Here is a 55178-nt window from a genome sequence, read left to right on the forward strand (position 1 = left end):
GAGATCAGGTGGGCGAGCACCTCGGTGTCGGTCTCGGAGGTGAAGACCGCGCCCTCGGCGGTGAGCCTGGCGCGCAGCTCGTCGGCGTTCTCGATGATGCCGTTGTGGACGACGGCGATCCGGTCGGCGTTGTCGGTGTGCGGGTGGGCGTTGGCGTCGCTGGGCACGCCGTGGGTGGCCCAGCGGGTGTGGCCGATGCCGGTGGTGCCCTTGAAGCGGGCGGGGACGGCGGCGGCGAGGTCGGCGACCCGGCCCTTGGTCTTGCAGACCTTGAGTGCGCCGCCCTTGCCGAGGACGGCGATGCCGGCGGAGTCGTAGCCGCGGTACTCCAGGCGCTGCAGGCCCTCGAGGAGGAAGGTGGTCGCGTCCTTGGGGCCGATGTAGGCCACGATTCCGCACATGGTCGTCTCCTGGGGTCGTGGGGTGGAGGAAGGGTCGGGAGGGGCTCAGCCGTAGACGATGCGGCGCAGCTGACGGGTGGACAGCTGAGGGGCCGCCACGCGGCGGGCGTCGAGTTCGGCGCCGAGGCGGGCGAAGATCCGTTCGTTGGTCAGTCCCCGGGCCTGCAGCTCACCGTGGCGGCGGCGGACGTACTCCTCGGTGGACTCGGAGAAGTACGCCAGCACCTCGGCGATCACCCGCGCGGCCTCGCCCGGCGCCAGCGGTGTGGTGCGGGTGAGGTGGGCGAGGAGCTCGTCGTGAGGGTGGGGTGAGGCGGGCATGGTCGAGAAGCCTAGGCAGATCGGACCGGAACACCAAGAATCCTGCCCGAAATCGGGCAGGGTCGCGTCGATCACTCGTCCGATCGGGTCTGTGACGGAATGGGGACACGCCGGTCCTATGATGTGACGCCGTTGTTGTGGGACGGTGTACGCACTGTGCCTGGGCGGTCTTCCGGCACTCCCCCCAATGGCGGTGTCCGATCCGTGCTTTCCGGCCGGTTGCCGTCAGGATGGGAGCGCCTGCCGTCCGTGTCGCCAACCGGGGGAATTCTCGTCATGCATCCGCGGATCTTCGCGATCATCACTGCCGTCCTGCTGGGTGCGCTGGGCCTGGGGGCGGTGATGCTGACCGACTGGACGCCGGCCACCGTGCCGACCGCGGCAGCGGCCGCTCCGGCCGGCGCCGCCGCCCCCGCGCCCGGCGCGTCGGGCTCGCCGTCGCCGACCGGCGACCCGGCGGTGTGGACCCGCTCGACCCTGCGCAACAAGCTGATGACCGAGATGGACGCGACCGACCCGGGTGTCGCACTCGCCGACCTGGACAAGATCACCAAGGACAAGCCGTACACCGTGCGGTTCTGCCACCCGATCGCGCACGAGCTCGGCCACGCGGCGGTCCAGCGGTACAAGGAGGACTTCCAGAAGGTCATCTCCTTCCCGCACGAGACCTGCGCGGCGGGCTACCTGCACGGCGCGGTCGAGGAGATGCTGGCCAACTCCAAGGACCCGCAGGGCGACATCCTGAAGCTGTGCGCACCGGCCAACAAGGGCCCGTGCATCCACGGCGTGGGCCACGGCATCATGTTCGTCACCAAGCAGGACATCCCGCAGGCCCGCGAGCTGTGCAACAAGTTCCCGACCACCAGCATGCGGATCACCTGCTCCGAGGGCGTCTTCATGCAGCTGTTCGCCCCGGACGAGGAGGACGAGAAGGCCAAGGCGAACCTGCCGCAGGACAAGCTCGCCAAGGAGCCGCTCTACCCCTGCCCGGAGCAGCCCTCGCTGTTCCAGTCCGCCTGCTTCTTCTACGCGCCGACCTTCTATCTGAGCTCGCACGACTATGCCAACCACCCGGAGGCGTTCTCCGACGCGCTGAAGTGGTGCCTGCAGGCGGGCGGCGGCTCGACCGACTGCAGCCGCGGCGTCGGCTCGCGGACCATGAAGTACAACCTGGACCGCGAGGACTGGGCGGCCCAGCAGTGCGCCACCGCCAAGGACGGCTGGCAGCGCAAGGCCTGCACCGACGGCCTGGTCAGCTACTACACCGTCAACTACACCGAGAACGGTGCGGCGGCCCGGCTGTGCAGCAAGATCACCAGCAAGGAGATCCAGGGCTACTGCCGCAGCGCCAGCGGCCTGGCCGCCACATTGGACTGAACCACCCGGTTCCCGCCCGGGGTGGTTGCTCTACGATCGGCACCACCCCGGGTGCGTCGACGGCGCCGCACCCTCCCCGCGCACCACCGGAGCCGCGCCGTGACCGACGCCAGCCGCACCGACACCACCAGCAGTACCGGCGACCACCGGACGGACGACTTCCGCACCGCCGCCCGGGCCACCGCCGAGCTGGTGTCCGACTACCTCGCCGAGCTGCCCGGGCGGCCGGTCTGGCAGCCGATGGACCCGGCCGAGCGGCAGTCCCTGCTGGAGCTGGAGCTCCCCGAGCACGGCGCTGACCTGGCCGAGCTGCTCAAGGTGATCGCCGAGCGGGTGATGCCGGCCCCGATGGGCAACGGCAACCCCCGCTTCTTCGGCTGGGTGAACTCCGCCCCGCAGCCGGCCGGCGTGCTCGCCACCCTGGCCGCCTCGGCGATGAACCCCAGCTCGGCCGGCGGCGACCACGCGGACGTCCACCTGGAGCGGGCGGTGGTCCGCTGGATCGCCGAGCTGGTCGGCTTCCCGCACCCGGCCGGCGCCGGGCTGCTCACCTCCGGCACCTCGATGGCCACCATCGTCTGCCTGGCCGCCGCCCGCGGCCGCGCCGCCCGCCGGATCGGCTGGGACGTGCGCGAGCAGGGCCTGTCCGGCCTCCCGCCGCTGGTCGGCTACGTCACCGGGGAGACCCACTCCTGCGTCCGCAAGGCCGCCGAGCTGCTGGGCCTGGGCAGCCGCCACCTGCGCACGGTGGCCACCGACGCCGACGGCCACCTGGACCTGGCCGCGCTGCGCGCCGCGATCGCCGAGGACCGGGCGGCCGGGCGGCTGCCCTTCCTGGTGGTGGCCTCGGCCGGCACCGTCGGCACCGGCGCGGTCGACCCCTTCGACCCGATCGCCGACCTGTGCGCCGAGGAGGAGCTGTGGCTCCACGTCGACGGGGCGTACGGCGCCTTCGGCGCGCTCGACCCGGTGATCGCACACCTCTACGCGGGGATGGACCGCGCCGACTCGCTCGCCCTCGACCCGCACAAGTGGCTGGGCGTCCCGGTGGACTGCGGCTGCGCGCTGGTCCGCGACCCGGAGGAGCTGCGCTCCACCTTCAGCCTGGTCCCCTCCTACCTGCGCGACGAGGCGGCTGGCGCGCTCGGCTGGTTCTCCGAGTACGGCACCGAGCAGACCCGCCCGTTCCGCTCGCTGAAGGTGTGGGCCTCGATCGCCCACCGCGGCCGGGCCGGGGTGGCCGCCGACATCGCCCGCTGCACCGAGCTGGCCCGTACCCTCGGCGAGCTGGTGGCGGCCGACCCGGAACTGGAGCTGGTGGCTCCGGTGGAGACCTCGATCGTGGCGTTCCGCTACCGCCCGGCCGGCATCGACGAAAAGCGACTGGACACCGTCAACAAGGAGCTGCCGGTCGCCGTCCAGCTGCGCGGGCGGGTATTCGTCACCGGCGCCCTGCACCGGGGCCGGGAAATGCTCCGGGCCTGCCTGCTGAATGCCGCCACCACCGAGGCGGACCTGCGCCTCCTGCTGGAGGAAGTACGATCGGCGGGTGCCGAGCTGACCGCGCGTCGGGGAACGGAATAGCACCGGCGCGCGTCCAACGGGGACACGGAGACATTTACCAACAGGTCACGGGGGATTCGTGATCGCGAAACAGCAGCGGGTCACCATGCCGGTATGGATGAATTCGCGAACGCCCGGACCAGAAACTCCAACCGCACCCACCGCTGGCGGCGGGACACGGCCGAACTCGCGGCGGTCTTCACGGCCGTCGCCACGGCCGACCTCGTCGCCAACGTCGTGGTGCACGGCCACGACGGACCGGTCCTGCTGGTCGCCTCGGCCGCGGCCCTGGCCGCCACGGCGGTGTTCCACGCCTGGTGGGCCCACCGCAGGCCGCACGGGCCGCCCGCGCCCGACACCCCGGCACCGCCCGGGGGGCACCCGGTGAACGGCCCGCTGCCCGAGGCCGGGGCCACCGTGCTGTGGCGGATCCGCATCACCGTCGAGGACTCCCCCGGCAGCCTGGCGCGGATCTGCACGGCCCTGGCCGAGCGACAGGTCAACATCATCTCGATGCAGGCCCACCCGCTGCCCACCGGCACGGTCGACGAATTCCTGGTCCGCGCCCCCGGCGGCCTCTCCCGCGCGGAACTGACCGCCGCGCTGGCCGCCGCCGGCGGCCGGGACATCTGGACCGACGAGGCGGACGCCCACGAACTGGTGGACGTCCCCACCCACGTGCTGGCGCTGGCCACCCGTACCGCGCTGGACGCCGCCGAGCTGCCGGTCGCGCTGCGCCAGCTGTTCGGCCGCTCCACCATCCGGCAGTACCCGGACCGCGGCCGCGGCGTCCCGGCCGGGGTGGACGGCCACGTGATGCGACTGCCCGTCCCCGGCGGCGACCTGATCGAGCTCAGCCGGCCGCACCTGCCCTTCACCCCCACCGAGTTCGCCCGCGCCCAGGCCCTGGTCGAACTCGACAGCCTGCTCGGGCCGCGCGTCCCGCAGGACGAGGCACGGCTGACCCAGGCGGAGGGCTCGCACCTGACCGTCCGCCGGGCGGTGCCCGAGGACAAGCCCGCCGCCCTCGCCATGCACCACCGCTGCTCCCCCGACACCCTCCGCAAGCGCTACCACGGCCCGGTCGGCGACGCCGACCGCTACCTCGACCACCTGCTCGACGCCCGGCACGGGCAGACCCTGGCGGTGGAGACCGAGGACGGTCGGATCGTCGCCCTCGCCCACCTGATGTGGGACGACGACGGCGCCGAGGTCGCCCTGCTGGTCGAGGACGCCTGGCAGCGCCGCGGCCTCGGGGTGGACCTGCTGCGCCGGATGGCGGCCCTGGCGCTGCAGGCCGGGGTGCGGACCGTCTACGCGGTCACCACCTCCGCCAACACCGGCCTGATCGCCACCATGCGGCGCCTGTCCGCCCCGCTGGACTACCAGGTGGAGGACGGCACCCTGGTGATCACCGCTCACCTGGCGGAGGCCGCCGACAAACTGCCCGCCCCCTGGGCGACCCGTTAGCGCACGTCGGGGGCGACGTTCGGTGGCGGGGCCTGCTCAAGGCTCCGGTCAGGAGTCGGTAGGCTGGCCCCGTCCCCGCCCTCCGCAGGGAGGTCGTTGCAGCAAGGAGGAACCACTGAGCATGCCAGGCACCGATTCGGAAGCCGCGCGCGACGCCTCGCTGCCCGCCCGCGCAAAGATCGCCGTGACGGCCGGCAAGATGGCCGCCGCGCTCTCGCAGAAGGCCGGTCGTGGCAGTGGCTCGGTGATCGGCGGCAAGATCGCCCTGAGGCTCGACCCGGACCTGCTGGCGACCCTCGCCGAGCACCTGGACGTCGTGCTGGTCAGCGCCACCAACGGCAAGACCACCACCACCCGGCTGATCGCCGAGGCGCTGCGCGCCGCCGGCCCCGTGGTCTCCAACGCCCTCGGCGCCAACATGCCGGCCGGCATCACCGCCGCCCTGGCCGGCGGCTCGGACGCCAAGTTCGGCGTGATCGAGGTGGACGAGAAGTACCTGGCCATGGTCGCCCGGGACACCCGGCCGAAGGTCATAGCTCTGCTGAACCTCTCCCGCGACCAGCTCGACCGCGCCGCCGAGACCCGGATGATGGCCGAGAAGTGGCGCGAGGGCCTCAAGGACACCGACGCGGTCATCGTCGCCAACGCCGACGACCCGCTGGTCACCTGGGCCGCCTCCTCCTGCAAGAAGGTGGTCTGGGTGGCCGCCGGACAGGCGTGGAAGGAGGACGCCTGGTCCTGCCCGTCCTGCGGCGGCGTGATGCAGCGCCCCGGCGACGACTGGTTCTGCGGCGAGTGCGGCTTCCGCCGCCCCAACCCGCACTGGGCGCTCCAGGGCACCCACGTGATCGACCCGCACCGCGGCGCCTGGCCGATCCAGCTCCAGCTGCCCGGCCGGGCCAACCTGGCCAACGCCACCAGCTCGGCCGCGGTCGCCGCCGTCTTCGGCGTCGCCCCGCAGGTCGCCCTGCAGCGCATGCAGTCGGTCACCGCGGTGGCCGGCCGCTACGACGTGGTCCAGTTCCAGGGCCGCGACATAAGGCTGCTGCTGGCCAAGAACCCGGCCGGCTGGCTGGAGACCTTCTCGCTGATCGACGGCCCGCCGGCCCCGGTGGTGCTCTCGGTCAACGCGCTCGACGCCGATGGCACCGACACCTCCTGGCTGTGGGACGTGGACTACGAGCGCCTCGCCGGGCACCCGATCTTCGTCATGGGCCAGCGCAAGCTCGACCTCGCCGTCCGCCTGGAGGTGGCCGGCCTGCAGTTCCAGGTCGTCGACACCCTCGCCGAGGCCGTGGCCGCCGCCCCGGCCGGCCGGATCGAGGCGATCGCCAACTACACGGCCTTCCAGCAGCTGCGCAAGGCGGTCGTCGCCTGATGTCGATACCGCCGCCCCACCCTCAGTACGGATCGGACCCGCAGTACGGCGCGGCCGGGCAGCAGTACGGTGCCCAGCCCCAGTACGGATCGCAGTACGGAAGGCCTGCCAGCAAGATGAGTGAGAGCAACCTGCGGCTGGTCTGGGTCTACCCGGACCTGCTCAGCACGTACGGCGACCGCGGCAACGCGCTGGTCGTCGAGCGCCGCGCCCGCCAGCGCGGCCTCGGGGTGACCCGGATCGACGTCCGCTCCGACCAGGCGGTGCCGACCTCCGGCGACATCTACCTGATCGGCGGCGGCGAGGACCGCCCGCAGCGCCTGGCCGCCGAGCGGCTGCGCAACGACGGCGGCCTGGTGCGGGCCGCCGAGAACGGCGCGATCATCTTCTCGGTCTGCGCCGGCTTCCAGATCCTCGGCCACGAGTTCGTCAACGACCTCGGGGAGCGCGAGCCGGGCCTCGGCCTGCTCGACGTGTGGACCACCCGCGGCGAGGGCGCCCGGTGCGTCGGCGACGTGCTCGCCGACGTCGACCCGCAGCTCGGCCTGCCGCAGCTGACCGGCTTCGAGAACCACCAGGGCGTCACCCACCTCGGCGAGGGCGTCACCCCGCTCGCGCACGTCCAGGTCGGCCGGGGCAACGGCACCGGCGACGGCACCGAGGGCGCCTGGCGGGACACCGTCTTCGGCACCTACCTGCACGGCCCGGTGATGGCCCGCAACCCCGCCGTCGCGGACATGCTGCTCAAGCTGGCCCTGGACGTCAACGCGCTCCCGCCGGCCGACACCACCTGGTACGACGCGCTCCGCACGGAGCGCATCGCCGCCACCACCCGCCCGGCGTGAGCCACCGGTCCGGCTGACCGCGATGTGGTCGGCCGGACCACAAAAGGGCGAGTTCATAGAAGAATGGAGAGGCCCGGCCGCACACCCTCCTCGGTGTGGCCCGGCCGCAGTTTCGCGTGGCGCGTCGAGGATGCCGCACCCGCGTCGGTTCCTGCCCGGCCGGACACAGGAACCGTATGCTGTGCAGCATCGCTGGTTTCGGGCGTTTCGCCCGATTCCCACCCACCAGTCCGGCCGTCCGGAACAACTCCCGGCCCTGCCGGCCGGGGGTGCCCCCAGGGGAGTTGCAAAGCAATGCGTATTGGTGTCCTGACCAGCGGCGGTGACTGCCCCGGCCTGAACGCCGTGATCCGTTCCGTGGTCCACCGGGGGGTGGTCGACCACGGCGACGAGATCATCGGCTTCCAGGACGGCTGGCGCGGTCTCCTGGAGGGTGTGCACCGCCCGCTGACCCTGGATTCGGTGAGCGGCATCCTCGCCCAGGGCGGCACGATCCTCGGCTCCTCCCGGGTCCAGCCGAGCCACCTGCGGGACGGCGTGGAGCGCGCCAAGAAGCTCTGCGCCGACCTCGGGATCGACGCGGTCATCCCGATCGGCGGCGAGGGCACGCTCAAGGCGGCCAAGCTGATGAGCGACGGCGGCCTGCCGGTGGTCGGCGTCCCCAAGACCATCGACAACGACATCGCCTGCACCGACGTCACCTTCGGCTTCGACACCGCCGTGACCGTCGCCACCGACGCGCTGGACCGGCTGAAGACCACCGCCGAGTCGCACCAGCGCGTGATGGTCGTCGAGGTGATGGGCCGCCACACCGGCTGGATCGCCCTGAACGCGGGCATGGCCGCCGGCGCCCACGCGATCGTCGTCCCGGAGCGCCCGTTCCACATCGACAAGCTCACCGAGGTGGTCCGCGAACGCTTCGAGCGGCAGAAGAAGTTCGCCATCGTGGTCTGCGCCGAGGGCGCCAAGCCCGAGCCCGGCACCATGCCGTGGGAGGAGGGCACCAAGGACATGTACGGCCACGAGCGGTTCACCGGCATCGCCACCCAGCTCTCCCGCGAGCTGGAGCACCGGCTCGGCAAGGAGGCCCGCCCGGTCATCCTCGGCCACACCCAGCGCGGCGGCACCCCGACCGCGTACGACCGCGTGCTCGCCACCCGGTTCGGCTGGCACGCCGTGGAGGCCGCCCACAAGGGCGCGTTCGGCCAGATCACCGCGCTGCAGGGCACCGAGATCCGGCTGGTGCCGCTCGCCGAGGCGGTCGCCGAGCTGAAGACCGTCCCGGCCGAGCGCTACGTCGAGGCCGAGACCGTCATCTGACACCGCAGCACCCGTGACGGCCCCCGCCCCGCGCGGGGGCCTTCGCGTCTTCCGCGAGCCCGGCCCACCGGCCCGGCCGACCGGGCTACCGTGGGTCCGTGCAGATCCTCGCGTACGGCGTGCAGACCGACGAGCGGCCCCTGCTGGAGAGCGCCTTCGCGGCGCGCCACGAGCTGCGGTGCCTGGAGGTCACCCTCGACCGCGACACCGCACCGCTGGCGGCCGGCCACCCGGCGGTGAGCAGCAGCGTCAACGCCGAGCTGGACGCCGCGACGCTGGCCGTCCTGGCGGCTGGCGGCACCCGGCTGATCGCCCAGCGCTCCACCGGGTTCAACAACATCGACCTGGCCGCCGCCGAGAAGCTCGGGCTGACCGTGGCCCGGGTGTCCGAGTACAGCCCGTACGCGGTCGCCGAGCACGCCTGGGCGCTGGCGCTCGCGGTCAACCGGCGGCTGCTGCGGGCGGCCACCCGCACCCGCGACTTCGACTTCCGCCTGGACGGCCTGCTCGGCCGGGACATCCACGGGATGACCGTCGGCGTGGTCGGCACCGGCAGGATCGGCACCGCCTTCGCCCGGATCGCGCACGGCTTCGGCACCCGCCTGCTCGGCTGGGACGTCGCGCCCGCCCGGGCCTGCCTGGACCTCGGCATGACCTACACCGGCCTGGACGAGCTGCTGGCGAGCAGCGACCTGGTCAGCCTGCACGTACCGCTGCTGCCGGACACCCACCACCTGATCGACGCCGCCGCGCTGGCCCGGATGAAGCCGGACGCGATCCTGGTGAACTCCAGCCGCGGCGGCCTGGTCGACAGCGCCGCCCTGGTGGAGAACCTCCGGGCCGGCCGGCTGGCCGGGGTCGGCCTGGACGTCTACGAGGAGGAGACCGGCGTCTTCTTCACCGACCGCTCGATCCACGGGGTCACCGACGACGTCCTGGCCCGGCTGATGACCTTCCCGCAGGTGATCGTCACCTCGCACCAGGCGTACTTCACCCGGACCGCGGTCGGCCAGATCATCGCGGCCACCCTGCGCAACGTCGACGACTTCGCGGCCGGCCGGCGGAGCGAGAACGTCCTGGTCCCCGCGGAGGCCTGACCGGGGCGGGGCCGGGCCCGGCCGGCGGGGGCGCGTGAAGGTCCGGTGTAAGCGCCACCTAGGCTAGGGCGGAAGCAAAACGGACGAACCGGACCGGGCCGCCTGCGGCCGGCCCGGGCGGCATGACGAAAGCGGGGCCGGCCGATGGGCGACGGCATGGCAGGGATGCACCACCACGGAGGGGAGACACTCGGCCCGTTCACCCTCCACCGTGCCCTGGAGTGGTCCCCGGACTGGCCGTTCCTGGTCGGCTGCGCGCTGGCCCTCGGCCTGTACGTCGCCGGCACGGTCCGGCTCGTGCGCCGCGGCGACCGCTGGCCGGTCGGACGGCTGATCGCCTGGGTCCTCGGCGTCGCCACCATCCTGCTGGTCACCAACACCGGGCTGAACGACTACGGCATGGTCCTGTTCAGCGCCCACATGATGCAGCACATGGTGCTCTCCATGCTCTCCCCCATCCTGCTGCTGCTCGGCGCGCCGATCACCCTCGCCCTGCGCGCGCTGCGCCCGGCCCCCAAGGGCAGCGGCCGCGGCCCGCGCGAGGTGCTGGTGGCACTGCTGCACAGCCGGTACGTCCGGGTGATCTCGCACCCGGCGGTCACCATCCCGCTGTTCGTCGCCAGCCTGTACGTGCTCTACTTCACCCCGCTGTTCGACTTCCTGATGCGCTACCGGATCGGGCACATCGGGATGATGGCGCACTTCCTCGCGGTCGGCATGCTGTTCTTCTGGCCGATCATGGGCGTCGACCCGGGCCCCAACCGCCCCGGCTTCGTGATGCGGATCATCGAGCTGTTCATGGGCATGCCCTTCCACGCCTTCTTCGGCGTGGCCGTGATGATGGCCTCCAGCGAGCTGGTGACCACCTTCAGCGGCGCCGCCGCCCCGCCCGGCACAAACCTGCTCAACGACCAGAAGATCGCCGGCGGCATCACCTGGGCGTTCGGCGAGATCCCGACCGCGATCGTGCTGATCGCCCTCACCCTGCAGTGGGCCCGCTCGGAGGAACGGCAGGCCCGCCGCCGCGACCGCGCCGCCGACCGCGACGGCGACGCCGAGCTCGCCGCGTACAACGCGTACCTGGCCTCGCTGCACAAGCGCGGTCAGCGCGCCACCGACGCCGGCTGACCCGCGTCCGCCCCGGAGTCCCGGAGCCCCGTCCCACCGCCGTGCGTGGGGCGGGGCTTTCGCGTGTCCGCCGCGCCGCCGTGGGCCGGTCCGGGCCGCCGCCCGCGGTCGCGCTACGGCGTCAGCAGGCGGCGCAGCCGGAGGGCGTCGGGGGCGAGGGCGGTGAGCAGGGTGGCGTCGGTGCCCGGGAGGGTGAGCAGGGCGGCGTCGTGGCCGGGCGGTGGCACGGGCGGGGCGGGGTGGCCGACGGTGAGGAGGTGCCCGGCGGCCCGGTGGCCGCCGAGGCTCGCGGGGCCGTCCCAGGCGGGGGCGCCGGGCCCGAGGTCGGTCTGCTGGTCGAGGATCGGCCGGCCGGCCTGGCGGACGGTGAGCCGGCTGGTGAGCCGTCCGGGCGGGGCGCCGCGGGCGAGGTCGTGGTGGCGGCCGAGGACCTGTTCCTCGCGGTAGTGCAGGCGGGCGCCGGCGGCCAGGGTGATCCGGGTCCGGGTGAGCAGGCGGCTGCCGGTGGCGGCGACGACGGGTTCGGGCAGCCAGTGCAGCTCGGCGTCCTCGGCCACGGTGAAGTCGAGGTCCCACCGGGCGGGTCGGCCATCCCGTCCGGGCAGGCTGATGGTGGCGGCGGCGCTGCCCACGTGCAGGGCGGCGCCGGGCCGGACGTCGATCCGCAGGGCCAGCCGGTCCCCGCCGAGCGGTCCGGCCATCGCGCCGATCACGGTCACCCGGGCGGTGGCGCCGCCGCGGGTGCGCCGCAGGGCGATCGGTCCGCCGCCGGCCAGGACGGGCAGGGCGGTGCCGCCGCGCCCGTCCGGCCGGGCGGTGATCCGGGCGTCGGCGACGACGGCCGTGCTCACCGGCGGCGCCAGGCGTCCAGGCGGGCGCGGACCCAGTCGGCGACGGGTGCGACGCCGCCGGGGGCGGCGAGGCTGGTGAACACGGTGGGCAGGTCGCCGCGCTGGTGGCGGGCGTCGCGGGCCATCACGGTGAGGTCGGCGCCGACCAGCGGGGCGAGGTCGGTCTTGTTGACCACGAGCAGGTCGGAGGCGGAGACGCCGGGGCCGCCCTTGCGCGGGATCTTGTCGCCGCCGGAGACGTCGATGACGAAGATCTGGTGGTCGACCAGGCCGCGGCTGAAGGTGGCGGTGAGGTTGTCGCCGCCGGATTCGACCAGGATCAGGTCGAGCGGTCCGAGGGAGGCCTCCAGGTCCTCGACGGCCTCCAGGTTGGCGGAGATGTCGTCGCGGATGGCGGTGTGCGGGCAGCATCCGGTCTCGACGGCGGTGATCCGCTCGGGCGGGAGGACGGCGTTGCGCAGCAGGAACTCGGCGTCCTCGGTGGTGTAGATGTCGTTGGTGACGACGGCGAGGGAGAGTTCGGTGCGCAGCGCGCGGCAGAGCGCGGCGACGGTGGCGGTCTTGCCGGAGCCGACCGGTCCGCCGAGGCCGATCCGCAGGGCGCGGGCGGACGGCGGGGTGTAGGTGTGCCGGGCGGGGGCCTGGTCGAGGCCGATGTGGTCACGATGCAAAGAGACGCACCTTCCAAGTGCTGTGCTGTTCGGCGAGGATGTCGAGCAGCGGGGCGGAGGCGGCGGGCAGGTCGCCCTGTTCGGCCGCGCGGACGGCTTCGGCGGTGACGGCGTCCAGCTCGGGGGCGAGCCGGGCGAGGACGGCGGCGACCCGGTAGGGGTCGAGGCCGAGCAGGCGTACGCAGGCGGTGGCGGGCCCGTTGACCGACTCGTACGCGGCGAGGGACGCGGCCTGGGCGGGGGTGAGTCCGGCGGCGTGCGCGGTGGTGCCGAGGACGACGGGGTGGTGGGCGCCGCGCGGGTGGCGGTCGGCGAGGCGGTCGAGGGCGGGGTGGGGCCAGGCGGCGCGGGCGGCGCGCAGGAGTTGGCGGCCGAGCCGGCGGCTGGTGGCGCGCAGGGCGGGGGACGGGGTGCGGGCGTCGGCGGCCCGGTCGAGGTCGTCGAGTCGGTCGGGGTCGGGATCGGTTGCGGCGGCGGTGGCTGCCGCGGCGAGGGCGGCGGCGGTGAGTCCGGTGGTGTGCAGTCGTCCGGTGAGGAAGGCGGCCAGGTCGTCCTGGTCGCGGATCCGCCCGGCCCGGACGGCGGCCTCGGCGCCGCCGGAGTGGGCGTGGCCGCCGGCCGGGAAGCGCCCGTCGGCGAGGAGCAGCAGGACCGCCGTCGCGCCGCCCGGGGCGGGCGTCCGGTCAGGCATGGTGGGTGACCTCTCTCAGAACAGGAAGTACCGCTGGGCCATGGGCAGTTCCGCGACCGGTGCGGGTTCGACCGGATCGCCGTCGATGGTGACGGTGAAGGTGTCGGGGTCGACCCGGACGTCGGGGCGGGCGCTGTTGTTGACCATGTGGTCCTTGGTCACTCCGCGGGTGTTCCGGATGGCGGTGAACTCCTTGGCCAGGCCGAGGCGTTCGGGCAGTCCGTCGTCGAGGGCGGCCTGGGCGGTGAAGTTGAGCGAGTTGGCGCCGGGGGCGCGTCCGGTGGCGCCGAACATCGGCCGGGGCAGCACCGGTTGGGGGGTGGGGATGGAGGCGTTGGCGTCGCCCATCTGGGCGTGGGCGATCTGTCCGCCCTTGATGACCAGGTCGGGTTTGACGCCGAAGAAGGCCGGGGTCCAGAGCACCAGGTCGGCGAGCTTGCCGGGTTCGACCGAGCCGATCTCGTGGTCGAGGCCCTGGGCGACGGCCGGGTTGACGGTGTACTTGGCGACGTAGCGGCGGGCCCGCCGGTTGTCGGCCCGGCCGTCGCCGCTCAGGGTGCCGCGCCGGCGCTTCATCACGTGGGCGGTCTGCCAGGTGCGCAGCACCACCTCGCCGATCCGGCCCATCGCCTGGGAGTCGGAGCTGATGATGGAGATCGCGCCGAGGTCGTGCAGGATGTCCTCGGCCGCGATGGTGGAGGGCCGGATCCGGGATTCGGCGAACGCCAGGTCCTCCGGGACGTGCGGGCTGAGGTGGTGGCAGACCATCAGCATGTCGAGGTGTTCGTCGACCGTGTTGACGGTGTGCGGCCGGGTCGGGTTGGTGGAGCTGGGCAGGACGTTGGGCTGCGAGACCACCGAGATGATGTCGGGTGCGTGGCCGCCGCCCGCGCCCTCGGTGTGGTACGCGTGGATGCCGCGCCCGGCGATCGCGGCGAGGGTGTCGCCGACGAATCCGGCCTCGTTCAAGGTATCGGTGTGGATGGCGAGTTGGGCGCCGGACTGCTCGCACACCCGCAGGCACGCGTCGATCGCGGCCGGGGTGGCACCCCAGTCCTCGTGGATCTTGAAGCCGAGGGCGCCGGCCCGCAGTTGGGCGTGCAGCGCACCATTGTCCACGGTGTTGCCCTTGCCGAGCAGTCCGATGTTGACCGGCAGGTCGTCCAGGGCGGCGAACATCCGGGCCAGGTGCCAGCCGCCGGGCGTGACGGTGGTGGCCTTGCTGCCCTCGGCCGGTCCGGTGCCGCCGCCGATCAGGGTGGTGATGCCGGAGGCGAGGGCCTCGTCCACCAGTTGCGGGCAGATGAAGTGCACATGGGCGTCGATGGCGCCGGCGGTGAGGATCTTCCCGTTGCCGGCGATCACCTCGGTCTCCGGCCCGATCACCAGGGCCGGATGCACCCCGTCCATGGTCTCCGGGTTGCCGGCCTTGCCGAGCGCGGTGATCCGCCCGTCGCGGATGCCCACGTCGGCCTTGACGATCCCCCAGTGGTCCAGCACCACGGCGCCGGTGATCACCGTGTCCGGCGCGCCGTCGGCCCGGCCGGTGCGGGCCTGGCCCATCGACTCGCGGATCACCTTGCCGCCGCCGAACACGGCTTCGTCGCCGCCACCGCAGCGGTCCTCCTCGACCTCGATCAGCAGGTCGGTGTCGGCCAGCCGGATCCGGTCGCCGACCGTGGGCCCGTACAGGTCCGCGTAGCGCTCACGGCTCAGGTACAGCGCGGGTCGGTCAGCCATCGAGTGCCCCCGCCGTCTCGCCGCGCAGGCCGTGGACCTCGCGCCGCCCGCCGATCGGGACCAGTTCGATCTCGACCGGGATGCCCGGCTCGAAGCGCACGGCCGTACCGGCGGGGATGTTGAGGCGCTGTCCGCGGGCGGCCGTCCGGTCAACCTGCAGGCCGGGGTTGACCTCCGCGAAGTGGTAGTGCGAGCCGACCTGGATCGGCCGGTCGGCGGTGTTGACTGCGGTCAGCCGGGTCACCGGGCGGCCCGCGTTGAGGCCGACCGGGCCCTCGCCGTACAGGATCTCACCGGGGACCATCGCGCCCGCCGTCACTGGATCGGCTCGTGGACGGTGACCAGCTTGGTGCCGTCCGGGAAGGTGGCCTCCACCTGGACGTCCGGGATCATCTCGGCAATCCCCGCCATCACCTCCGCCCGGCCGAGCACCTCGCGCCCGGACTGCATCAGCTCGGCGACGGTCCGCCCGTCCCGGGCGCCCTCCAGCACGTGCGAGGTGATCAGGGCGATCGCCTCCGGATGGTTGAGCAGCAACCCGCGCTCGCGGCGGGAGCGGGCCACGTCGGCGGCCACGTGGATGAGCAGGCGTTCCTGCTCGCGGGGGGTGAGTCTCATAATTCGCACCTCGGGTGGGGAGTGCGCGGGCTCGACTGATCGCATCAGTGGATCAACATCTTGTTTACGGCCGATTACGGCGGACTTTCCCCGCCGTAACCACCGGAGCCGGCGCTATCGCGCGCGAGGGGTACGGGAGTTGCACGCAGGCGAACCTACTACGCCGACGGCGCTCAGACGCGGACGCGCGCGGCGACGGGCAGATGATCGCTGCCGGTCGCGGTCAGCGTCCAGGTGCGGACCGGCGTCACCGAGCGGCACATGATCTGGTCGATCCGGGCCACCGGGAAGGCGGCGGGCCAGCTGAAGTCGAATCCCGACCGGGCCGGGGTGAGCCGGGAGGTGACCGGCGTCAGCCCGCGGTCGTCCAGCGTGCCGTTGAAGTCCCCCGCCAGGATCACCCTCGGCAGCGGCTCGGCCGCCAGCGCCGCGCCGAGCAGCGAGGCGCTCTCGTCCCGGCGGCCGGAGGTGAACCCCTGCTCCCTGACCCGCACCGAGGGCAGGTGCGCCACGTACACCGCGACCTCGCCCCGCGGGGTCCGGGCGGTGGCCCGCAGCCCCCGCTTCCAGTAGACGTGCACGTCCGCGGGCTTGAGGTCGACCGGCCGGATGTCGGCGAGCGGGTAGCGGGACCACAGGCCGACCGTGCCCGAGCGGCCGTGGTACGGATAGCCGGCCGCCAACTCGCTCTCATAGACGGACGTCGCCGGGTCCATCAACTCCTCGACCGCGATCAGGTCCGCGCCCGAGGCCGCCAGCGCCCGGGCGGTCCCGAGCGGATCGGCGTTGCCCGCACCGACGTTGTGCTGCACCACCGTCAGGTCGTACCGCCCGCCGTCCGCGGGCAGCAGCAGACCGCCGAACTCCACCGACCACGCCAGCGCGGGCAGCAGCACCGCGACCAGCGCGCGGCGCGAGCGCCGCAGCAGCGCCACCACCAGCCCCACCGGCACCGCGAGCCCCAGCCACGGCAGCACCGCCTCCAGCAGACTCCCCACATGGCCCGGACGGTTGGGGACCAGCCGGTGCCCGAGCAGCAGCAGGGCCACCGCGGCGGACACCGGCGGCACGTGGCGCAGCCACCGGGCCCGGCGCACCGACCGCGAGGCCCGCACCGCCCGCACCACACGCACCGCCCGCACTCCGGCCGCTGCCGCCGTTGCCGCCGCCCGCCGCTGACGTTCGGTTATTCGCATACGGGGGACGACGCGTCCGCGGGCCCCCGGGTTCCGGCCCAAGGCCTGTCAGGCCGGACCACCGGAGGGGCCGGTGACCTGCGCCGTCACGCCGAGCTCTCCCAACCGCACGGCCAGCAGCGCCAGTTCCGGCCCGGTGGCGGGGAAGGTGCCGTCCTTGACCTCGGCCAGCGCCGTGCGCGCCCGGGCCAGGTCGAAGCCGTACTCGGCGCGCAGCACCCGCATCACCGCCACGTCGGCCGGCACGGGGAGGTCGAGCCGCAGGGGCGGCTGCGCGGCGAGGAGCCGCTGCCGCAGGTCTTCGGGGGTGTCGGCCCGGCCGCCGCCGCAGTCCGCGAGGGCGCACCCGCAGGCCGCGCAGTCGTACTCGAAGCTCCACTCGATGGACGCGCGGTAGAGCGACTGCCCGGCGTGGCAGTCGGCCTGCGCGTCGCAGAACGGGCACGGGGTGCGGTAGTCCACGCCCGCGCTGATCATGCGCCACCGCCCTCGGCGGCCTGCTCGCGCAGCTCGTCCAGGGAGGTCTGCATGGCGGCCCGCGCGCGGGTGAACCAGTCGGCGAGGACGGCGATCTCGTCCGGCGTGTAGTCGGCGAAGAGCAGGGCCAGCCGCTCGTAGAAGGGGCCGTAGACGGCCATGATCCGCGCGTGGGCGGTGTCCTCCATCACCACCCGTACCCGGCGGCGGTCGCCGGGGTCGGCCCGGCGGCGGACGTAGCCGGCCTTCTCGAGGCGGTTGAGCACGCCGGTGACGGCGCCGGTGGTGAGGTTGGCCCGTTCGGCGAGGTCGCCGGCGGCGAGGGATTCGCCCGCGAGGGCGGCCTCGACGACGAATCCCATGCAGGTCAGGTCGGTGACGTTGAGGCCGAGCCGCGCGCCGATGTCCTGCTGGCCGAACTGCGCGAGCGCGATCATGCGGTCCATCGCGGCCAGCGCCTGTTCGGCACCGGCCTGCGGACGCGGCTTGCCCTCCACGGAAGATCTCCTTAGCATCTAAGCTACTTAGCTCGTGAGATAAATTCTCTCGCGCCGACGGGCACCTCCATGCCCCTCGGCGCACCCATCACACCAAATGAGGCGACATGGGCGCACACCACGGCCACGACATGGGCCACACCGTCGCCGGTTGGGCCGGCACCCTCACCGCCGTCACCGGCACCACCGTCACCGGCCTCGGCGTGATCACCGGCGCCGGGCCCGTCCTGTGGCTCGGCCTCGCCCTGACCGCACTCGCCGCCCCGGCCACCTGGGCGCTCCACCTCGCCGGCTGGGGCAAGCCCAGCGGCCCCCGACCGGTCGAGCAGCACCACTGGCGCCGCCGCGACCCCGCCGCCCGCACCGGCCACCCCGACTGCCTCGGCTGCCGCCTCGCCGGCCGCGACCCGTCCCGCGCCCCGCGGCGCGCCACTGCGCCCGTCCCCGCCTCCGTCAACTCCCTGCCGTCGCGCCCAGACGCGCTGCGGCAACGTTGATCCGCATGCCGCACGGGACTCGCCCGTCGGCACCCGCCAGCGCACGGACGCCTCGATGAACTCCTCGCGCAGGCTCCGGGTCCGGTCCTCGTCCAGCGCGCTCATGTCGTAGTACGCCTCCGTGACAGCCTGCCAGGTCTCGGACGGGCTCCCGCCCAGGTCGACGGTGATCGGCCGCCACGACACCGGGCCGAAGCTGGCCGGCGCCGGGCCGGCTCCAGCTCGCCGACCGACAGGTCGACACCGGCCGGCACCTCGGCGCCCTGTGCGGCGAGCAGTTCGAGCAGGGCGCCGTCCGCGCACCCCAGGTCCAGGACGCACCGGGCTCCCGCGACGCACTCGGCCAGCACCTGGTGTCCGGTCGCCCCGTCCGGCGTGGGTCTGGCCTCGACCACCGCGGACTGCCGCCCGGGGGTGCGGCTGTGAAAAGCTCGCAGCAAGTCCTCGGCGGCAGCGGCCGACGTCTCGGGGGTCACGGTCATCCGTGCAACGTACCGCGCGTGGCGCAGGTGACGGCCCGTCGATTCGCCGGTCAGGAGGCCTTCGGCAGTCGGATCACCGCCGAACCGCGGGCCAGGTCCACCCCGGTGCGGTTCGGCGGGGCGCCGTCCTCGTCCTCGTCGCGCAGGATCAGCGCCGACTGGCGCTCCCTGAGCTCGTGCTGCTTGCCCGCCGAGAAGGTGGCGTGCAACTGCTCGAAGCCGGTCGCCGATACCTGCCCCTGCCGGGCGCCGGGCCGCCAGGGCAGCAGCCCGGCCCGACCGGCCCGCAGCAGCAGCTGGTCGACCAGCGCGAGCGCGGTCAGCAGCAGCACCAGCCCGGGCAGTGTCATGAAGACGAGGAACCCCATCCGGCCAGTATCGCCGCCCGCCCCGCAGGACGACCAGAGTCCCCAGTCCGCGGGAAACCCGGTCGAGTCCGGTCCGGGAGGGGCCCTACGCTGACCGCCATGGCCCACGCGAAGACCTCCTACGTCTGCCTGCCCTGCCGGGCCTCGTACAAGCAGCCCTTCCTCGGCGACCACGACCGGCGCTGCCCGCGCTGCGCCGAGCCGTTGGTCCACGCCGGTTCCGCCTTCGCGGCGCCGCGTCGGCGGGACACCGCCGCCTGGCGCACGCTGTCGGTCCTGCTGCACGCCGGCGTCCGCTTCCACAAGAGCTGCTGCGGCGGCCCCGGCTACCGTCCGCGCACGCTCGCCGAGGTGCGCGAGCGGATGGCGTACGCGGGCCGGACCGGCGAGCCGTTCGCGCAAGCCTTGGTACGCCGGGAGCTGCCGTAGGGTTCGGCTGCTCCGCTGCCGATGGTTCAGCAGGACGGCGCCGGCGGTACGGCCTTGGCCGGCGGGGCGGACGGGGCGGGGTTGGCGAAGCGGTAGCCGGAGTCGAGCAGCCGGGGCAGGTAGGTGGCGAGCGCCGCGACGGTCTGGGCGCGGTCGCCGCCGCCGTCATGGTTGAGGATGATCGACCCGGTGCGGGTGGTGCGCAGGACGGTGTCGACGATCTTGTCGGTGCCGGGTCGCTTCCAGTCGTCCGGGTCGACCGACCAGGCGAGCGGCTCGAGGCCCAGCCGGGCGCAGGTGGCGAGCGCGGTGCGGGTGAAGGCGCCGCCGGGTGCCCTGAAGAAGGTCGGGAACACGCCGGTGGCGTCGTGGAGGGCCCGGTTGGCGAGCTCGATCTCGTGCTGGATCTGATCGGCCGTGAGCTTCGCCAGGTCGTCGGGGTGGGACCAGGTGTGGTTGGCCAGTTGGTGTCCGGCGGCGGCGACCCGCCGGACGAGTTCGGGGCTGGCGGCGGCGTTCTGGCCGACCATGCAGAAGGTCGCGGTGACGCCGTGGCGGGCCAGGATGTCGAGGATGGCGGGCGTGTAGCGGGGATCGGGCCCGTCGTCGATGGTCAGGGCTATCGTGCGGGGTCCCTGCCGCAGGTAGTACTCGGGTTCCCGGGCGAGCGCGGCCTGCGGGGGGCAGCCGTTCTTCGCCCCGGGCACGGCGGACGGTTCGGCCAAGGCGGAAGCGGCGCCCTCGGGCTCGGGGGCGGCCTGCGGGGTCCGCTTCGCCGGGCGCGGCGGCTCACAGGTGGTCAGCAGCGCCAGGCCGGCCAGGATCAGCAGGGGGCGCCGCGCCAGTACGGCCCGGCCGGCCGGCGCCTGCTCGGAGCGCTCGGAGCCCGGGGCGCGGGACCGGCCGGCACGTGATTTGCCGGCCCGCGATCCGATGGCATGGGACCCGCCCGCGCGCGATCCGGCGGGGCGGGCGCCGTCAGGACGGGCGCCGTCGGCGCGTGATCCGACGGCGTGGCATCCGACCACGGCCCTGCCCGCCCCGAGGGCGTGCGACCCGAGGGCGTGCGATCCGACAGCATGGGACCCGGCGGCCGGCAGCTCCGCGGCGTCCGTCGATAAGCGGCGCATGTCTTCGATGATCAGCCCGCCCCCGTCGGCGCGCGAGCAGGGTTGGGCTGTCGGCGAACGACCCGGGTCCGCGTACCGCCGCAGGCGGGGGAACCCCCGACGACCGGTCAGCTGCGGACGGGCGACGCTCCCCCGACCGGCGGTCAGGACGCCGGTGCGCCGTCCGCCAGGAGCTCGCCGATGACATGGCGGGCGTTGGCGACCATCACCGGGTTGGTGTCGCGGTAGTAACTGAGCTCCATCAGGGCGACCGACAGCGCCCAGCCGCAGCCGCGCCGCCACATCGCCGCGTCGGCGCCGAGGCCGTCGCGAAACCGTTCCCGGGCAGACGCGGGCAGCACGTACCAGGCGGCGAGCAGGTCGACCGCGGGGTCGCCGACGCCCGCGCAGCCGAAGTCGATCACGGCGGCGAGCCGTCCGCCGGCCGTCAGCAGGTTGCCGGACTGCAGATCGGCGTGGATCCACACCCCGGCCCCGGACCGGGCGGGCGCGCGCAGGGCGTCGTCCCACAGGGCGAGGGCCGCGTCGGCGTCCACCTCGCCGTGCAGTGCGGCGACGGCGGACCGGGTCGCCGCGTCACGGGCCGCGAGCGGTTCGCTGCGGTACGAGGGCGGGGCTCCGGCCGGGTCGATGCGGTGCAGGGCGGTGGCGAAGCGGGCCAGGTCGTCGGCGAGCAGGGCGGAGTCGGCGGCGCCCGGAGCCGGGTTGGTGCCGTCGATCCAGCGGTGCACCGACCACGCCCACGGGTAGTCCGCATCGGGCTCGCCGCGTTCCACCGGCACTGGGACGGCGACCGGCAGCAGCGGTCCGAGCCGGGGCAGCCAGCGGTGCTCGGTCTCGACGTCCTGCGCCGCCTCGGGCCGCCGGGGCAGCCGGACGGTCAGGGCGTCGCCGAGCCGGTAGATCGCGTTCGAGGTGCCCGCCGAGTCGACCTCGGCGACGGGCAGCCCTGCCCACTGCGGGAACTGGGCCTCGATCAGCCGCTGGACGAGGCCCGCGTCGATGTCCGGCTCGTCCTCGTGCATCCTGCCCGCTCCCACCGGCGCCCCTCCCGATCGACCAGTCCGTCCTCGCACCGCCATCGGACCGTCCCGGACGCGCCCCGGTCAACCGGATTACCCGCGGCCGACCACCGGGCCGCCGTCCGCCCGCCCGCCCGCGTCCGGCGCCGCCGACCGGGGTCATTTCGGCCGCGGACACCCACCCGGCGACCGCCACCGGGGTACGGATCGCCCGTCCCCGACCCGACGACCGCCCTGGGAGAGCCCGTGCCCACCGACGCCCCGGACCCCGGCCCGCCGACCCCGACCTTCCCGCCCGACCCCGGCGCCGCCGAACCCCACCCGACCCCGCCGACCGACCCCTTCCCGCCGGACCCCCAGGCCCCGGCACCGAACCCCGCCCCCGAGCCCGAGCCCGACCGCCCCACGGACTGACCCCTGCCCCGGGCGGACGCCGCTCGTGGGAGGTGGGCGCCCGGCAACCGGCCGGACCGGGGAGAGCGGAGCAGTCGTGGCGCGGCAGCAGGGTGCGGGGCGCGCCTTCCCGGCGCGGAGCCCGTCCTGGCCGCCGGCGAGGTCGGCTTCGGCCGTCGGACCGGAGGCTGGGAGGTGACCGAGGTCAGCAACCAGTCGACCGGCTACTGCCCGGACGGTTCCTGCTGGCCCGCGGTGGCCGCGGCGCTGGACCGGGCCGGGCTGCCGCGTCCGCAGGGTTTCACCCATGAGGTGGTGTTCCGGCGCTGCCCCGGCTGCGGGGAGATCAACGTGGTGCGCGAGGGCAACTTCGTCTGCGTCTTCTGCGAGGGGCCGCTGCCGTCCCGCTGGAACGTCGACCTGCGGCGATGAGCCGACGGTGCGTCAGTCGGGTGTTGGCACGTCCTTCGGCCACTGTTCACCCGGGCGGATCGACGGCAGCCTAGGGTCCCGTATGACTTCGTACCGGATCCTTACTGGGGAGAGCACGATGACGCACCGTCCGATCGACCAGTCACCCGCCTCGCGCCGTTCCTTCCTGCGGACGAGCGGCGCGGTGGGCCTCGGGGTGGCCGCGCTCGGCGCGGGTGTCGGGGCGCAGCCGGCGTTCGCCGACGACTCGAGCGCGGCCGAGGCCCGGCCGACCGGGACCCGGCCGCCGGTGCGCACCGGCACGGGCCTGGACCGCCTGCCGCACCCGCTGGTGGTGGCGCACCGCGGTGCCAGCGGCTACCGCCCCGAGGAGACGCTGGGCGCGTACGAGCTGGCGCTGGAGCTCGGCGCGGACGTGATCGAGCAGGACCTGGTGGCCACCAGGGACGGCCACCTGGTGGTGCGGCACGAGAACAACATCGCCGAGACCACCGACGTCGCCGACCACGCCGAGTTCGCGGGCCGACGCACCACGAAGACGATCGACGGGACTCCGCTGACCGGCTGGTTCACCGAGGACTTCACCCTCGCCGAGCTGCGCACGCTGCGCGCCAAGGAGCGCCTGCCGCAGCAGCGCCAGCGCAACACCCTGTACGACGGCCGCTGGCCGATACCGACGTTCCGTGAGGTCGTCGACTTCGCCAACGCCCGCTCCCGGACCCTGGGGCGCCAGGTGTGGCTGTACGTGGAGACCAAGCACCCGTCGTACTTCCGCTCGATCGGCCTGCCGCTGGAGGAGCGGCTGGCGGACGAGCTGCGCCGCGGCGGACTGGCCGGCCGGCGGGGACGGGCGATCCTGCAGTCCTTCGAGCCGAGCAGCCTGCAGCGGCTGGCGAAGCTGGTCGACAACCCGCGCATCCAGCTGCTGAACGGGCCGACCACGCAGCCGTACGACTTCGCGCTGTCGGGCGACAAGCGGACGGTGGCGGATCTGGTGACGCCGGCGGGTCTGCGCTGGATGGCCGGCTTCGCGCACGGCATCGGCCCGACCACCCAGCTGATCGCCCCCACCGACGCCGCGGGCAAGCTGCTGCCGACCACCACGCTGGTGGCGGACGCGCACGCGGCCGGACTGCTGCTGCACCCGTGGACGGTCCGCAACGAGAACACCTTCCTGCCGGCCGACTTCCGGCGCGGCACCGACCCGGCGGCGTACGGCGACGCGATCGGCTGGGCGCGGTTCCTGTACGAGGCGGGCGTGGACGGCTTCTTCACCGACAACACCGACACCTCGGTGCTGGCCCGGGCCGACTTCTGGAGCGCGCACGGCGTCGGCTGACCGATCGTCCGTCCGGCGACCGGCGTGACAGGAATGGACCGATCGGTCTAGTCTGCTGCGCATGGGAGCGAAGGGCGAGGAGACCCGGGCCCGCCTCGTGCAGGCGACCCGGGTCCTGATCGAGGCGCAGGGCTACTTCGGCACCGGCCTCAACCAGGTGCTGGCGGAGAGCGGCGCGCCGCGCGGCTCGCTGTACTTCCACTTCCCGGACGGCAAGGACCAGCTGGTCGCCCTGGCCCTGGCCGAGGCCGGCCGGGACGTGGCGGACCTGCTCGACCACATGTGCGCGGGCGAGCTGTCGGCCGCCGAGGTGGTGCGCGGGCTGCTCGACGCGTTCGGCGAGCGGATGGAGCAGTCGGGGTACGCCAAGGGCTGCCCGCTGGCCACCGTCGCCCTGGAGGTGGCGGCCGGCCACGAGCCGCTGCGCCGGGTCTGCGAGCAGGCGTACGGCGAGTGGCAGCGGGCGCTGGCCGAGCTGCTGGTCCGCGGGGGCCGCGACCGGGCCGGGGCGGACGCCGCGGCCGGGGCGGCGCTCGCCCTGGTGGAGGGGTCGCTGCTGCTCGCCCGCGTCCAGCACAGTCGGCTGCCGCTGGACCAGGCCGCCCGGGCGGCCGAGCTCCTGCTCGCCTGAGGGCCCGTCGGCCCGCCCGGGCGGACCACGCCGGCTCCCGCACGTCTCAAGAATATGCAGATCGGTCCACTTACTCCGCTCGAGAACGGACGCACCATGACCACCGCAACCACCCTGGTCCTCGGCGCCAACGGCTTCATCGGCCGCTGGCTCACCCTCGAACTGCTCAATGCCGGGGAGCACGTCGCCGTCGGCGTCCGCGGCGGCCGCGACGCCGGTCTCCGCGCCTGGCTCGGCGACCACGGCGCGCCCGACCTCACCGCCCTCACCACCGTCGCGGTCGACGTCTCCCGCCCCGGCCTCGGCCTCTCCCCCGCCGACGAGGAGCGGCTGGCCGACGTCCGGGACGTGGTCAACCTGGCCGCGCTGTACCGCTTCGGGCTCTCCCGGGCCGAGGCGGTCGCGGTCAACGTGGACGGCGCCGTGAACGCCGCCCGCTGGGCCGCCGGCCGGCCGCGGCTGCGCCGCCTGGTGCACCTCTCCGGCTACCGGGTGGGCCGCGAGGCCACCGCCGTGCACCCGCTGCCGGACGCCGACCTGCGCTACCGCACCGAGGGCGCGTACGAGGCGTCCAAGCGCGAGGGCGACGCGGCGGTCCGGGTCCTCGCGGCGCAGCTGGGGCTGCCGCTGACGGTGGTGAGCCCGGGTGTGGTGATCGGGCACTCGAACACCGGCGAGGCGGGCCAGTACATCGGGCTGGCGCCGCTGGTGGAGCAGTTGTGGCAAGGCCGGCTGCCGGCCCTCGCGGGGAGTCGACGCACCTTCGTGCCGGTGGTGGCGGTCGACCACCTGGCGGCGTTCCTGGCGGCGGCGCCGCGCCATGACACCGGGCCGGTCCAGCTCCACACGGTGCTGGACCCGGCCACCCCGCCGCTGCCCGAGCTGATCGCGACGGTCGCCCGCCGGCTGGGCGTCCGGGCGCCGCGCGCGGTGCTGCCGGTCGGCCTGGTGCGCCGGCTGCCGCGCCGGCTGACCGGGGCCGACCCGGAGTCGCTGACCTTCCTGTCCGAGGACCGGTACGACACCGCCTCCGCCGAGCGGCTGGAGGCCGCGGCGGGGCTGGCCCATCCGCCGGTGGACGAGCTGCTCGGCCGCTGGGCGCTGCGGCTGGTCGCCGACCGCTTCGGCGCGGCGGATGCGGTGGGGACCGTTCCTGCGGGACCGTCGACTACCGGCCGGTAGGTACTGTTTCGGCCGAGTTCACCGGATGCTCCTCCGACGTCTTGAAGCATGGACACCGGCCCGAGTTGACTGCACAACAGCCGTCGATCGACGGGCCCCGACACCCCCTGCGGAGCAGCTCCATGCCCCTGCCGACCGTCCGCCGCGCCTCCGGACTCGCTGCCTCCAGACTTACTGCCTCCGGTCTCGCCGCCGTCTGCACCGCCGCAGCCGTGGTCGCCGGGCCGCTCGCCGCCGCCCCGGCCGCGCACGCGGAGACCGCGCCGACCACCGCGCGTCCGCTCAACGTCCTGACGTACAACGTCTTCCTGATGAGCACCGGCCTGTACCCGAACTGGGGCCAGGCGTACCGGGCGAAGGCGATCGCCGGCGCGGACTTCTTCCAGGGCCACGACGTGGTGGTCCTCCAGGAGGCGTTCGACAACGCGGCCTCGGACGCGCTGACCGCGCAGGCGTCGGCCGCGTACCCGTACCACACCCCGGTGGTGGGCCGCTCGACCAGCGGCTGGGACGCGACCGGCGGCAGCTACAGCTCGACCACCCCGGAGGACGGCGGGGTGACGCTGCTCTCCAAGTGGCCGATCCTGCACAAGGAGCAGTACGTCTACAAAGACGCGTGCGGCAGCGACTGGTGGTCGAACAAGGGCTTCGTCTACGCCGTACTCAACGTCGACGGGCAGCGCACCCACGTGGTCGGCACCCACCTGCAGTCCACCGACTCGGGCTGCGCGAGCGGCCGGCCGGCCACCGTGCGGGCCGCGCAGCTGGACGCGATGAAGGCGTTCCTGGACAGCAAGCGGATCCCGGCGGACGAGCCGATCGTGGTGGCGGGCGACCTGAACATCAACTCGCACGACTCCGAGTACCCGGCGCTGCTGGCCCACGGCAACCTGGCCCCGGCGACCACCCGCGACGGCTGGACCAACTCCTTCGACACCGTCGACAACTCCATCGCGGCCTACCGCTACCCGGGCGAGCCCCAGGAGGACCTGGACTACGTCCTGTACCGGGCCGACCACGCCCGCCCGCAGAACTACACCAACACGGTGCACCGCTTCCACAGCACCCCGTGGACCGTCTCCAGCTGGGGCAGGAGCTACACCTACAGCGACCTCTCCGACCACTACCCGCTGATCGCGGGCTGATCCGGCCGACCCTGCCCACGACCCGACCCCGCCCACGACCCGACCCCGCCCCCGGGCAGACGCCGCGGCAAGCGCCCGGGGCGGATCGGGCGCAGGGTGGACGTAGCAGCCCCAACCGGGGGCCCGGGCCACCCCGCGGGAGGTGCGGCGGCGTGATCAGCCACGACGCGTACGCGGTCGAGCCCTGGTGCCTGCGCGAGGAGCGGCTCGACCTGGCCGTGCTGCCGCAGAGCGAGTCGCTGTTCGCCCTCTCCAACGGCCACCTCGGCTGGCGCGGCACCCTGGACGAGGGCGAGCCGCACGGCCTGCCGGGCAGCTACCTCAACGGCGTGTACGAATCCGTCCCGCTCACCACCGCCGAGCCAGTGTTCGGCCTCCCCCGCACCGAGCAGAGCGTCGTCAACGTCACCAACGGCCGGGTGATCCGGCTGCTGGTCGACGACCAGCCCTTCGACCTGCGCTACGGCCGGCTGCACGGCCACCGCCGCACCCTGGACCTGCGCACCGGCGTCCTGGAACGGGTGGTGGAGTGGTCGGCACCGTCGGGGCGGACGGTGCGGGTGCGCTCCTGGCGGCTGGTGTCGCTGACCCAGCGGGCGATCGGCGCGGTCGCGTACGAAGTGGAACCGGTGGACGGCACCAGCCGGGTGGTGCTGCAGTCCGAGCTGCTGGCCAACGAACAGCTGCCGGGCGATCCGCCCCCGGCCCTGGCGGGCGAGGAACACGCCGCCGACGGCACCCGGCTGCGGCTGGTGCACCGCACCCGGCACAGCGGGCAGCGGCTGGCGGTGGCCGCCGAGCACACCGTGACCGGCGACGGGCACCCGGTGCTGGCCGCCGAGTCGACGCCGGACCTGGCCCGGCTCACCGTCACCGCCGAGCTGCGCCCTGGGCAGGTGCTGCGGCTGGAGAAGCTGGTGGCGCACGGCTGGTCGGCGGTGCGCACGCTGCCGGCGGTGCGCGGCCAGGTGGACGCGGCGCTCGCGGCCGCGCAGGACGCCGGCTGGTCCGGGCTGCTGGCCGAGCAGCGCGAGTTCCTGGACGCCTTCTGGGCCCGCGCCGACGTGGAACTCGACGGCGACCCGGAGATCCAGCAGGCCGTCCGCTTCGCGCTCTTCCAGGTGGAGCAGGCGGCGGCCCGCGCCGAGGAGCGGGCCGTGGCCGCCAAGGGCCTGACCGGCTCCGGACTGGACGGGCACTGCTTCTGGGACAGCGAGACCTTCGTGCTCCAGGTGCTGACCTACACCTCGCCCGGCGCGGTGGCCCAGGCCCTGCGCTGGCGGCACCGCACCCTGCCGGCGGCCCGGCGGCGGGCGCACCGGCTCGGCCTGGCGGGGGCGGCCTTCCCGTGGTCGACCATCGACGGCGAGGACTGCGCCGGGTACTGGCCCGCGGGGCTCGCCTCGTTCCACCTCAACGCCGACATCGCCGACGCCGTGGTCCGCTACACCTCCGCCACCGACGACCTACTGTTCGACCGCGAGGCCGGCCTCGAACTGCTGGTGCACACGGCCCGGTTGTGGCGCTCGCTCGGACACCACGACCGCGACGGCGCCTTCCACCTCGACGGGGTGACCGGCCCCGACGCGTACAGCGCGCTCGCGGACGACAACGTGTACACCAACCTGATGGCCCAGCAGAACCTGCGCGCCGCCGCCGACGCCGCCGAACGCAACGCCGACCTGGCGGTGGCCCTCGGGGTGAGCGACGAGGAGATCGCCGCCTGGCGGGAGGCCGCGCTGCACCTCGCCCTGCCGTACGACGAGGTGCTGGACGTCCACCAGCAGGCGGCGGGCTTCACCCGGCACGAACCCTGGGACTTCGGGGCCACCCCGCCCGAGGAGTACCCGCTGGCCGAGCACCATCCGTACTTCCAGCTGTACCGCAAGCAGGTGGTCGAACAGGCCGACCTGGTACTGGCGATGCAGCTGCGCGGCGAGGCGTTCAGCCCGGCGGAGAAGGCCCGCAACTTCGCCTACTACGAGGCGCTGACCGTCCGGGACTCGGCGCTCTCCGCGGCCGGCCAGGCCGTGCTGGCCGCCGAGGTGGGCCACCTGCGGCTGGCGTACGACTACCTCACCGAGTCGGCGCTGATGGACCTGGACGACCTGCGGCGCGACACTCGCGACGGCCTGCACCTGGCGGCCCTGGCCGGCACCTGGATCGCCCTGGTCGCCGGGTTCGGCGGAATGCGCCACCACGGGGACACCCTCGCCTTCGCCCCGCGGCTGCCCGACCTGCTGGACCGGCTGGCGTTCACCATCCAGTTCCAGCGCCGCTCACTGCGGGTGGAGATCACCGCCGCCGAGGCCGAGTACCGCCTGGACGAAGGGCCGGAGCTGGAACTGTGGCACCACGGCGAAGCGTTGACCGTACCCCCGCACCGCGCGGTTCGCCGACCGGTGCCGCCCGCACCCGAACTGCCCGAACCCGCCCAGCCGCCGGGCCGTCGGCCCCGGCGGCGGCCCGAACCGGACGCACCGGAGGCTTCCGACGTACCAGAGGTTTCCGACGCACCGCACGAGTCGGACGCACCACACGCGTCGGACGCACCGCACGAGTCCGCCCCTGACGAGGAGTGACCACTGATGCCCATCGCCACCGTCAACCCGGCCACCGGGGAGACCCTGGAGACCTTCGCCCCGCTCGACCCCGCCGCCCTGGAGCAGCGCCTCGCGCGCGCCGAGAGCGCGTTCGGGCACTGGCGCACCACCGGATTCGCGGAGCGCGCCCGGCTGCTCCACCGGGCCGCCGACCTGCTGGACGAGCAGCTGGGGGAGATCGCCCGGACGATGACCCTGGAGATGGGCAAGCCGATCGGCGCGGCCCGTGCCGAGGCCGCCAAGTGCGCCAAGTCGATGCGCTGGTACGCCGACCGGGCGCCCGAGCTGCTCGCCGACGAGCGCCCCTCGGCCGACGACATCGCCGACTCCGGTGGCGCGGGCGCGTTCGTCCGCTACCGGCCGCTGGGCGTGGTGCTGGCCGTGATGCCGTGGAACTTCCCGTTCTGGCAGGTGATCCGCTTCGCGGCGCCCGCGCTGATGGCGGGCAACGTCGGCCTGCTCAAGCACGCCTCGAACGTGCCGCGCACCGCGCTGGCACTGGAGCGGCTGTTCGTGGAGGCCGGCTACCCGGAGGGCTGCTTCCAGACCCTGCTGATCGAGTCCCGCGCCGTGGAGGGTGTGATCCGAGACCGGCGGGTGGCGGCGGTCACCCTCACCGGCAGCGAGGGCGCCGGCCGCTCGGTGGCGTCGGTGGCCGGCGACGAGGTGAAGAAGAGCGTGCTGGAGCTGGGTGGCAGCGACCCCTTCCTGGTGCTGCCCTCGGCCGACCTGCCGGCCGCGGTGGCCCGGGCGGTGACCGCGCGGGTCCAGAACAACGGGCAGTCCTGCATCGCCGCCAAGCGCTTCATCGTGCACGCCGACGTGTACGACGCCTTCCTGGACGCCTTCGCCGAGCGGATGCGCTCGCTGGTCATCGGCGATCCGCTGGCGGAGGACACCGAGATCGGTCCGCTGGCCACCCGTCAGGGCCGCCAGGACCTGGAGGACCTGGTCGCCGACGCGGTCGAGCGCGGCGCCAAGGTCGACTGCGGCGGTGCCCGGCCCGAGGGGCTGTCCGACGCGCTGGCGGGCTGGTACTACCAGCCGACCGTGCTCTCCGAGGTGACGCCCGACATGCGGATCCACCACGAGGAGGCGTTCGGACCGGTCGCCACCGTGTACCGGGTGGAGAGCCTGGAGGAGGCCATCGACCTCGCCAACGACTCGCCGTTCGGCCTCAGTTCCAACGTGTGGACGTCCGACCCGGCCGAGCAGGAGGTCTGTGTGCGCGACCTCCAGGCCGGCGGCGTGTTCTTCAACGGGATGACGGCCTCGCACCCGGCCTTCCCCTTCGGCGGCGTCAAGCGCTCGGGGTACGGCCGGGAGCTGTCGGGGCACGGCATCCGGGAGTTCTGCAACATCACCACGGTGTGGCAGGGCCGCTGAGCCGTCGTACGGCAGGCTGAGTCGTACGGCAGGCTGATGGGTCAGGCGGGCGCCGCGTGCCGGTGTCCCGCCGCCCAGCGGCCCCAGATCTGGGCGACCAGGGCGAGGAAGGTGATGCCCCAGATCACCGCGAAGACGATCAGCAGCCACAGCTGGTCGATCTGCACCCCGACCATGGCCAGCCCGATCGACAGCGCGAGCAGCACCACCAGGGACGTGCTGTGCCTGCCCGTCATCCAGGTGTAGAAGCGCCTCATGGCGTTGGGCCGCCGGTGCGTGTTGGTGCTGCGAGCCATCGCGCCCACCTCCGATCCGTCGTCCGGACCCCGTCTCCGAGTATGGCCCCGGTGCCCGCGATCGGCTCGGCAGTCCCCGAACGGCCCGGCCACGGCGCCGCTCAGCCGCCCAGCCGCTCAGCCCGCCTGCGGGGCGCCGAGCGCGGCGCGGACCATCGCGGTGACCACGGGGACGGCCGCCCGCAGGTCGCCGTCGGCCCCCTCGGATCCGTCGGCCTCGGGTCCGGCGACATCCGCGACCCCTGCGACCTCCGCGGCCAGCGCGTCGAAGGTCTCGAACGAGGTCAGCACGTACAGCCGGGCCGCCGCGCCCTCCGGCGCGCCCGGCAGCCGGCCGACCAGCACCGCGGCGCCCTGGCGGCGGCGGGCGTCCCGCGCCGCGATCACCCGGCCGACCTCGTCGTCCAGCGCCGCGAGGGCGCGCAGTCGGCGGTTGCAGCGCCGGTCCACCGCCCAGAAGCCGCCGAACACCGCGACGAACCGGTCCACCCCCGCCCACGGGTCGGCGGCGGTGAACGCCTCGGCGAGGCGCTCCATCCCGCCGCCGGCGGCCAGCGCGTCGCACACCGCCTCCAGCAGCCCGGTCTTCGAGCCGAACTGGTAGTAGACGGTGGCCCGGGCGACGTCCGCCCGGCGGGCCACCGCGTCCAGCGAGAGCGCGCCGGTCTCCGCCAACTGTCCGCGGGCGGCCTCGACGATCCGGGCCCGGGTCTCGTCGACCTCGGCCTGCCGCTGTCCCATCCGGTAGGACCGGGGGCTCATCGCTCTCCTCCATCGGCTGTCCGCACTCCGCGGCCTTCGCGAACTGGCAGTATCCCCGATCGCCCGCGGCCGTACGGCGTCCCGGTCAGACCATGACCCGGCCGCCGCTCACGTCCAGGGTCTGCCCGGTGATCCAGCCGGAGGCGTCGGAGGCCAGGAACAGCGCCGCCCCCGCGACGTCCGCGGGCTCGCCGAGCCGCCCCAGCGGATGCAGGGCGGCGACCTTCCGCTCCACCTCCGGCCCCATCAGCGCGGCCGTCCGCTCGGTGCGCACCGCCCCCGGGGCGATCGCGTTCACCCGCACCCCGCGGCCCGCCACCTCCGCGGCCAGGTGGCGGGTGAACATCAGCACGCCCGCCTTGGCGGCGGCGTACGCGGCACCGGACCCGCCCGGCATCCGGCCCGCCGTGGACGCCATCGTGACCACCGAGCCGGCGCCGCGCTCCACCAGGCCGGGCAGGAACGCGGAGACGGTCAGAAAGGTGGCGGTGAGATTGCCGTCCACCACCGAGCGCCAGTGCTCCGCGCTCTCGCGCACGGTCGGCACCGGAGCACCGTCGCCGCCCGCGAACGCGGCCAGCACGGACACCGCTCCGAGCCGCTCCCCGATCTCGGCGGCGGCCCCGGCCAGCGCGGCGGCGTCGGTGCAGTCGGCCGCCACGCCGAGGGCCCGGGCGCCGCCCGCCCGCAGCTCCCCGGCGACCGCGTCGAGCGCGGTCCGGTCGCGGCCGAGGACGGCGACGGCGGCGCCCTGCCGGGCGAACGCCCGGGCGGTTCCCGCCCCGATTCCGCGGCTTCCGCCGGTGATCACGACGACCCGTCCGGCCAGGTCGGAGTACTGGGCTTCCATCGCTGCTCGCTCCCTCGGGTTCGCGCCGGCTCCGAGCCGGTTTCGCGTGGTGCGGTTCTGTGGTTCCCTTGTTTCAGTCATACAGCCTGTCTGAATGAAATTCCAGTGGGCAGCACGGGCAGCACAGGAGGAGAACCCGATGAAACTCGCCGTCCTCGGCGCCGCCGGACGCACCGGCCGCCTGGTCACCGACCTCGCCCTCGCGGCCGGCCACACCGTCACCGCGGTCGTCCGCGACCCGGCCCGGCTGCCCGCCTTCACCCACGGCACGCCGCACGCCGTCCGGGCCGACGTCCACGACCCCGGCAGCCTGCTCGACCCCCTCACCGGCCAGGACGCCGTGATCGCCACGCTCGGCACCACCGGCCGCGCCGCCACCACCGTCTTCTCCGACGCCGCCCGCCAACTCGCCGACGCCGCTGCCGGCGGCGGGGCGCGCCGCATCCTGGTGATGTCCTCCGCCGGCCTCGAGACCGCCCATCTCCCGTTCGCCCAGCGGATGGTGAGCCGCCTGGTGGTCGACCGCCTCTACCGGGAGATCCACCACGACCTCGCCCGCATGGAGGACCTGCTCACCGCCTCCACCGCCGACTGGACCGTCCTGCGCGTCCCCCTGCTCAAGGACGGCCCCGCCTCCCCCACCCCCCGCACCGCCGTGGACCGCCCCCTCCCCCGCGCCGGCACCGCCACCCGCGCCACCGTCGCCACCTGGCTCGTCCACCACCTCGACGCCCCCGACACCGTCCACCACCGCATCACCCTCGCCGACGCCTGACCGGGCCGAGGAGTGGCCGGGACCGCTCACCCGGACGGCGGCGCGGCCGCGGGCGGCGGGACGGGTACGGACTCCGGTATGGATCTCCACCCGATGCTCGCGACCGCCAGCGACCGGCGCGAGTTCGACGAGGGCTGGGTGCTGGAGCGGAAGCTGGACGGCATCCGGGCGGTGGCCGAGCGCGACGGCGACCGGGTGCGTCTGTGGTCGCGGACGGGCAAGCCGCTGACCGACGGCTACCCGGAACTGGTGACGGCGCTGGCGGCGCAGCCCGTACCGCGGTTCACGGTGGACGGGGAGATCGTCGCGCTCGACGGGGAGGTCACCAGCTTCGCGCTGCTGCAGCGGCGGATGGGGTTGCACGATCCCGTCCGGGCGCTGGCCAGCGGTGTGACGGTGACGTACTTCCTGTTCGACGTGCTGGCGTTGATGGGGCACGAGACGACCGGTCTGCCGCTCACCGACCGCAAGCAACTGCTGCGGGAGTCGCTCGCGTTCGAGGGTCCGCTGCGCTACACCGAGCACCGGGCCGCCGCCGGTCCGGCCCCACTCGCGGAGGCGTGCGCGGCCGGCTGGGAGGGCCTGATCGCCAAGCGGGCCGCCAGCCGGTACGTCTCCCGGCGCTCGCCCGACTGGTTGAAGCTCAAGTGCGAGGCCGGCCAGGAGCTGGTGGTGGGCGGCTTCACCGAACCGGGGGGTGCGCGGACGGGGTTCGGCGCCCTGCTGCTCGGCTACCACGAGGGCGGGCTGCTCCGGTACGCGGGCAAGGTCGGCACCGGTTTCGACACCCGGACGCTGACGGCGCTGCGCGGCGTCCTGGACGGCCTGCTGCGCGCCGACAGCCCGTTCGGCGAGCCGGTCCCGGTCCGCGCCGCGCACTGGGTCGAGCCGCGGCTGGTCGCCCAGGTGGCGTTCACCGAGTGGACCCGCGACGGGCGGCTGCGCGCCCCGCGCTTCCTCGGGCTGCGCCCCGACCGCCCCGCGGCCGAGGTCGTCCGCGAACGGCCCTTGCCCCCGCAGGGCTGATCCCGCGCCGGATGGGCGATGGCCGGAGTCCGGGCCGTCCCGGTCGCGGCGTCCCGAAATTGGCATGCAACATTCCGGCCTGTCATGAGCATCAAAGAGGTGGAGGTCTGTCAGGACGGGAGGGAGCAGCAGCGATGTGGACGCGAGCGTCCGCCGCCGGGGTGCCGAGGGAGGACAGGTTCGACTGGTTCACCGAGACGGTGTCCGCCGGCGTGATGCCAGTCGCGCTCGACACCGACCGGGGCGCCGACTTCCACGGGACGGTGGCCGCCCTGGACCTGGGCCCGGTGACGATGTCGAGCGTCGAGTTCTCGCCGCTGCGCTCGCGCCGGACGGCGGCGCACATCCGGCGCGGCGACCCGGAGGAGTACCAGCTGGCGCTGTTCCAGGGGAACGCGATGAGCTACCGCCAGCTCGACCGGGACTCCGGGCCGGTCCAGGGCGACCTGCTGCTGACCAACACCTCGCTGCCGCTGCACTCCGTCACCGCCACCGACGGCGGACCGATCCGCGCGGTCGTCCTGCAGATCCCGCGGGCCGTCCTGCCGCTGCGGGCCGGGCACGTCGACCGGCTGGTGGCCCGCCGCATCCCCGCCACGACGGGCCTCGGCGCGATCCTGGCGGGCTTCCTCGTCAACCTGCGCGACCACGGGCCGAACTGCCGCCCGGACGAACTCCCGGCCCTCGGCCGGACCGTGCTCGACCTGGCCACCACCTGCCTGGCGCAGCAGCTCGGCGAGATCGACACCGCTCCCGCGCAGGCCCGGGCCCGCACCCTCGTCGAGGAGGTCAAGGTCTTCGTCGAACACAACCTCGGCGACCGCGACCTGACCCCGCAGGCCGTCGCCGACCGGCACCACCTGTCGCTACGCAGCCTGTACACGCTGTTCGAGGACGAGCCGGAGAGCGTCGCCGCGTTCATCCGCACCCGCCGCCTCGAACGGTGCCGCGCCGACCTGGCCCGCCCCGAACTGCGCGACCAGTCCGTCCAGACGATCGCCGCCCGCTGGGGGTTCTCCAGCGCCACCCTCTTCGGCCGCGCGTTCCGCGAGGCGTACGGGCTCACGCCCGGCGAGCACCGCCGCAGCGCCCGGGACCGCAGCGCGCACCGCCTCGACGTCGCACGCAACGTCGAGAATCCCCGCACGCAACGAGGAATGCCGCGTCCGGGCGACGCCTAGATTCGCCTTGCGCCGCACGGTCGGGCGCACGGTGCCACCACCCGAGTCACCGATCGGCAGGAAGGGGAAGGGTTCGTGAAGGTCCTGGTGCTGGGGGCCACCGGATACATCGGTGCCGCCGTCGTCGAGCTGCTGGAGGCGGACGGCCACGAGATCGTCCGCCTCGTCAGAGACGCCACCGCGCTGCCGCCCGGCGCAGCGGTCGCGGTCGGCGACCTGACCGACCCGGCGTCGCTGCGCGCCGCGGTCACCGACGGGATCGACGCCGTCGTGAACGTCGCCGCGCCCACCGGGGACGAGGCGCTCGACACCGCCGCCGTGGACGCGCTGCTGGAGCCGCTGCGCGGCACCGGGCGGGCGTACGTCCACACCAGCGGGGTGTGGGTGCTCGGCGCCACCGGCGACGAGGCGGTCGACGAGGACGCGACCACCCGGCCCATCCCGATCGTCGCCCACCGGCGCCGGATCGAGCGGCGCGTCCTGGCCGCCGCCGGCGAGGACGTGCGGGCGGTCGTGCTGCGGCCGGGCATCGTCTACGGGCGCGGCGGCGGCATACCCGGCCGGATGACCCGGTGGGCCGAGGAGTCCGACACCGGACGGTACGTCGGCACCGCCGCGGTCCGCTGGCCGATGGTCCACGTCGACAACCTGGCCGAGCTGTACCTCCTCGCCCTGGCCAAGGCCGAGGAGGGCACCGTCCTGCACGGCATCGCCCACGAGGCGGTGCCGGTCGCGGCCCTCGCGGCCGCCGCCGACCTCGCCGCGGGCGGCACCGGGCGGGCCGAGCCCTGGCCGTTCGCCGACGCCGCCGAGACCCTGGGCGCCCCGTTCGCCGAGGCCCTCGCCCTGAACCAGGTGGTCACCGGCCACCGCGCCGTCGCCGAACTCGGCTGGCGCCCCCGCCGCGCCCACCCGCTCACCGACCTCACCGACCTCTCCGACCGCTCCACCGGCCGGCCCTGACCCACGGCACCCGGCCGCCGTTCCCGACCCGACACCCAACCGAGGGAGACCACCCGTGCAGACCCACGCCTCCACCCACGTCCGGCCGTCGGCCACCGCCCGCGACACCGTGTGGAACTGACCCGACGACCCCGGCCGCCCCGCCGGCCCCCGTGACCCGGGTGGCCCCTCCGGCGTGCGCCACGCTCGACGGTGCTCCTACGGTGCGGATTCGAGGGGGCATCCGAACGAGAGGTGAGACCTTCCCATGGCAGGAAAGTTCGAGCTGTACGTGGACGAGTCGGGCAACCACCGCTTCCGGCTCAAGGCGAGCAACGGGGCGATCGTGGTCACGGGTGACCCCGAGGAGTCCCGGGAGCAGTGCCTGAAGAGCATCGAGTCGCTCCGCAAGCTGGCGCCGTACGCCCAGCTGCAGGAGGTCTGACCCGTTCGCGCGGAGCGCGGAGCGCCGAGGGGCGCGGGGAGCACGACGGCTCCCCGCGCCCCTCGGTCCGTGGTCGGCGACCGGCAGTGTCGAGGCGCCACATGCACACGTCAATACTGTGCGGCGGGTCTCGACGGCTTCCGCCAACCCGGCCACGCATCTTTACAGCGCGGTTCGTGCGCGCAACGGATCTCCGCGAATGCCTCACAGAAGTCACCTGTCGGGCCGACCGGTGCCGTGCGTATGGTCGGAAACCGCGAAGAACGCACCGCCGGAGCGAGGACGCCCGCGGCGCGAGAGGCGAACCCGGAAAGACTTCAGATGACCTACTGCGCACCGTGCCGACGTCACCTCAACGGCGCGCTCTCCTGTCCCGGCTGCGGCGCACCCGCGACCCACGCCCCGGACACCGCCGCGGCCCCGGGCCCCGGACACGTCGACGCCGGCGCACCGCCGTACGCCGCAGCGCCGTACGCCGCACCGACCTATGACGCGTCCGGCTATGACGCGCCGGCCGCCCCCGCGTACGCCGCACCGGCACCGCTGTTCCCCTCCGCGCCACCCGCACCCCCCGCGCCTGCCGCGACGGCTCCGCTGCCCGCCGTCCCGGCGCGGTCGACCCGTCGGCGGGCCCGGTCCGGGCGGCGGGTCGCCGTCTTCACCGCGGCCGGGCTGGTGCTCGGCGGCGCCGGTGTGCTGGCGGTGACCACCGCCCAGGGCAGCGACACCCCGACCGCGTCGGCGCCGAGCAGCGCACCCGCGCTGCCGCCGGCGCCGACCGTCTCCACCGCCCTGCCACTGCCCTCGGCCGGCACGGCGAGCAGCAGCGCCCCGGCGAAGCCCAGCCGGTCCGCGAGCGCCAAGCCGAGCGCCTCGGCCTCCGCCACGGCGTCCGCGGCCCAGCCGACCGAGACGGCCACCGCGCCGACCACCACCCAGCCCACGGCCAAGCCCTCCACCAGCGCGCACCCGTCGCCGTCGGCCAGTTGCACCCCGTTCCTGTTCTGGTGCCGCTGACCATGCCCCCGCCCGGCCGTCACCGCGGCGGAGCACGGGAAAACCGTGCGTACGCCGTCCAGCGTGTTGCATGCTGGCCGGAGTGACGTACGGCGGAGGGGGCGCAGACGTGGACGTGGACGGTCGGGGGCTGCTGGCGGCGGCGGGGGTGCTGTTCCCGGACGAGCAGGGGCGGATCCTGCTGGTGCGGGTGTCGTACCGGGCGAAACATCCGATCGAGATCCCCGGCGGGGGCTGGGAGCCGCCGGACGGGTCGCCGCGGCGCACGGCGATCCGCGAGATCGAGGAGGAGCTGGGCATCACCCCGCGGCTCGGTCCGCTCGCCTGCCTGGACTGGTCGCTCGACCGTCTCCGGCCGCCGATCGCCGCCTTCCTGTACTGGGCCGAACCGCTGACCGGTGATCAGCTGGCCGCGCTGCGGCTGGAGGAGGAAGAGCTCGGCGCGTACGCCTTCCTGACGCCGGACCAGGTCTCCTCCGCCCTGCCTCCGCGGCTCTCCCGGCGGGTCACCGCCTGCCTGAGCGCGCCGCGCGCGGCCGGGCCGCTGGAGCTGGAGAACGGCCGCCCGGTCGGCCACTCCGCCCGCCACCTGCCCGCCGATCCCCCGCCCCCGCCGTACACCGGGGCGGCCGGACTGCCGTGGCCCGGCGACCGGGACCGGCCCGCCCTGCCGCCCCCGCCGATGGACCGGGCCACCTATATCGCCAGCCGTCCGCGCATCCTGGCGAAGGCACGTACGCTCTTCACCGACCCGGACGGCAGGGTGCTGCTGGTCCGGCTGATGCCGTGGGAGCGGGACCCGGCCCCGCACTGGACCCTGCCCGGCGGTTCGATCGAGTCCGACCGCGAGCTGCCCCGGGCCGCCGCCGCCCGCGAACTCGGCGAGGAGCTCGGCTGGGACCGCACGCCCGGCCGCCTGCTCGGCCTCGACTGGACGGCGATCACCGACGACCAGGGGCGGGACTCCGCCGTGCTCACGTACGTCTTCGACGGCGGCACCGCAGATCCGGCGGAGCTGGCCGCGATCCGGCTGCCCGAGGACGAGTTGGTGGAGTGGGGACTGTTCGACCCGGACGAGGCGCGGGAGGTGCTGGCCGAGCCGTCCTGGCGGCGACTGCTCGCCTGCCTGGCGGCCCGGGACGGCGAGGGCGGCCCGGTGGAACTGGTCGCCGGCCGGCCGGCGGGCCCGTGACACCGACACCCGTCGGCGGAAGTGCCGCGGGACGGCGGGCGGGGCAAGAATGGATCAGGTCACTGGCGAGGAGGCCACCGATGGCGCACCCGATCGACTCCGTGCTGGCCGGTCGCCGGGTCGAGGACCTCACCGGCGGCCTGCGGCTGACACTGCGGCTCTCCGGCGCCCTCGAGGTCGGCATCGAGAACGACTTCCGGCTGACCGGGGCGGCCGAGGTCGAGCACTTCTACCCGGCCCTCGGCATGCGCCCGACCGGCGGCCTGCCCGCCCTGCTCGGCGCCCGCCTGACCGCCGCCCACGTCACCCCCGCGGGCGCGCTGGTGCTGGCCTTCGACACCCGCCACACCCTCACCGTCGCCCCCGACACCGCCCCCGGCGGCCCCGAGCACGCCTGGACCGTCACCGGCCCCACCGGCCCGCTCTTCACCGCCCTCCCCGGCGGCTACCTCACCGCATAGCCCGGGTCGCGACCGGGCTCCGAGGACGTTCCGGCGTCGTGCCACGTCAGCCCGGCCGTCGGGCCCTGGGTGGGGTGCCGCTGGGCCGTTAGGATGACGGGCGCTCAGTGCGAGGAGGGGGAACCGTGTTCGGGATCATCAGGCCGTGTCGGCACCGGCTGTCGGAGCGGCTGCGGACATCGTGGATGGCGCACCTGTGCGGGCTGTGCCTGGCGCTGCGCGACGAGGCCGGGCAGCTGGCCCGGACCGCGACCAACTACGACGGGCTGATCATCTCGGTGCTGGTGGAGGCGCAGAGCCCCGCGGGCACCGCCGGCGGCGCCCGGCGGACGGCCGGGCCGTGCCCGCTGCGCGGGATGCGGACCGCCCCGGTCGCCAGGGGCGAGGGAGCCAGGCTGGCGGCGGCGGTCTCGCTGGCGCTGGCGTCGGTGAAGGTCCGCGACCACGTGGCCGACCGGGACGGGGTGTTCGCCCGGCGTCCGGTGGCCGCGGGCGCCCGGGTGGTCGCCCGGCGGTGGGACCGGCAGAGCGCGGGCGGCGGTTCGGCGCTCGGCTTCGACACCGCGGTGCTGCTGGACGCCGCCGCCCGGCAGGAGGAGCTGGAGCGCTCGACCGGGCTCGGCGGCTCGGTCCTGCTGGTGACCGAGCCGACCGAGACGGCCACGGCGGCGGCGTTCGCGCACACGGCGGTGCTGGGCAGCCGCCCCGGCAACGCGGCGGCGCTGGCCGAGGCGGGCCGGCTGTTCGGCCGCCTGGCGCACCTGCTGGACGCGGCCGAGGACCAGGCGGCGGACGCCGCCGCCGGCCTGTGGAACCCGCTCACCGCGACCGGCACCGACCGGGCCGAGGCCGAGCGGCTGTGCCGGGACGCGGTGCACGGCATCCGGCTGGCGCTGCGCGAGGTCGAGTTCACCGACCGCGCGCTGGCGCACCTGCTGCTCGCCCACGAGACCGGCCAGGCCGTCGACCGGGTGTTCGGGCACGGCGCATCCTGCGCGGTCGGCTCCCACCAGGCCCCGGGCACGCTGCCGACCCCGAAGCCGCCGCGCTCCACGCTGGCGGGCTGCGCCGCGTGGACGCTGATGGCCTGCACCTGCCAGCTGCTGTGCTGCGAACACGACGACCCCTGGTCGCGCAAGCGCAGGGACAGCTGGTGCGCACGCAACTGCGACTGCTGCGACGGGTGCGACTGCTGTGACGGGTGCGATGGCTGCGACTGTTGCGACGGCTGTGACTGCTGCGGGTGCGACTGCTGAACGCCGGCCGGCGAGGTCCCGCCGGCCCCTGCCGATCCACCGGGAACGAACCGTCCGGGGCTACCGTTGGGAGTGTTCGGGGACCAAGGAGCACGACGGATGACCGACCCTCTCGCCCCGGCGGGCACCGAATTCGGCCGCCCGCCACTGAGCAATCGCGTCTTCTGGGGCGGCATCGCCGCCGCCTCCCTGCTGGTCGGCGTCCTCGCCGTCACCACCAGTTCCGCCCGCCTGTCCCCGCTGCTGATCGTCCTGCCGGCCCTGGCCGCCGGACTCGGCACCGTCCGCCAGACCGTGATCGCCTCGGTCTGGGCGACCGCCGGGATCTGGCTCTCCTTCCTCGACGAACCGCCCGCCCACGGCGCCGACCTCGCCACCGAGACCCTGGCCGCCGTCGCCTTCCAGTCACTGGCCGTTGCCGCCTGCTACTGGCGCACCGGCCGCGAGCAGCAGGTCAGACGCCTGCAGTCCACTCTGGTGGCGTTGCAGCGACAGATCCTGCGACCACTGCCCGTGGTCACCGACGCGGTGATGCTGGACGGGCTGTACGCACCGGTCGAGGAGGACCGGATGGTCGGCGGCGACGTGTACGAGATCGTCGACTCCCCGTACGGCACCCGGGTGCTCATCGGTGACGTCCAGGGCAAGGGGCTGGCCGCGATCGGTGCGGGCTTCGCCGTGCTCGGCTCGTTCCGCGAGGCGGCGTTCCGCGAGCCGACGCTGACGGCGGTGGTCGACGCGCTCGAGGACGCGGTGGTGCGGCACAACGCCTTCGCCGAGCAGACCGGCGAACCGAGCCGTTTCGTCACCGCCCTGGTGCTCAGCGTGGACGCCGGCCTCGGCGGCGGGTCCGAGGACGGCGGCGTCGAGGGCGGGAGCGGGGTGCAGGTGATCAACTGCGGGCATCTGCCGCCGTACCTGGTGGGCGGCGAGCACACCGGTCCCGCGCCGATCGACGACACCGCCGTCCCGCTCGGCCTGGCCGATCTGGCGGACGGGCCGCGTACGGTGTCCTGGTTCGACCTGCCGCCGCACACCACGCTGCTCCTCTACACCGACGGCGTGACCGAGGCCCGCGACCGGGACGGCCGGTTCTACCCGCTCGACGACCGGCTGCCCGGTCTCGCCGAACTCCCGGCGGGCGAACTCCTGTCCGCGCTGCGTGCCGACATCGACCGCTTCTCGGCCGGCGCCCGCCGCGACGACATCGCCGCCCTCGCCCTGCGCCGCACCCCGACCCACTGGCGCCCGGGCACCCCGACCGGCCGCCTCGGCGCGGTCGGCTGACCAGCGGGTCCGCCCGCGACGCACCACCGCCGGCCCGGCCGAGCCCGACACCTCCGTCCCGCTCCGCCGGGCTTCATCGCGTCCGCCGGGCGCCTGGAAACGGTGCGTGACGCTTGGCCGACCGTTATCGGGGGTATGCCGGGCGGGAGGGGAGCGGGGGTCGAGGGGCGGGGCGGGGTTCGTACGGGGACAGGCAGTTGGAGCCGGCTGCGATCCAACGGCGGTGCCCCCCTGGCCGGTCGGCGCCGTGACCGCACAGCGGCCGGAATTCGCAGGCAAGTTCGGCCGACATGGTTGACCTCATTGAAGTGGGCATGGCAGGTTCGTCCGGCGCGGTTGTTCCCGACCGGTCGTACCGCGCAATCCCCCACGAGGAGACCCATGTTGAAGAGACTTGCCGCCGGCGTAGGCGTGAGCGCCCTCGCCGCCGGAGCGCTGACTTTCACCGCCACCCCCGCCCAGGCGCTCCAGGCAGGTGACCTGGCGTCCACCATCGCGCTGAGCAACTGCTCGGCGTCGCTGGTGCGCTACCCGTCCTCGGTCGACACCGACCGGGCACTGATGCTCACCAACGGCCACTGCCTGCCGACCATGCCGTCCGCCGGCCAGGTGATCCAGAACACCAGCGCCAGCCGCAGCGGCACCCTGCTCAACGCGGCCGGCAGCTCGCTCGGCACCGTCCAGGCGGACAAGGTGCTGTACGCGACCATGACGGGCACCGACGTCGCGCTGTACCAACTGACCGACACCTACGGCTCGATCACCTCCAAGTACGGTGCGACCGCGCTGACGATCAGTGACACCCACCCGGTCGACGGCTCGGCGATGTACATACCGTCGTCGTACTGGAAGCAGACCTGGAACTGCTCGATCAACGGGTTCGTCCCCACCCTGCGCGAGGACCAGTGGACCTGGCACGACTCGCTCCGGTACAGCACCGACTGCAACACCACGCACGGCACCTCGGGTTCGCCGATCGTCGACGCCGCGAGCAAGCGGATCGTCGGCATCAACAACACCGGCAACGACAACGGTGAGATGTGCACCCTCGACAACCCGTGCGAGGTGGCGGCCGACGGCACCACCACGGTCACCAAGGGCCAGAGCTACGGTGAGGAGACCTACTGGTTCACCACCTGCCTGGGCACCGGCCGGGTCATCGACCTGAACGTGAGCGGCTGCCTGCTCACCAAGCCGGCCGGCACCGCCGTGTCGGTCACCAACCCGGGCAACCAGGCCACCACGGTGAACGGTTCGGTCAGCCTGCAGATCCAGGCCAGCGGCGGCACCGCCCCGCTGACCTACTCGGCCACCGGCCTGCCGGCCGGCCTGTCGATCAACGCCTCGACCGGCCTGATCTCGGGCACCGTCACCAGCGCGGGCTCCTCCACCGTGACCGTCACCGTGAAGGACTCCACGGGCAAGACCGCCTCCACCACCTTCAGTTGGACGGTCAGCCCGGTCGGCACCTGCACCCCGGCGCAGCTGCTCGGCAACGCGGGCTTCGAGACCGGTTCCGCCGCTCCGTGGACCACCACCAGCGGCGTGGTCGACAACTCGGCGTCCGAGGCGGCCCACGGCGGCTCCTGGAAGGCATGGCTGAACGGCTACGGCTCCGCCCACACCGACAGCGCCTCGCAGACCGTCACCATCCCGGCCAACTGCAAGGCCACCCTCAGCTACTGGCTGCACATCGACACGGCTGAGACCACCACCACCACGGCGTACGACAAGCTCACCGTGACCGTCAACGGCACCACGGTGGCCACGTACTCGAACCTCAACAAGAACACCGGCTACACCCAGAAGACCGTCGACCTGTCCGCCTACGCCGGACAGAGCGTCACCCTGAAGTTCAACGGCGTGGAGGACTCCTCCCTCCAGACCAGCTTCGTGATCGACGACACCGCGATCCAGACCAGCTGACGGCAGTGAAGTAGGCGGGGCCCGGCGGAGGAACCAACCGCCGGGCCTCGCTTCGTGTGCACGGTCAGTTGCAGCGACCGCTGCCGCTGTAGCACGGCGTGTAACCCGAGGGCAGCGGTGCGGGCGGGGCGGGGTGCGACCGGTCGAAGTCGTGCCGCAGCAGTACCGCGAGGCCGAACAGCAGCACGACAGCGACGAGTTGGAAGGCGGCCGTCCACCTGGCCCGCAGCAGCGCCGCCACACCGGCGAGCAGCAACGAGACGATCAGCACCTTCCAGGTGAACGCCATCTGCGCGAGCGACACCCGGTCGGCGACGTCCGGCGATCCGCCGGCCGCCCAGACGTCCATGCCGTAGGCGAACATCCGGCCCACGACGACGACGCCGACCGCGCCGAAGGACAGGACGCCGAGGACGATGTCCACGGCGCGCGGCGGAGCGGCGGGCCGGCGCAGCATCCGCGACCGGCCGATCGGTGACGGTGTCGAGGGCATGGCGTCAGCCTCGCAGACCTGCCGACCCCGGCGCCTGAGTATGCGTACTCATGCACCGCCGGTCCCGTCCGGCAGGCGGGTCGGCACGTGGCCACGGCCGCCACGGCCGCCACGGCCGGCCACACCGGGCTCCTGGTCAGTGCGGGAGGGCCGCCAGTTCGGCGTTGGCGCGGGCCGTGACGGCGGTCAGGACCCGGGCGGCGGCAGCCAGGTCCTCGGCCGGGAGGTCGCCGTACAGGCGGGCGGTGAGCTCGTCAGCGGCGGCGCGGACGGTGCGGTTCAGCTCCTCGCCCGCGGCCGTGAGTTCCAGGTCGGCCCGGTCGCCGGCCGGCGCCGCCAGCAGCCGGGCGTCGATCAGCTCGGCGACCACCGCTTCGGCGGCCGCGTGGTCGATCTTCAGGCCGTCGGTCAGCCGGCCGATCACCTGCTCACGGTCGACGGCCCCGCCGGCGACGGCGTTGAGCGCCACCGACTGCGGGAAGGTGGTGCCGCTGGGGGCGAGCAGTCGCTCGAATGCGGCACGCGTGGCGTAGTGGGCGCGGCCGATGACCTGGCCGTTGAGGGGTGGGGTGGTGGACATGGCTACTCCCGGATCTCGGAATCGAGCGGAACATCGAGCAGGACTGCCAGTTCGCGGGCGAAGGCCTCGGCGCGCGCCCCTTCCAGGCCGCCGAGCGGCGCCAGCAACCGGTCGAGCAGCGGGTGGACGACATCGACGGCCCGCGCGGCGGCCTCGCGCCCCTCGGCAGTCAGCGACAGCCGGACGGCCCGACTGTCGGCCGGGTCCGGGGTGCGCTCCACCAGTCCGGCGGACTCCAGCGCCCGGGCCAGCTTCGACACGTAGAGCGGCTCCAGGCCGGTGTGGTCGGCGAGTTCGCGCTGGCTGGGGCGCAGCCCCGACCGGTGCATGCCGAGCAGCGACCCCAGCAGCGCGTACTGCGCGTGGGTCAGCCCCAGCGGAGCGAGGGCCCGGTCGACGGCCACCCGCCACTTCATCGACAGCCGCCAGACCAGGAAGCCCGGCGTCGGGCCCGCAACTGCTTCACTCATGGCAGATACGGTACATGGAGATTATGTCCATGGCTACTATTTGCCGCGGCCGTCGAGGTGAAGCGCCGTGGCGAGCGGGGCGCAGCGCCCAGTGTCGCGTCGGGCGGCCTTTGCCCGTCGAGGAGCGGCGTCCGGTGCGTGCTCTCGGCGTGCCGGGCGCAAGTCCTCGTACTGGACGTACTTGGGCTTGCGGCCGGTGCGGCGAGAGTGCGTGCCGGGCGTCGCGACGGGGCGAAGGCCGCCCGACGCGACACTAGGATGGCCGGATGAGCACCCGCGCCGACCTCGCCGCCGCAGCGCACCCGCACCGGCGCGACGGCGAGCGCCTGGAGGTCGCCGCCTCCGTCCTGGCGCTGCTCGCCGACCGGACCCGACTGGCCCTGCTGGAGCGCCTCGGCGAGGGCGAGGCCGATGTCACCACGCTGACCGAGGCCACCGGCGCCGCCCGCCCCTCGGTCAGTCAGCACCTCGCCAAGCTCCGCCTGGCCGGCCTGGTGGCCACCCGCCGCGACGGCCGCCGGGTGGTCTACTCACTGCGCCACGGCCACCTGCGACGCCTGGTGGACGAGGCGCTGAACGTCGCCGACCACCAGATCGGCTCCCTCCCCCCGCACGACTGAGCCCGCACGACTGACCCCGCACGGACCCCGCCACCACCAGGCCCCGGCCCAACATGTGCACAGGTACGCACATGTTGCTTACGATGGTCCCGTGCTCACCGTGCTGCGCAACCGCGCGTACCGCCACCTGTTCACCGCCCAGGTCGTCGCCCTGGTCGGCACCGGGCTGGCCACCGTCGCGCTCAGCCTGCTCGCGTACGACCTGGCCGGACGGAACGCCTCGGCGGTGCTCGGCACCGCACTGGCGATCAAGATGGTGGCGTACGTCGCCGTCGCCCCGCTGGCGGCCGCCCTCGCGGAACGCGTGCCGCGCCGCGCCCTGCTGGTGGCGATGGACCTGATCCGGGCCGGGGTCGCCGTCGGACTGCCGTTCGTCGACCGGGTGTGGCAGGTGTACCTGATGGTCTTCCTGCTCCAGGCCGCCTCCGCCGCGTTCACCCCGACCTTCCAGGCCACCATCCCCGAGGTGCTGCCCGCCGAACGCGACTACACCCGCGCCCTGTCCCTCTCCCGGCTCGCGTACGACCTGGAGAGCCTGTTCAGCCCGGCGCTGGCCGCCGCGCTGCTCACCGTGGTGCCGTACGGGTGGCTGTTCGGCGGGACGGCGGTCGGCTTCCTCGGCTCGGCCGCGCTGGTGGTCTCCACCGTCCTGCCGAAGCCGGCGCCGGTCGAACGGGAGGGCGGCGTCTACGCGAAGGCCGCCTTCGGCACCCGGCTGTTCCGGGCGACGCCGCGGCTGCGCGCCCTGCTCGCGCTCGACCTCGCCGTCGCCGCGGCGGGGGCGATCGTGTTCGTGGACACCGTGGTGGTCGTCCGCGACCACTTCCACCGCCCGGCCGGCGCGGTGTCGCTGGCCCTCGGCGCGTACGGCGCGGGCTCGATGCTCACCGCGCTGCTGCTGCCGCGGCTGTTGGCCCGGACCGGCGACCGGACGGTGATGCTGCCCGCCGGGTACGCGCTGCCCGCCGTCCTGGCCGGGGTCGCCGCGCTCACCGCGACGGCGCCGAGCGGCTGGTCGTGGACCGGCCTGCTGGTCGGCTGGGCCCTGATCGGGGCGGCCAGTTCGGCCGTGCTCACCCCCGGCGGACGGGTGGTCCGGCGCTCGGCCGCCGACGCCGACCTGCCGGCCGCCTTCGCCGCGCAGTTCTCGCTCTCGCACGGCTGCTGGCTGCTCACCTACCCCCTCGCGGGCTGGCTGGCCGCCGGCGTCGGCCTGCCCGTCACCGCGCTGCTGCTGGGGCTCGTCGCCCTCGCCGCAGCCCTCGCCGCCACCACCCTGTGGCCCGCCACCGACCCCGACCGGCTCGACCACCTCCACACCGACCTCCCGGCCGGCCACCCCCACCTCAGCGGCGCCCGCCCGACCCCCGCCGGCGCCTGGCGCCACGGCCACCACTACGTCATCGACCAGCACCACCACCACTGGCCCCGGGTGTCCCCCACCCACTGACCGAGGACGACCGGACCAGTGGCCCGCAAGCAGCAGGGCTAGGCGTGCAGCGCCCGGCTGGTGGCGGTGATCGGCGCGGGCAGGTCGGCGGTGCCGCCGCGCAGGTAGCGGTCGACGGCGGCGGCGGCGGAGCGGCCTTCGGCGATCGCCCAGACGATCAGCGACTGGCCGCGTCCGGCGTCGCCGGCCACGAAGACGCCGTCCGCCGAGGTCGCGAACTCCTCGTCGCGGGTGAGGTTCCCGCGGGCGTCATGGGTGAGTCCGAGCTGTTCGGCGATGCGGTTCTCCCGTTCGGGGCCGGAGAAGCCGAGGGCGAGCAGGGCGAGATCGGCGGGCAGGGTGCGTTCGGTCCCGGGCGTGGGGTGGCGGTCCCCGGGCGCCGCGGACGCGATCCGGACCCCGGCGAGGTGTCCGCGGCCGTCCGTCTCGAAGCCGACCGTGGTGGCGGTGAACACCCGGGGGTCCGCGACCGGCGCGCCGGCCTCCTCGTGCGAGGTGGTGACCCGGTACACCTTCGGGTGGACCGGCCAGGGCTGGTCGTCGGCCCGGTCGTGCGGCGGGCGGGGGTTGATGTCCAGTTGGGTGACGGCGGCGGCACGCTGGCGCAGGGCGGTGCCCAGGCAGTCGGCGGCGGTGTCGCCGCCGCCGACGATGACCACGGAGCGGCCCTCGGCGGAGAGCGGGGAGACCGGGTGGTCGCCCTCGTCGGTCCGGTTGGCGAGGGTCAGGTAGGTCATCGCCTGGTGGACGCCGTCCGCCTCCCGGCCCGGTAGGGCCAGGTCCCGGCAGGCGGTGGCCCCGATGGCGATCACCACCGCGTCGTGGCGTTCGCGCAGCCGGTCGGCGGGCAGGCCGTCGTCGCCGACGGCGGCGCCGGTGCGGAAGCCGGTGCCCTCGGCCCGCATCTGGGCGAGCCGCCGCTCCAGGCGGTGCTTCTCCAGCCGGAACGGCGGGATGCCGTAGCGCAGCAGGCCGCCGATCCGGTCGGCCCGCTCGTACACGGTGGTGGTGTGGCCGGCGCGGGTGAGCTGCTGGGCGGCGGCCAGTCCGGCCGGTCCGGAGCCGATCACGGCGACCCGGAAGCCGGTCATCCGGTCGGGCGGTTTCGGCTGGTCGGCGCCGGACTCCCAGGCCCGGTCGGCGATCTCCAGCTCGATGTTCTTGATCGTCACCGCGTCGGCGTCGATGGCGAGGACGCAGGCGCTCTCGCAGGGCGCCGGGCAGAGCCGCCCGGTGAACTCGGGGAAGTTGTTGGTGGCCAGCAGCCGGGCGGCCGCCCGGCGCCAGTGGTCGTCGGCGACCAGGACGTTCCAGTCCGGGATCAGGTTGCCCAGCGGGCAGGCGTGGTGGCAGAACGGCAGCCCGCAGTCCATGCAGCGGTCGGCCTGCTGATTGATGATCGGGAGCAGCGCGCCCGGGCGGTACACCTCCCGCCGGTCGTCCAGCCGCGCCTGCGGGTCGCGGCGCTCGCGCTGGCGGCGCGGGGTGGTGAGAAAGGCCTTGGGGTCTGGCATCGCGGCCTCCGGCAGGACGTGCCGAGCGGGCCGGTGACTGCACCGTGCTGGCCCGTGGACGCCCGCCCGAGTGGCGCGTCACCGTGTGGCCACCGTACGCCTCCCGACCGCCCTGCGCACCGTCCCACCTGCGGCACTGACGTGGGACGCGAGCGGCCGCCCTGCCCGGTGGGGGTCGGGCAGGGCGGCGAGGGGGTGCGGCCGGTGGCCGACCGGGGGCTCAGCTGTCGAAGCCGAGGCCCAGGCGGTCCATGGTGCGCAGCCACAGGTTGCGGCGGCCGGAGTTGCGGTCGGCGCGGTCGAGCGACCACTTGGTGATCTCGATGCCGGCCCAGCGGACCGGCTCGGGCGGGAAGGGCAGCGGCTTGCGGCGGACCATCTCCAGCGCGGTGCGCTCGGTGCGCTCGCCCGCGAGCAGGTCGAGCATCACCTCGGCGCCGAAGCGGGTGGCGCCGACGCCGAGGCCGGTGTACCCGGCGGCGAGCGCGACCTTGCCGTCGTACGCGGTGTCGAAGAAGGCGGAGAAGCGGGTGCAGGTGTCGATGGCGCCGCCCCAGGCGTGGGTGAAGCGCAGTCCCTCCAGCTGGGGGAAGGTCTGGAAGAAGTGCCCGGCCAGCGTGCGGTAGGTCGCCGGGCGCTGGTCGTACTCGGAGCTGACCCGGCCGCCGTAGTGGTAGACGGCGTCGTAGCCGCCCCACAGGATCCGGTTGTCGGCGGAGAGCCGGTAGTAGTGGAACTGGTTGGCGCTGTCGCCGATGCCCTGGCGGCCCTTCCAGCCGATGGCGTCGAGCTGCTCGGGGCTGAGCGGTTCGGTCATCAGGGCGTAGTCGTAGACCGGGACGGTGTAGGGGCGGATCCGCTTCACCAGCGAGGGGAAGACGTTGGTGCCGAGGGCGACCCTGCGGGCGAGGACCCGGCCGTACGGAGTGCGGACGGCCATGCCGGTGCCGGACTCGGCGAGGTCGGTGGCCGGGGTGTGCTCGAAGATCCGGACGCCGGCGTCCTGGCAGGCCCGCTTGAGGCCCCAGGCGAGCTTGGCCGGGTTGACCATGGCGACGCCGTCCTTGTCCCAGAACGCGCCGAGGTAGGTCGGGGAGTCGACCTCGGCGCGCACCTGGTCGGCGTCGAGGAAGACCCCGCCGTCGCCGAACTGCGCGGCGAGTTCGGCGAGTTCCTTCAGCTCCTCGACCTGGTACGGCTCGGTGGCGACGTCCAGCTCGCCGGTGCGCTCCCAGTCGCAGTCGAGGCCGTACTTGGTGACGGCGTCCTCGATGGCCTGGAGGTTCTGCGCGCCGAGCTCCTCCAGCCGGGCCAGCTCGTTCGGCCAGCGCTCCAGGCCGTTGCCGAGTCCGTGGGTGAGGCTGGCGGCGCAGAAGCCGCCGTTGCGGCCGGAGGCGGCCCAGCCGATCTCCTTGCCCTCCAGGAGCACCACGTCCCGGGCCGGGTCGCGCTCCTTGGCGATGAGGGCGGTCCACAGGCCGCTGTAGCCGCCGCCGACCACCAGGAGGTCGCAGCGGACGTCCCCGATGAGAGCCGAATTCGCCTCGGGCCGTCCGGGGTCGTCGAGCCAGTACGAGGTGGGCTTGACGTCCCGGAGGGAGTGGAGGGAGTGGACGGGGTCCATGGTTCTCAGTCCTTGGTCGGGGATGGTCGGCGTGGGGGACGGGTGCCGGTCCGGCGCCGGCCGCCCGGTGGGATCGGGGTGGCCGGCCGACGCCGGACCGCTGGGACGTCGGCGCGTCGCTTCGGTCGTCGGCGCGTCGCGCGGTCGTCGGTGCGTCGTTCAGTCGTCGCCGAGGTCGATCGCGTACACCTTGCGGAGCGTCTCGTGGACCGTCCAGGTGGTGCGGTCGCCGGCCCGCAGGACGGCCAGGTCGCCGGGCCCCACCTCCAGGGTGGGGCCGTTCTCGACCTCGACGGTGGCCCGGCCGCTGAGCACCACGAAGAGCTCGTCCGCCTCGGTGTCGGTGACCACGCCCGGGGTGATCTGCCAGATGCCGCGCAGTCGGCGGCCGTCCTCGGACTCCCAGACCACCTTGCCGGTGACCTCGGGGTCGCCGGAGACGATCTGGGCCGGGTCGAGCGGCTCGGGTTCGAGTTCGGCGTCGGGGACGTGCAGGGCGAAGGTGTCGATCATGCTTCGACGCTATCCGTCCGGGGGTGCGGGACGGAGCTGGCAAGCTGTCCCGTTTCGGCCGTGTCGCCTGACACCTCGTAGTCCGCGGTGGCGGCGGCGCGGGCGTCCTTGCGGCGGGCCAGCAGCGGGTAGAGCAGCAGCGAGCCGCCGACCACCACCAGGCAGTAGGTGACCGCCTGGGTGCCGCTCTCCACGTACTGCTCCCACGCGGCCCAAACGCAGATGGCCAGCAGGCAGCCCGCGATGCCGGTGAGGCTCCACCAGCCGCCGGGGATCCGGTACGGCCGCTCCAGCTCGGGCTCGCGGACGCGCAGCGCGATCAGCGCGGCGACCTCCAGCAGGATGCCGATGTTGGTCAGGAAGACGTCGAAAATGACCAGGTTGGAGAAGCTGCTGAGGCAGAACATCGCGTAGATCACCGAGGAGCCGACTATCGAGGCGATCGGCATCCGGTAGCGCTTGCTCTCCTTGGCCACCCACTTGGGGAAGTAGCCGTCGCGGGCCAGCACGAAGGGCAGCCGCGAGTTGGCGGCGAGCAGCGCCGAGAACATCGCCACGGCGGCGAACATGCCGCCGACGGTGACGGTGACCTGCAGCCACGGGCCGGCCAGCTGCTGGGCGATGTCCGAGAAGGAGCCGGCCTCCCAGCTGCGCCAGCCGTGCTCGCCGTCGGCGCCGACCGCGAGCGAGGCGATCGAGGGCAGCAGGTAGCCGACCATGATCAGGACGACCGAGAGGCCGAGCGCCTTGGGCAGGTGCTTGCGCGGGTTCTCCATCTCGCCGGCGATGTTGGACACGCTGTCCCAGCCGCAGTAGTTCCACATCACGATGAACAGGCCGGCGCCGAAGGCGTTCCAGGTGGACTGGTCCTGCGAGGCGGTGAACGAGGCGACCGGGTTGACGCCGTCGGTGATCAGGTGGCTGATGCCGATCACGGTCAGGATCAGCATCGGCAGCAGGCAGATCAGCGCGAACGCCACCGAGGACTCGCCGACCCAGCCGGCGCCCAGCAGGTTGAGCAGGGTGAACACCACGATCACCGCGATGCAGATCACCCAGTTGAGGTCGAAGCGCAGGTGGCCGAGCGTGAACAGGACGTGCTGACCGGGCGCGACCGCGCCCACCAGGCTCTGCAGGTAGCTGGTGAACAGCACCGGGTAGAGCGCCATGTCGACGAAGCTGCATATCCACGACAGCAGGCCCTGCTGGAAGGCCCAGAACCGGCCGAGTCCCCGCTTGACCCAGTGGTAGTAGCCGCCCTCCACCGGGATCGCGGTGCCGAGCTCGGCGCAGACCAGCGCGTGCGGCACGCTGTAGATCAGCGGGGTGACGATGATCAGCAGGATGGCCATGCCCGGCCCGGAGGTGGAGAAGAGCTCCTCGATGCCGTACGCGCCTCCGGAGACGCTGAAAAAGATCAACGCGACCAGCGCCAGCAGGCGCACGCGCTTCGGGGCTGGCCAGCGGTTCTCCGGCTGGCCGAGCGGCATCGTGGTCATTCTCACCTCAGGTTCCATGACGTCCATGACGGGAAGGACCGGCGGAGTCCCGTGATCACTCCGCCGGTGCCCTGAAGTCTGGCCATCGCTCCAGGCCCGGACAATCATGCAAGGTGTCAAGCGTCTTGTTGCGTCTCTGACAGCGTGTCCGCCCCCGGTACGATCACCCGGTGCCCCTCACCCGCAACGCGCCCACCAGCCCCGAGCAGCGCACTGACCACCGCGGCCGCCAGAACCGCCGGCTGCGCCTGCTGAGCATCGCCCTGCGCGCCGCCGCCGTCCTGCTGGTGCCGTGGATCGTCGTGCTCGGCCTCACCGTCAAGGGCCACTTCGGCGCCCGCAACCTGTCCAACTCCTGGGTCTGGCTGGACGTGATCGAGGTCGCCGCGCTGCTGCTGCTCGCCTCGATGATCCACCGGCGGCACCGGGCCACCAGCCCGGTAGCCTCCGCCACCGCCGTCCTGCTCGCGATGGACGCGTTCTTCGACCTCTGGTCCGCCCACCGCGGCGAGCCGTACCTGCTCGCCCAGGTCCTCGCGTACTGCGCCGAACTCCCCAGCGCCGCCGGACTCGCCGCGCTCTCCTGGTACGCGCTGCGCTGGGCGGCCGACAGCCCGGGCAGCCCCCGCCGCTGAGCGCCGTCACGGGGGCACTGCGGTCGCTGCGTCGCTGCGGTCACTGCCTCGCTGCGGTCGCTGCCGTCCCTGCGGTCACGGACCGGGCATCGGGTCCGGGGCGGGATCGGGGTCCGGTGTCGGCGGGTGCGGCGGCTCCGGCTCCGGCGGGTTGCTGTCCGGGACCGGGCGGACGACGGTACTCATCACGGCGCCTCCCAGCGGGCTGGTGACGGACGCGGGCCGACCCGGCGGGGCGCCCCACCGCCACCACTCCCATTTTCCCGCGCCCCCGCCGGGACGTCCGCTCAGCCGCGGCGCCACCAGCGGCGCGGCCGCTCGGCCTCCGAGCCTGCACCGGGCTGCTCCTCCGCGAGGGCGCGGCGGGCGGCGTCGGCCACCTGCGGGTCGTCGTACTCCTGGGAGACCACCTCGACCCGACCCGTCTCCCGGTCGTGCCGGACGGTGTCGAGCCCCATCCGCTCCAGGTCGGCGATGGCGTCCGCGTGGGCGGCGGTGTTGACCGCGATCATCCCGACCTTGGGATCACCGTCGCCGAGGGTGACCTCCTCGGCGAGCAGGACCTCCATCATCCGGTGCGCGGTCGGCGAGGGCAGGTCCTCGTCCACCGCGACGTGCAGCAGCAGGGTCTCCATGCCGGTGTCCAGCCACCGGGCGTGGGAGATCCACACGGTGCGCACGGCCGCGAACTCGCGCACCCGGCGCAGCAGCGCGTCCCGCAGGGCGACCGCGGCCGGGTGGGTGGACCAGGTGAGCCGCAGCCGCTCCCCCTGCGACTGCCGGCCGCGGCGGCGCAGCGTCCGGACGAGCAGCGGCAACGGCACGGTGGCGCTGCCGTGGTCGGAGAACAGCATCAGCCGGCCGGCCTCGGTGTCCCCGGCGATGTCGAGCAGTCGCATGACGTCGCAGTGGACGGACCCGGCCGCCTCCGCCAGCCGCACCTCGACGCAAGACTCGCTGACGTACCCCGGCAGCGCCGGATTGCCGGCGTCGTCCCGGAAGAACAGCACCGAGCCGTTCTCCCGGACCGGGACGAAGGCGCCGTGGTCGACCAGGGCCGCGAGCAGCAGGTCGGATTCGGTCGCTCCGGCGTCGCGGTCGAGGATGTCGGCGAGTGCCGAGTTGATAATCACCGGGCGAGCATAGGACAACCGAACATCCGGCCCACGGGGCGGTCCGAGGAGGAGAGTTGGACGAGCAGGAGTTCACCCACAGCACCGACGGCGAGGAGCTGCGCACCACCGTCGTCGCCCCGGACGGCGATCCGCGGCCCGGGACCGCCCTGCTGCTGCACGGCGCCGGTGTCAGCAGCAGCCGGCGCCTGCTCCCGCTGGCCCGGGCCTACGCGGCGGCCGGTCTGCGGGCGGTGGCGTTCGACTTCTCCGGGCACGGCGCGAGCACCGGCCGGCTGGCCGAACTCAGCCTGGAGCGCCGCTTTCTGCAGGCCCGTTCGGTGCTGGACCGGTTCGCCGGGGACGGGCCGCTGCTGCTGGCCGGGTTCAGCATGAGCGGCCAGACCGTGGCCGACCTGGCCGCCGACCTCGGCGAGCGGGTGCACGGCGTGGTCCTGGGCGCCCCGGCCGCGTACGCGCACGCGGCCTGGAAGCTGCCGTTCGGCGACCCGGCCTTCACCGCGACCCTGCGCACCCCCGACTCCTGGCGGGCCAGTCCGGCCTACCCCTCG

Annotated in this window: 57 protein-coding genes and 2 pseudogenes (2 of these 59 only partly in view); 34 read left to right on the forward strand and 25 right to left on the reverse strand. The window is 74.0% G+C overall.

Annotated features, from left to right (window positions below; all coding sequences use genetic code 11):
• Together glmS and FHR36_RS25270 are read right to left on the reverse strand one after the other, a co-directional pair.
• Positions 1 to 401: the beginning of a glutamine--fructose-6-phosphate transaminase (isomerizing) gene (gene glmS, locus FHR36_RS25265; protein WP_253800458.1), read on the reverse strand. Its footprint begins 1426 nt before the window's first position; 401 of the gene's 1827 nt are visible here — the first part of the coding sequence; it begins with the start codon at positions 399 to 401; its stop codon lies off the left edge, out of view.
• 45 nt (positions 402 to 446) lie between these two features.
• On the reverse strand, positions 447 to 722 hold the full coding sequence (locus tag FHR36_RS25270; protein ID WP_253800459.1) for a hypothetical protein: 276 nt from the start codon (positions 720 to 722) through the stop codon (positions 447 to 449).
• A gap of 276 nt (positions 723 to 998) precedes the next feature.
• Between FHR36_RS25270 and FHR36_RS25275 the strand changes: the two genes are divergently transcribed.
• The 8 genes from FHR36_RS25275 (at position 999) to FHR36_RS25310 (ending at position 10900) form a co-directional block, all read left to right on the forward strand.
• On the forward strand, positions 999 to 2099 hold the full coding sequence (locus tag FHR36_RS25275; RefSeq protein ID WP_253800460.1) for a hypothetical protein: 1101 nt from the start codon (positions 999 to 1001) through the stop codon (positions 2097 to 2099).
• 99 nt (positions 2100 to 2198) lie between these two features.
• On the forward strand, positions 2199 to 3683 hold the full coding sequence (locus tag FHR36_RS25280) for a pyridoxal phosphate-dependent decarboxylase family protein (RefSeq protein WP_253800461.1): 1485 nt from the start codon (positions 2199 to 2201) through the stop codon (positions 3681 to 3683).
• 93 nt (positions 3684 to 3776) lie between these two features.
• Entirely contained in the window at positions 3777 to 5132 is a 1356-nt protein-coding gene (locus FHR36_RS25285; protein WP_253800462.1) for a GNAT family N-acetyltransferase, read from the forward strand.
• A gap of 121 nt (positions 5133 to 5253) precedes the next feature.
• Positions 5254 to 6510 (forward strand): Mur ligase family protein, encoded by a 1257-nt coding sequence (locus tag FHR36_RS25290; RefSeq protein ID WP_253800463.1) that lies wholly within the window; start codon positions 5254 to 5256, stop codon positions 6508 to 6510.
• 116 nt (positions 6511 to 6626) lie between these two features.
• Positions 6627 to 7355 carry a type 1 glutamine amidotransferase gene (locus tag FHR36_RS25295; protein WP_253800464.1) on the forward strand — a complete coding sequence of 243 codons (729 nt, stop codon included), beginning with the start codon at positions 6627 to 6629 and terminating at the stop codon, positions 7353 to 7355.
• 294 nt (positions 7356 to 7649) lie between these two features.
• A complete protein-coding gene (locus FHR36_RS25300; RefSeq protein WP_253800465.1) occupies positions 7650 to 8675 on the forward strand; it encodes a 6-phosphofructokinase in 1026 nt (341 codons plus the stop codon).
• A gap of 98 nt (positions 8676 to 8773) precedes the next feature.
• Positions 8774 to 9772 (forward strand): 2-hydroxyacid dehydrogenase, encoded by a 999-nt coding sequence (locus FHR36_RS25305; RefSeq protein ID WP_253800466.1) that lies wholly within the window; start codon positions 8774 to 8776, stop codon positions 9770 to 9772.
• A gap of 165 nt (positions 9773 to 9937) precedes the next feature.
• Positions 9938 to 10900 carry a cytochrome c oxidase assembly protein gene (locus tag FHR36_RS25310; protein WP_253800742.1) on the forward strand — a complete coding sequence of 321 codons (963 nt, stop codon included), beginning with the start codon at positions 9938 to 9940 and terminating at the stop codon, positions 10898 to 10900.
• 113 nt (positions 10901 to 11013) lie between these two features.
• Here FHR36_RS25310 and FHR36_RS25315 read toward each other — a convergent pair whose 3' ends face one another.
• The 9 genes from FHR36_RS25315 to FHR36_RS25355 all read right to left on the reverse strand — a co-directional run bounded on the left by FHR36_RS25315 (position 11014) and on the right by FHR36_RS25355 (position 17641).
• Entirely contained in the window at positions 11014 to 11751 is a 738-nt protein-coding gene (locus FHR36_RS25315) for an urease accessory protein UreD (RefSeq protein WP_308199636.1), read from the reverse strand.
• Positions 11748 to 12422 carry an urease accessory protein UreG gene (gene ureG / locus FHR36_RS25320; RefSeq protein ID WP_407660855.1) on the reverse strand — a complete coding sequence of 225 codons (675 nt, stop codon included), beginning with the start codon at positions 12420 to 12422 and terminating at the stop codon, positions 11748 to 11750. Before ureG ends, FHR36_RS25315 begins: the two co-directional genes overlap by 4 nt.
• The gene (locus FHR36_RS25325; protein ID WP_253800467.1) at positions 12412 to 13113 is read right to left on the reverse strand and encodes an urease accessory protein UreF; all 702 of its coding nucleotides are present in this window, start codon (positions 13111 to 13113) and stop codon (positions 12412 to 12414) included. Before FHR36_RS25325 ends, ureG begins: the two co-directional genes overlap by 11 nt.
• Positions 13114 to 13128: 15 nt before the next feature.
• Positions 13129 to 14853 (reverse strand): urease subunit alpha, encoded by a 1725-nt coding sequence (locus FHR36_RS25330; RefSeq protein ID WP_253800468.1) that lies wholly within the window; start codon positions 14851 to 14853, stop codon positions 13129 to 13131.
• Positions 14846 to 15157 (reverse strand): urease subunit beta, encoded by a 312-nt coding sequence (locus FHR36_RS25335; protein WP_253800469.1) that lies wholly within the window; start codon positions 15155 to 15157, stop codon positions 14846 to 14848. The genes FHR36_RS25330 and FHR36_RS25335 overlap by 8 nt, the downstream gene beginning before the upstream one ends.
• A gap of 11 nt (positions 15158 to 15168) precedes the next feature.
• Positions 15169 to 15471 carry an urease subunit gamma gene (locus tag FHR36_RS25340; protein WP_253800470.1) on the reverse strand — a complete coding sequence of 101 codons (303 nt, stop codon included), beginning with the start codon at positions 15469 to 15471 and terminating at the stop codon, positions 15169 to 15171.
• A 173-nt stretch (positions 15472 to 15644) separates the two neighbouring features.
• Positions 15645 to 16613, reverse strand: a complete 969-nt coding sequence (locus FHR36_RS25345; protein ID WP_407660856.1) for an endonuclease/exonuclease/phosphatase family protein — start codon at positions 16611 to 16613, stop codon at positions 15645 to 15647.
• A gap of 102 nt (positions 16614 to 16715) precedes the next feature.
• A complete protein-coding gene (locus FHR36_RS25350) occupies positions 16716 to 17144 on the reverse strand; it encodes a hypothetical protein (protein ID WP_253800471.1) in 429 nt (142 codons plus the stop codon).
• On the reverse strand, positions 17141 to 17641 hold the full coding sequence (locus tag FHR36_RS25355; RefSeq protein ID WP_253800472.1) for a MarR family transcriptional regulator: 501 nt from the start codon (positions 17639 to 17641) through the stop codon (positions 17141 to 17143). The genes FHR36_RS25350 and FHR36_RS25355 overlap by 4 nt, the downstream gene beginning before the upstream one ends.
• Positions 17642 to 17748: 107 nt before the next feature.
• Between FHR36_RS25355 and FHR36_RS25360 the strand changes: the two genes are divergently transcribed.
• Positions 17749 to 18138, forward strand: a complete 390-nt coding sequence (locus tag FHR36_RS25360; protein ID WP_253800473.1) for an HGxxPAAW family protein — start codon at positions 17749 to 17751, stop codon at positions 18136 to 18138.
• Between the two features lie 532 nt (positions 18139 to 18670).
• Here the strand turns inward: FHR36_RS25360 and FHR36_RS25365 are convergent.
• Positions 18671 to 18988, reverse strand: a complete 318-nt coding sequence (locus FHR36_RS25365) for a DUF6191 domain-containing protein (protein WP_253800474.1) — start codon at positions 18986 to 18988, stop codon at positions 18671 to 18673.
• Between the two features lie 99 nt (positions 18989 to 19087).
• On the opposite strand from FHR36_RS25365, the gene FHR36_RS25370 reads away from it, so the two are divergent.
• Entirely contained in the window at positions 19088 to 19417 is a 330-nt protein-coding gene (locus FHR36_RS25370; RefSeq protein WP_253800475.1) for a deoxyxylulose-5-phosphate synthase, read from the forward strand.
• A 26-nt stretch (positions 19418 to 19443) separates the two neighbouring features.
• On the opposite strand, the gene FHR36_RS25375 is transcribed toward FHR36_RS25370, so the two are convergent.
• Both FHR36_RS25375 and FHR36_RS25380 read right to left on the reverse strand, forming a co-directional pair.
• Positions 19444 to 20547, reverse strand: a complete 1104-nt coding sequence (locus tag FHR36_RS25375; protein ID WP_253800476.1) for a polysaccharide deacetylase family protein — start codon at positions 20545 to 20547, stop codon at positions 19444 to 19446.
• A 143-nt stretch (positions 20548 to 20690) separates the two neighbouring features.
• Positions 20691 to 21572, reverse strand: coding sequence for an aminoglycoside phosphotransferase family protein (locus FHR36_RS25380; RefSeq protein WP_253800478.1), 882 nt, complete (start codon positions 21570 to 21572; stop codon positions 20691 to 20693).
• A 243-nt stretch (positions 21573 to 21815) separates the two neighbouring features.
• Between FHR36_RS25380 and FHR36_RS25385 the strand changes: the two genes are divergently transcribed.
• From FHR36_RS25385 to FHR36_RS25420, 8 genes are all read left to right on the forward strand, one after another.
• Positions 21816 to 21983, forward strand: coding sequence for a hypothetical protein (locus FHR36_RS25385; RefSeq protein WP_253800480.1), 168 nt, complete (start codon positions 21816 to 21818; stop codon positions 21981 to 21983).
• A gap of 174 nt (positions 21984 to 22157) precedes the next feature.
• Positions 22158 to 22394: a hypothetical protein gene (locus FHR36_RS25390; RefSeq protein ID WP_308199637.1), complete on the forward strand. Its 237-nt coding sequence runs from the start codon at positions 22158 to 22160 to the stop codon at positions 22392 to 22394.
• A 118-nt stretch (positions 22395 to 22512) separates the two neighbouring features.
• The gene (locus FHR36_RS25395; protein WP_253800482.1) at positions 22513 to 23733 is read left to right on the forward strand and encodes a glycerophosphodiester phosphodiesterase; all 1221 of its coding nucleotides are present in this window, start codon (positions 22513 to 22515) and stop codon (positions 23731 to 23733) included.
• A 61-nt stretch (positions 23734 to 23794) separates the two neighbouring features.
• Entirely contained in the window at positions 23795 to 24364 is a 570-nt protein-coding gene (locus tag FHR36_RS25400) for a TetR/AcrR family transcriptional regulator (protein ID WP_253800484.1), read from the forward strand.
• A gap of 96 nt (positions 24365 to 24460) precedes the next feature.
• The gene (locus FHR36_RS25405) at positions 24461 to 25546 is read left to right on the forward strand and encodes an SDR family oxidoreductase (protein WP_253800486.1); all 1086 of its coding nucleotides are present in this window, start codon (positions 24461 to 24463) and stop codon (positions 25544 to 25546) included.
• A 122-nt stretch (positions 25547 to 25668) separates the two neighbouring features.
• Positions 25669 to 26691 carry a sphingomyelin phosphodiesterase gene (gene sph / locus FHR36_RS25410; RefSeq protein ID WP_253800488.1) on the forward strand — a complete coding sequence of 341 codons (1023 nt, stop codon included), beginning with the start codon at positions 25669 to 25671 and terminating at the stop codon, positions 26689 to 26691.
• A 152-nt stretch (positions 26692 to 26843) separates the two neighbouring features.
• Positions 26844 to 29273, forward strand: coding sequence for a glycoside hydrolase family 65 protein (locus FHR36_RS25415; protein ID WP_253800491.1), 2430 nt, complete (start codon positions 26844 to 26846; stop codon positions 29271 to 29273).
• 6 nt (positions 29274 to 29279) lie between these two features.
• Positions 29280 to 30680: an NADP-dependent succinic semialdehyde dehydrogenase gene (locus FHR36_RS25420; protein ID WP_253800493.1), complete on the forward strand. Its 1401-nt coding sequence runs from the start codon at positions 29280 to 29282 to the stop codon at positions 30678 to 30680.
• A 41-nt stretch (positions 30681 to 30721) separates the two neighbouring features.
• Here the strand turns inward: FHR36_RS25420 and FHR36_RS25425 are convergent, their stop codons facing one another.
• From FHR36_RS25425 to FHR36_RS25435, 3 genes are all read right to left on the reverse strand, one after another.
• Positions 30722 to 30976: a hypothetical protein gene (locus FHR36_RS25425; protein ID WP_253800495.1), complete on the reverse strand. Its 255-nt coding sequence runs from the start codon at positions 30974 to 30976 to the stop codon at positions 30722 to 30724.
• Between the two features lie 117 nt (positions 30977 to 31093).
• Positions 31094 to 31738, reverse strand: a complete 645-nt coding sequence (locus tag FHR36_RS25430; protein WP_253800497.1) for a TetR/AcrR family transcriptional regulator — start codon at positions 31736 to 31738, stop codon at positions 31094 to 31096.
• 85 nt (positions 31739 to 31823) lie between these two features.
• A complete protein-coding gene (locus FHR36_RS25435; RefSeq protein WP_253800499.1) occupies positions 31824 to 32588 on the reverse strand; it encodes an SDR family NAD(P)-dependent oxidoreductase in 765 nt (254 codons plus the stop codon).
• A gap of 139 nt (positions 32589 to 32727) precedes the next feature.
• On the opposite strand from FHR36_RS25435, the gene FHR36_RS25440 reads away from it, so the two are divergent.
• The 12 genes and pseudogenes from FHR36_RS25440 to FHR36_RS25495 form a co-directional block, all read left to right on the forward strand.
• A complete protein-coding gene (locus FHR36_RS25440; protein ID WP_253800501.1) occupies positions 32728 to 33363 on the forward strand; it encodes an NAD(P)-dependent oxidoreductase in 636 nt (211 codons plus the stop codon).
• Between the two features lie 78 nt (positions 33364 to 33441).
• The gene (ligD, locus tag FHR36_RS25445) at positions 33442 to 34389 is read left to right on the forward strand and encodes a non-homologous end-joining DNA ligase (RefSeq protein ID WP_253800503.1); all 948 of its coding nucleotides are present in this window, start codon (positions 33442 to 33444) and stop codon (positions 34387 to 34389) included.
• Between the two features lie 134 nt (positions 34390 to 34523).
• A complete protein-coding gene (locus FHR36_RS25450) occupies positions 34524 to 35570 on the forward strand; it encodes an AraC-like ligand-binding domain-containing protein (protein WP_253800505.1) in 1047 nt (348 codons plus the stop codon).
• A 75-nt stretch (positions 35571 to 35645) separates the two neighbouring features.
• Positions 35646 to 36533 carry an NAD-dependent epimerase/dehydratase family protein gene (locus FHR36_RS25455; protein WP_253800507.1) on the forward strand — a complete coding sequence of 296 codons (888 nt, stop codon included), beginning with the start codon at positions 35646 to 35648 and terminating at the stop codon, positions 36531 to 36533.
• Between the two features lie 247 nt (positions 36534 to 36780).
• Positions 36781 to 36957 carry a YegP family protein gene (locus tag FHR36_RS25460; protein ID WP_253800509.1) on the forward strand — a complete coding sequence of 59 codons (177 nt, stop codon included), beginning with the start codon at positions 36781 to 36783 and terminating at the stop codon, positions 36955 to 36957.
• A gap of 321 nt (positions 36958 to 37278) precedes the next feature.
• Complete coding sequence (locus FHR36_RS40520; protein WP_456077706.1) at positions 37279 to 37974, forward strand: SCO2400 family protein; 696 nt, start codon at positions 37279 to 37281, stop codon at positions 37972 to 37974.
• 109 nt (positions 37975 to 38083) lie between these two features.
• The gene (locus FHR36_RS25470) at positions 38084 to 39166 is read left to right on the forward strand and encodes an NUDIX hydrolase (RefSeq protein WP_253800512.1); all 1083 of its coding nucleotides are present in this window, start codon (positions 38084 to 38086) and stop codon (positions 39164 to 39166) included.
• Between the two features lie 80 nt (positions 39167 to 39246).
• Entirely contained in the window at positions 39247 to 39627 is a 381-nt protein-coding gene (locus FHR36_RS25475; protein WP_253800514.1) for a DUF6188 family protein, read from the forward strand.
• A 125-nt stretch (positions 39628 to 39752) separates the two neighbouring features.
• Positions 39753 to 40883, forward strand: a complete 1131-nt coding sequence (locus FHR36_RS25480) for a DUF5685 family protein (RefSeq protein ID WP_253800516.1) — start codon at positions 39753 to 39755, stop codon at positions 40881 to 40883.
• Positions 40884 to 40982: 99 nt separating this feature from the next.
• A complete protein-coding gene (locus tag FHR36_RS25485) occupies positions 40983 to 42170 on the forward strand; it encodes a PP2C family protein-serine/threonine phosphatase (RefSeq protein ID WP_253800518.1) in 1188 nt (395 codons plus the stop codon).
• A gap of 381 nt (positions 42171 to 42551) precedes the next feature.
• A pseudogene (locus FHR36_RS25490) lies at positions 42552 to 43169 on the forward strand (S1 family peptidase); the annotation flags it as partial.
• A gap of 201 nt (positions 43170 to 43370) precedes the next feature.
• Positions 43371 to 44096, forward strand: a pseudogene (locus FHR36_RS25495) (putative Ig domain-containing protein); the annotation flags it as partial.
• Between the two features lie 64 nt (positions 44097 to 44160).
• On the opposite strand, the gene FHR36_RS25500 reads toward FHR36_RS25495, so the two are convergent.
• The 3 genes from FHR36_RS25500 to FHR36_RS25510 all read right to left on the reverse strand — a co-directional run bounded on the left by FHR36_RS25500 (position 44161) and on the right by FHR36_RS25510 (position 45639).
• Positions 44161 to 44589 carry a DUF6234 family protein gene (locus FHR36_RS25500; protein WP_253800520.1) on the reverse strand — a complete coding sequence of 143 codons (429 nt, stop codon included), beginning with the start codon at positions 44587 to 44589 and terminating at the stop codon, positions 44161 to 44163.
• 136 nt (positions 44590 to 44725) lie between these two features.
• Positions 44726 to 45169: a hypothetical protein gene (locus tag FHR36_RS25505; protein ID WP_253800523.1), complete on the reverse strand. Its 444-nt coding sequence runs from the start codon at positions 45167 to 45169 to the stop codon at positions 44726 to 44728.
• A gap of 2 nt (positions 45170 to 45171) precedes the next feature.
• Positions 45172 to 45639, reverse strand: coding sequence for a MarR family winged helix-turn-helix transcriptional regulator (locus tag FHR36_RS25510; RefSeq protein WP_253800525.1), 468 nt, complete (start codon positions 45637 to 45639; stop codon positions 45172 to 45174).
• A gap of 266 nt (positions 45640 to 45905) precedes the next feature.
• On the opposite strand from FHR36_RS25510, the gene FHR36_RS25515 reads away from it, so the two are divergent.
• Entirely contained in the window at positions 45906 to 46259 is a 354-nt protein-coding gene (locus FHR36_RS25515; protein WP_253800527.1) for an ArsR/SmtB family transcription factor, read from the forward strand.
• 91 nt (positions 46260 to 46350) lie between these two features.
• On the forward strand, positions 46351 to 47709 hold the full coding sequence (locus FHR36_RS25520) for an MFS transporter (RefSeq protein ID WP_253800529.1): 1359 nt from the start codon (positions 46351 to 46353) through the stop codon (positions 47707 to 47709).
• Between the two features lie 38 nt (positions 47710 to 47747).
• Here FHR36_RS25520 and FHR36_RS25525 read toward each other — a convergent pair whose 3' ends face one another.
• From FHR36_RS25525 to FHR36_RS25540, 4 genes are all read right to left on the reverse strand, one after another.
• A complete protein-coding gene (locus FHR36_RS25525; RefSeq protein ID WP_253800531.1) occupies positions 47748 to 49223 on the reverse strand; it encodes a glutamate synthase subunit beta in 1476 nt (491 codons plus the stop codon).
• A 220-nt stretch (positions 49224 to 49443) separates the two neighbouring features.
• The gene (locus FHR36_RS25530) at positions 49444 to 50847 is read right to left on the reverse strand and encodes an NAD(P)/FAD-dependent oxidoreductase (protein WP_253800533.1); all 1404 of its coding nucleotides are present in this window, start codon (positions 50845 to 50847) and stop codon (positions 49444 to 49446) included.
• Positions 50848 to 51006: 159 nt separating this feature from the next.
• Positions 51007 to 51360 carry a cupin domain-containing protein gene (locus FHR36_RS25535; protein WP_253800534.1) on the reverse strand — a complete coding sequence of 118 codons (354 nt, stop codon included), beginning with the start codon at positions 51358 to 51360 and terminating at the stop codon, positions 51007 to 51009.
• Positions 51357 to 52859: an APC family permease gene (locus tag FHR36_RS25540; protein WP_253800535.1), complete on the reverse strand. Its 1503-nt coding sequence runs from the start codon at positions 52857 to 52859 to the stop codon at positions 51357 to 51359. The genes FHR36_RS25535 and FHR36_RS25540 overlap by 4 nt, the downstream gene beginning before the upstream one ends.
• 170 nt (positions 52860 to 53029) lie before the next feature.
• On the opposite strand from FHR36_RS25540, the gene FHR36_RS25545 reads away from it, so the two are divergent.
• Positions 53030 to 53494 carry a hypothetical protein gene (locus FHR36_RS25545; RefSeq protein WP_253800536.1) on the forward strand — a complete coding sequence of 155 codons (465 nt, stop codon included), beginning with the start codon at positions 53030 to 53032 and terminating at the stop codon, positions 53492 to 53494.
• A 287-nt stretch (positions 53495 to 53781) separates the two neighbouring features.
• Here the strand turns inward: FHR36_RS25545 and FHR36_RS25550 are convergent, their stop codons facing one another.
• Positions 53782 to 54627 carry a hypothetical protein gene (locus FHR36_RS25550; RefSeq protein ID WP_253800537.1) on the reverse strand — a complete coding sequence of 282 codons (846 nt, stop codon included), beginning with the start codon at positions 54625 to 54627 and terminating at the stop codon, positions 53782 to 53784.
• Positions 54628 to 54683: 56 nt separating this feature from the next.
• Between FHR36_RS25550 and FHR36_RS25555 the strand changes: the two genes are divergently transcribed.
• Positions 54684 to 55178: the 5' portion of an alpha/beta hydrolase gene (locus tag FHR36_RS25555; protein ID WP_253800538.1), read on the forward strand. The gene runs 234 nt beyond the window's last position; the window shows 495 of its 729 coding nt (coding positions 1–495); it begins with the start codon at positions 54684 to 54686; its stop codon lies beyond the right edge, outside the window.

This window comes from Kitasatospora cinereorecta, assembly GCF_024172095.1.
GTDB classification, from domain to species: Bacteria; Actinomycetota; Actinomycetes; order Streptomycetales; family Streptomycetaceae; genus Kitasatospora; species Kitasatospora cinereorecta.

What these genes read in the sequence shown, in the direction of transcription:
- FHR36_RS25460 (WP_253800509.1), top strand. Translation starts at nt 36,781, where the DNA reads ATGGCAGGAAAGTTCGAGCTGTACGTGGACGAGTCGGGCAACCACCGC.
- FHR36_RS25510 (WP_253800525.1), bottom strand. Translation starts at nt 45,639, where the DNA reads ATGAGTGAAGCAGTTGCGGGCCCGACGCCGGGCTTCCTGGTCTGGCGG.
- FHR36_RS25325 (WP_253800467.1), bottom strand. Translation starts at nt 13,113, where the DNA reads ATGCCTGACCGGACGCCCGCCCCGGGCGGCGCGACGGCGGTCCTGCTG.
- FHR36_RS25535 (WP_253800534.1), bottom strand. Translation starts at nt 51,360, where the DNA reads ATGATCGACACCTTCGCCCTGCACGTCCCCGACGCCGAACTCGAACCC.
- FHR36_RS25475 (WP_253800514.1), top strand. Translation starts at nt 39,247, where the DNA reads ATGGCGCACCCGATCGACTCCGTGCTGGCCGGTCGCCGGGTCGAGGAC.
- FHR36_RS25285 (WP_253800462.1), top strand. Translation starts at nt 3,777, where the DNA reads ATGGATGAATTCGCGAACGCCCGGACCAGAAACTCCAACCGCACCCAC.
- FHR36_RS25400 (WP_253800484.1), top strand. Translation starts at nt 23,795, where the DNA reads ATGGGAGCGAAGGGCGAGGAGACCCGGGCCCGCCTCGTGCAGGCGACC.
- FHR36_RS25450 (WP_253800505.1), top strand. Translation starts at nt 34,524, where the DNA reads ATGTGGACGCGAGCGTCCGCCGCCGGGGTGCCGAGGGAGGACAGGTTC.
- FHR36_RS25370 (WP_253800475.1), top strand. Translation starts at nt 19,088, where the DNA reads ATGGCCCACGCGAAGACCTCCTACGTCTGCCTGCCCTGCCGGGCCTCG.
- FHR36_RS25295 (WP_253800464.1), top strand. Translation starts at nt 6,627, where the DNA reads ATGAGTGAGAGCAACCTGCGGCTGGTCTGGGTCTACCCGGACCTGCTC.
- FHR36_RS25440 (WP_253800501.1), top strand. Translation starts at nt 32,728, where the DNA reads ATGAAACTCGCCGTCCTCGGCGCCGCCGGACGCACCGGCCGCCTGGTC.
- FHR36_RS25340 (WP_253800470.1), bottom strand. Translation starts at nt 15,471, where the DNA reads ATGAGACTCACCCCCCGCGAGCAGGAACGCCTGCTCATCCACGTGGCC.
- FHR36_RS25310 (WP_253800742.1), top strand. Translation starts at nt 9,938, where the DNA reads ATGCACCACCACGGAGGGGAGACACTCGGCCCGTTCACCCTCCACCGT.
- FHR36_RS25330 (WP_253800468.1), bottom strand. Translation starts at nt 14,853, where the DNA reads ATGGCTGACCGACCCGCGCTGTACCTGAGCCGTGAGCGCTACGCGGAC.
- FHR36_RS25500 (WP_253800520.1), bottom strand. Translation starts at nt 44,589, where the DNA reads ATGCCCTCGACACCGTCACCGATCGGCCGGTCGCGGATGCTGCGCCGG.
- ligD (WP_253800503.1), top strand. Translation starts at nt 33,442, where the DNA reads ATGGATCTCCACCCGATGCTCGCGACCGCCAGCGACCGGCGCGAGTTC.
- FHR36_RS25530 (WP_253800533.1), bottom strand. Translation starts at nt 50,847, where the DNA reads ATGGACCCCGTCCACTCCCTCCACTCCCTCCGGGACGTCAAGCCCACC.
- FHR36_RS25525 (WP_253800531.1), bottom strand. Translation starts at nt 49,223, where the DNA reads ATGCCAGACCCCAAGGCCTTTCTCACCACCCCGCGCCGCCAGCGCGAG.
- FHR36_RS25365 (WP_253800474.1), bottom strand. Translation starts at nt 18,988, where the DNA reads ATGGGGTTCCTCGTCTTCATGACACTGCCCGGGCTGGTGCTGCTGCTG.
- FHR36_RS25395 (WP_253800482.1), top strand. Translation starts at nt 22,513, where the DNA reads ATGACGCACCGTCCGATCGACCAGTCACCCGCCTCGCGCCGTTCCTTC.
- FHR36_RS25360 (WP_253800473.1), top strand. Translation starts at nt 17,749, where the DNA reads ATGGGCGCACACCACGGCCACGACATGGGCCACACCGTCGCCGGTTGG.
- FHR36_RS25300 (WP_253800465.1), top strand. Translation starts at nt 7,650, where the DNA reads ATGCGTATTGGTGTCCTGACCAGCGGCGGTGACTGCCCCGGCCTGAAC.
- FHR36_RS40520 (WP_456077706.1), top strand. Translation starts at nt 37,279, where the DNA reads ATGACCTACTGCGCACCGTGCCGACGTCACCTCAACGGCGCGCTCTCC.
- FHR36_RS25380 (WP_253800478.1), bottom strand. Translation starts at nt 21,572, where the DNA reads ATGCACGAGGACGAGCCGGACATCGACGCGGGCCTCGTCCAGCGGCTG.
- sph (WP_253800488.1), top strand. Translation starts at nt 25,669, where the DNA reads ATGCCCCTGCCGACCGTCCGCCGCGCCTCCGGACTCGCTGCCTCCAGA.
- FHR36_RS25435 (WP_253800499.1), bottom strand. Translation starts at nt 32,588, where the DNA reads ATGGAAGCCCAGTACTCCGACCTGGCCGGACGGGTCGTCGTGATCACC.
- FHR36_RS25485 (WP_253800518.1), top strand. Translation starts at nt 40,983, where the DNA reads ATGACCGACCCTCTCGCCCCGGCGGGCACCGAATTCGGCCGCCCGCCA.
- FHR36_RS25405 (WP_253800486.1), top strand. Translation starts at nt 24,461, where the DNA reads ATGACCACCGCAACCACCCTGGTCCTCGGCGCCAACGGCTTCATCGGC.
- FHR36_RS25270 (WP_253800459.1), bottom strand. Translation starts at nt 722, where the DNA reads ATGCCCGCCTCACCCCACCCTCACGACGAGCTCCTCGCCCACCTCACC.
- FHR36_RS25350 (WP_253800471.1), bottom strand. Translation starts at nt 17,144, where the DNA reads ATGATCAGCGCGGGCGTGGACTACCGCACCCCGTGCCCGTTCTGCGAC.
- FHR36_RS25540 (WP_253800535.1), bottom strand. Translation starts at nt 52,859, where the DNA reads ATGACCACGATGCCGCTCGGCCAGCCGGAGAACCGCTGGCCAGCCCCG.
- FHR36_RS25335 (WP_253800469.1), bottom strand. Translation starts at nt 15,157, where the DNA reads ATGGTCCCCGGTGAGATCCTGTACGGCGAGGGCCCGGTCGGCCTCAAC.
- FHR36_RS25275 (WP_253800460.1), top strand. Translation starts at nt 999, where the DNA reads ATGCATCCGCGGATCTTCGCGATCATCACTGCCGTCCTGCTGGGTGCG.
- FHR36_RS25420 (WP_253800493.1), top strand. Translation starts at nt 29,280, where the DNA reads ATGCCCATCGCCACCGTCAACCCGGCCACCGGGGAGACCCTGGAGACC.
- FHR36_RS25505 (WP_253800523.1), bottom strand. Translation starts at nt 45,169, where the DNA reads ATGTCCACCACCCCACCCCTCAACGGCCAGGTCATCGGCCGCGCCCAC.
- FHR36_RS25290 (WP_253800463.1), top strand. Translation starts at nt 5,254, where the DNA reads ATGCCAGGCACCGATTCGGAAGCCGCGCGCGACGCCTCGCTGCCCGCC.
- FHR36_RS25375 (WP_253800476.1), bottom strand. Translation starts at nt 20,547, where the DNA reads ATGCGCCGCTTATCGACGGACGCCGCGGAGCTGCCGGCCGCCGGGTCC.
- FHR36_RS25515 (WP_253800527.1), top strand. Translation starts at nt 45,906, where the DNA reads ATGAGCACCCGCGCCGACCTCGCCGCCGCAGCGCACCCGCACCGGCGC.
- FHR36_RS25425 (WP_253800495.1), bottom strand. Translation starts at nt 30,976, where the DNA reads ATGGCTCGCAGCACCAACACGCACCGGCGGCCCAACGCCATGAGGCGC.
- FHR36_RS25430 (WP_253800497.1), bottom strand. Translation starts at nt 31,738, where the DNA reads ATGAGCCCCCGGTCCTACCGGATGGGACAGCGGCAGGCCGAGGTCGAC.